The organism is Halovulum sp. GXIMD14794 (assembly GCF_054457455.1).
This window is the reverse complement of the sequence record NZ_JBTLNF010000002.1, coordinates 54702-108377: the sequence shown is the minus strand read 5'-3', so window position 1 is coordinate 108377 and position 53676 is coordinate 54702. Positions and strand designations below refer to the sequence as shown.

Annotated in this window: 61 protein-coding genes (2 of these 61 running past the window's edge); 29 read left to right on the top strand and 32 right to left on the bottom strand. The window is 66.7% G+C overall.

What is annotated here, in order from left to right; genetic code table 11:
* Positions 1–265, bottom strand: the start of a protein-coding gene (locus ACW9UR_RS01115) for a DUF1501 domain-containing protein (protein WP_458915052.1). 926 nt of this gene lie to the left of the window's left edge; the window shows 265 of its 1191 coding nt (coding positions 1–265); the start codon lies at positions 263–265; its stop codon lies off the left edge, out of view.
* A 10-nt stretch (positions 266–275) separates the two neighbouring features.
* Positions 276–1634 carry a DUF1800 domain-containing protein gene (locus tag ACW9UR_RS01110; RefSeq protein WP_458915051.1) on the bottom strand — a complete coding sequence of 453 codons (1359 nt, stop codon included), beginning with the start codon at positions 1632–1634 and terminating at the stop codon, positions 276–278.
* A 172-nt stretch (positions 1635–1806) separates the two neighbouring features.
* Here ACW9UR_RS01110 and ACW9UR_RS01105 point away from each other — a divergent pair, with 172 nt between their 5' ends.
* The gene (locus ACW9UR_RS01105; protein WP_458915050.1) at positions 1807–3294 is read left to right on the top strand and encodes a carboxypeptidase M32; all 1488 of its coding nucleotides are present in this window, start codon (positions 1807–1809) and stop codon (positions 3292–3294) included.
* Here ACW9UR_RS01105 and ACW9UR_RS01100 read toward each other — a convergent pair.
* Entirely contained in the window at positions 3291–3905 is a 615-nt protein-coding gene (locus tag ACW9UR_RS01100) for a methyltransferase domain-containing protein (RefSeq protein ID WP_458915049.1), read from the bottom strand. The genes ACW9UR_RS01105 and ACW9UR_RS01100 overlap by 4 nt on opposite strands.
* A gap of 228 nt (positions 3906–4133) precedes the next feature.
* On the opposite strand from ACW9UR_RS01100, the gene ACW9UR_RS01095 reads away from it, so the two are divergent.
* Positions 4134–4388: a hypothetical protein gene (locus ACW9UR_RS01095; protein ID WP_458915048.1), complete on the top strand. Its 255-nt coding sequence runs from the start codon at positions 4134–4136 to the stop codon at positions 4386–4388.
* Between the two features lie 13 nt (positions 4389–4401).
* Here ACW9UR_RS01095 and dapB read toward each other — a convergent pair whose 3' ends face one another.
* Positions 4402–5217, bottom strand: a complete 816-nt coding sequence (gene dapB, locus ACW9UR_RS01090) for a 4-hydroxy-tetrahydrodipicolinate reductase (protein WP_458915047.1) — start codon at positions 5215–5217, stop codon at positions 4402–4404.
* A gap of 107 nt (positions 5218–5324) precedes the next feature.
* Between dapB and rbfA the strand changes: the two genes are divergently transcribed.
* Together rbfA and truB are read left to right on the top strand one after the other, a co-directional pair.
* The gene (rbfA, locus tag ACW9UR_RS01085; RefSeq protein WP_458915046.1) at positions 5325–5744 is read left to right on the top strand and encodes a 30S ribosome-binding factor RbfA; all 420 of its coding nucleotides are present in this window, start codon (positions 5325–5327) and stop codon (positions 5742–5744) included.
* A 4-nt stretch (positions 5745–5748) separates the two neighbouring features.
* Complete coding sequence (gene truB, locus ACW9UR_RS01080; protein WP_458915045.1) at positions 5749–6654, top strand: tRNA pseudouridine(55) synthase TruB; 906 nt, start codon at positions 5749–5751, stop codon at positions 6652–6654.
* 320 nt (positions 6655–6974) lie between these two features.
* On the opposite strand, the gene aspS is transcribed toward truB, so the two are convergent.
* Complete coding sequence (gene aspS / locus ACW9UR_RS01075; protein ID WP_458915044.1) at positions 6975–8750, bottom strand: aspartate--tRNA ligase; 1776 nt, start codon at positions 8748–8750, stop codon at positions 6975–6977.
* A gap of 132 nt (positions 8751–8882) precedes the next feature.
* Here aspS and ACW9UR_RS01070 point away from each other — a divergent pair, with 132 nt between their 5' ends.
* Positions 8883–10226 carry a glycosyltransferase family 87 protein gene (locus ACW9UR_RS01070; RefSeq protein WP_458915043.1) on the top strand — a complete coding sequence of 448 codons (1344 nt, stop codon included), beginning with the start codon at positions 8883–8885 and terminating at the stop codon, positions 10224–10226.
* On the opposite strand, the gene ACW9UR_RS01065 is transcribed toward ACW9UR_RS01070, so the two are convergent.
* Positions 10202–10858 (bottom strand): CPBP family intramembrane glutamic endopeptidase, encoded by a 657-nt coding sequence (locus ACW9UR_RS01065; RefSeq protein ID WP_458915042.1) that lies wholly within the window; start codon positions 10856–10858, stop codon positions 10202–10204. The two genes, ACW9UR_RS01070 and ACW9UR_RS01065, sit on opposite strands and share 25 nt — an antisense overlap.
* Positions 10859–10990: 132 nt before the next feature.
* Between ACW9UR_RS01065 and ACW9UR_RS01060 the strand changes: the two genes are divergently transcribed.
* The 4 genes from ACW9UR_RS01060 (at position 10991) to ACW9UR_RS01045 (ending at position 15646) form a co-directional block, all read left to right on the top strand.
* Positions 10991–12247: a class I SAM-dependent methyltransferase gene (locus ACW9UR_RS01060; RefSeq protein WP_458915041.1), complete on the top strand. Its 1257-nt coding sequence runs from the start codon at positions 10991–10993 to the stop codon at positions 12245–12247.
* 460 nt (positions 12248–12707) lie between these two features.
* Positions 12708–14354, top strand: a complete 1647-nt coding sequence (locus ACW9UR_RS01055) for a Tad domain-containing protein (protein WP_458915040.1) — start codon at positions 12708–12710, stop codon at positions 14352–14354.
* 11 nt (positions 14355–14365) lie between these two features.
* A complete protein-coding gene (locus ACW9UR_RS01050; RefSeq protein WP_458915039.1) occupies positions 14366–14893 on the top strand; it encodes a TadE/TadG family type IV pilus assembly protein in 528 nt (175 codons plus the stop codon).
* Between the two features lie 12 nt (positions 14894–14905).
* On the top strand, positions 14906–15646 hold the full coding sequence (locus tag ACW9UR_RS01045; protein WP_458915038.1) for a TadE/TadG family type IV pilus assembly protein: 741 nt from the start codon (positions 14906–14908) through the stop codon (positions 15644–15646).
* 6 nt (positions 15647–15652) lie between these two features.
* Here ACW9UR_RS01045 and ACW9UR_RS01040 read toward each other — a convergent pair whose 3' ends face one another.
* Entirely contained in the window at positions 15653–15982 is a 330-nt protein-coding gene (locus ACW9UR_RS01040) for a GIY-YIG nuclease family protein (protein WP_458915037.1), read from the bottom strand.
* A 95-nt stretch (positions 15983–16077) separates the two neighbouring features.
* Between ACW9UR_RS01040 and ACW9UR_RS01035 the strand changes: the two genes are divergently transcribed.
* Together ACW9UR_RS01035 and ACW9UR_RS01030 are read left to right on the top strand one after the other, a co-directional pair.
* On the top strand, positions 16078–16632 hold the full coding sequence (locus ACW9UR_RS01035) for a DUF2239 family protein (protein WP_458915036.1): 555 nt from the start codon (positions 16078–16080) through the stop codon (positions 16630–16632).
* Entirely contained in the window at positions 16629–17057 is a 429-nt protein-coding gene (locus ACW9UR_RS01030) for a hypothetical protein (protein WP_458915035.1), read from the top strand. Before ACW9UR_RS01035 ends, ACW9UR_RS01030 begins: the two co-directional genes overlap by 4 nt.
* On the opposite strand, the gene ACW9UR_RS01025 is transcribed toward ACW9UR_RS01030, so the two are convergent.
* A complete protein-coding gene (locus ACW9UR_RS01025; RefSeq protein ID WP_458915034.1) occupies positions 17030–17347 on the bottom strand; it encodes a c-type cytochrome in 318 nt (105 codons plus the stop codon). The genes ACW9UR_RS01030 and ACW9UR_RS01025 overlap by 28 nt on opposite strands.
* A gap of 156 nt (positions 17348–17503) precedes the next feature.
* Between ACW9UR_RS01025 and carB the strand changes: the two genes are divergently transcribed.
* Positions 17504–20854, top strand: a complete 3351-nt coding sequence (carB, locus tag ACW9UR_RS01020) for a carbamoyl-phosphate synthase large subunit (RefSeq protein ID WP_458915033.1) — start codon at positions 17504–17506, stop codon at positions 20852–20854.
* 26 nt (positions 20855–20880) lie between these two features.
* Here carB and ACW9UR_RS01015 read toward each other — a convergent pair whose 3' ends face one another.
* Positions 20881–21762: a BRCT domain-containing protein gene (locus ACW9UR_RS01015; protein ID WP_458915032.1), complete on the bottom strand. Its 882-nt coding sequence runs from the start codon at positions 21760–21762 to the stop codon at positions 20881–20883.
* Between the two features lie 261 nt (positions 21763–22023).
* On the opposite strand from ACW9UR_RS01015, the gene ACW9UR_RS01010 reads away from it, so the two are divergent.
* The 3 genes from ACW9UR_RS01010 to ACW9UR_RS01000 all read left to right on the top strand — a co-directional run bounded on the left by ACW9UR_RS01010 (position 22024) and on the right by ACW9UR_RS01000 (position 23995).
* Positions 22024–22764, top strand: a complete 741-nt coding sequence (locus ACW9UR_RS01010; RefSeq protein WP_458915031.1) for a DUF2726 domain-containing protein — start codon at positions 22024–22026, stop codon at positions 22762–22764.
* A gap of 77 nt (positions 22765–22841) precedes the next feature.
* Positions 22842–23084 carry a hypothetical protein gene (locus ACW9UR_RS01005; RefSeq protein ID WP_458915030.1) on the top strand — a complete coding sequence of 81 codons (243 nt, stop codon included), beginning with the start codon at positions 22842–22844 and terminating at the stop codon, positions 23082–23084.
* A gap of 332 nt (positions 23085–23416) precedes the next feature.
* Complete coding sequence (locus ACW9UR_RS01000; RefSeq protein ID WP_458915029.1) at positions 23417–23995, top strand: thymidine kinase; 579 nt, start codon at positions 23417–23419, stop codon at positions 23993–23995.
* On the opposite strand, the gene ACW9UR_RS00995 is transcribed toward ACW9UR_RS01000, so the two are convergent.
* The 6 genes from ACW9UR_RS00995 to ACW9UR_RS00970 form a co-directional block, all read right to left on the bottom strand.
* Positions 23992–24954 (bottom strand): 2-hydroxyacid dehydrogenase, encoded by a 963-nt coding sequence (locus ACW9UR_RS00995; RefSeq protein ID WP_458915028.1) that lies wholly within the window; start codon positions 24952–24954, stop codon positions 23992–23994. The two genes, ACW9UR_RS01000 and ACW9UR_RS00995, sit on opposite strands and share 4 nt — an antisense overlap.
* Entirely contained in the window at positions 24954–25292 is a 339-nt protein-coding gene (locus ACW9UR_RS00990; protein ID WP_458915027.1) for a tRNA-binding protein, read from the bottom strand. The genes ACW9UR_RS00995 and ACW9UR_RS00990 overlap by 1 nt, the downstream gene beginning before the upstream one ends.
* A gap of 93 nt (positions 25293–25385) precedes the next feature.
* Positions 25386–25850 (bottom strand): phasin family protein, encoded by a 465-nt coding sequence (locus ACW9UR_RS00985; RefSeq protein ID WP_458915026.1) that lies wholly within the window; start codon positions 25848–25850, stop codon positions 25386–25388.
* A gap of 100 nt (positions 25851–25950) precedes the next feature.
* The gene (proC, locus tag ACW9UR_RS00980) at positions 25951–26775 is read right to left on the bottom strand and encodes a pyrroline-5-carboxylate reductase (protein ID WP_458915025.1); all 825 of its coding nucleotides are present in this window, start codon (positions 26773–26775) and stop codon (positions 25951–25953) included.
* Between the two features lie 187 nt (positions 26776–26962).
* The gene (locus tag ACW9UR_RS00975) at positions 26963–27466 is read right to left on the bottom strand and encodes a type III secretion system chaperone family protein (RefSeq protein WP_458915024.1); all 504 of its coding nucleotides are present in this window, start codon (positions 27464–27466) and stop codon (positions 26963–26965) included.
* 248 nt (positions 27467–27714) lie between these two features.
* The gene (locus ACW9UR_RS00970) at positions 27715–27963 is read right to left on the bottom strand and encodes an accessory factor UbiK family protein (protein WP_458915023.1); all 249 of its coding nucleotides are present in this window, start codon (positions 27961–27963) and stop codon (positions 27715–27717) included.
* Between the two features lie 121 nt (positions 27964–28084).
* Here ACW9UR_RS00970 and lgt point away from each other — a divergent pair, with 121 nt between their 5' ends.
* From lgt to pgeF, 3 genes are read left to right on the top strand one after another with little or no spacing between them, the layout of a single operon-like run.
* Complete coding sequence (gene lgt, locus ACW9UR_RS00965) at positions 28085–28966, top strand: prolipoprotein diacylglyceryl transferase (protein WP_458915289.1); 882 nt, start codon at positions 28085–28087, stop codon at positions 28964–28966.
* Complete coding sequence (locus ACW9UR_RS00960; RefSeq protein WP_458915022.1) at positions 28963–30018, top strand: class I SAM-dependent methyltransferase; 1056 nt, start codon at positions 28963–28965, stop codon at positions 30016–30018. Before lgt ends, ACW9UR_RS00960 begins: the two co-directional genes overlap by 4 nt.
* The gene (gene pgeF, locus ACW9UR_RS00955; RefSeq protein WP_458915021.1) at positions 30018–30773 is read left to right on the top strand and encodes a peptidoglycan editing factor PgeF; all 756 of its coding nucleotides are present in this window, start codon (positions 30018–30020) and stop codon (positions 30771–30773) included. The genes ACW9UR_RS00960 and pgeF overlap by 1 nt, the downstream gene beginning before the upstream one ends.
* Before the next feature lie 160 nt (positions 30774–30933).
* Here pgeF and ACW9UR_RS00950 read toward each other — a convergent pair whose 3' ends face one another.
* The 3 genes from ACW9UR_RS00950 to ACW9UR_RS00940 are packed head-to-tail and all read right to left on the bottom strand — an operon-like array spanning position 30934 to position 32713.
* On the bottom strand, positions 30934–31998 hold the full coding sequence (locus tag ACW9UR_RS00950) for a 5-(carboxyamino)imidazole ribonucleotide synthase (RefSeq protein ID WP_458915020.1): 1065 nt from the start codon (positions 31996–31998) through the stop codon (positions 30934–30936).
* Positions 31991–32479 (bottom strand): 5-(carboxyamino)imidazole ribonucleotide mutase, encoded by a 489-nt coding sequence (gene purE / locus ACW9UR_RS00945; protein ID WP_458915019.1) that lies wholly within the window; start codon positions 32477–32479, stop codon positions 31991–31993. The genes ACW9UR_RS00950 and purE overlap by 8 nt, the downstream gene beginning before the upstream one ends.
* 15 nt (positions 32480–32494) lie before the next feature.
* Positions 32495–32713, bottom strand: a complete 219-nt coding sequence (locus ACW9UR_RS00940) for a YdcH family protein (RefSeq protein WP_458915018.1) — start codon at positions 32711–32713, stop codon at positions 32495–32497.
* A gap of 131 nt (positions 32714–32844) precedes the next feature.
* On the opposite strand from ACW9UR_RS00940, the gene ACW9UR_RS00935 reads away from it, so the two are divergent.
* Together ACW9UR_RS00935 and ACW9UR_RS00930 are read left to right on the top strand one after the other, a co-directional pair.
* Positions 32845–33276 (top strand): Hsp20 family protein, encoded by a 432-nt coding sequence (locus tag ACW9UR_RS00935; RefSeq protein ID WP_458915017.1) that lies wholly within the window; start codon positions 32845–32847, stop codon positions 33274–33276.
* Positions 33277–33279: 3 nt separating this feature from the next.
* Positions 33280–33507 carry a DUF1150 family protein gene (locus ACW9UR_RS00930; protein ID WP_458915016.1) on the top strand — a complete coding sequence of 76 codons (228 nt, stop codon included), beginning with the start codon at positions 33280–33282 and terminating at the stop codon, positions 33505–33507.
* A 13-nt stretch (positions 33508–33520) separates the two neighbouring features.
* Here ACW9UR_RS00930 and ACW9UR_RS00925 read toward each other — a convergent pair whose 3' ends face one another.
* On the bottom strand, positions 33521–35011 hold the full coding sequence (locus tag ACW9UR_RS00925) for an SGNH/GDSL hydrolase family protein (RefSeq protein WP_458915015.1): 1491 nt from the start codon (positions 35009–35011) through the stop codon (positions 33521–33523).
* 146 nt (positions 35012–35157) lie between these two features.
* Between ACW9UR_RS00925 and ACW9UR_RS00920 the strand changes: the two genes are divergently transcribed.
* The gene (locus ACW9UR_RS00920; protein WP_458915014.1) at positions 35158–36432 is read left to right on the top strand and encodes a 3-phosphoshikimate 1-carboxyvinyltransferase; all 1275 of its coding nucleotides are present in this window, start codon (positions 35158–35160) and stop codon (positions 36430–36432) included.
* Here ACW9UR_RS00920 and ACW9UR_RS00915 read toward each other — a convergent pair.
* The 3 genes from ACW9UR_RS00915 to trxB are packed head-to-tail and all read right to left on the bottom strand — an operon-like array spanning position 36429 to position 39459.
* Positions 36429–37799, bottom strand: coding sequence for a TrkH family potassium uptake protein (locus tag ACW9UR_RS00915; RefSeq protein ID WP_458915013.1), 1371 nt, complete (start codon positions 37797–37799; stop codon positions 36429–36431). The genes ACW9UR_RS00920 and ACW9UR_RS00915 overlap by 4 nt on opposite strands.
* Positions 37800–37801: 2 nt before the next feature.
* Entirely contained in the window at positions 37802–38464 is a 663-nt protein-coding gene (locus ACW9UR_RS00910) for a potassium channel family protein (protein ID WP_458915012.1), read from the bottom strand.
* A gap of 26 nt (positions 38465–38490) precedes the next feature.
* Positions 38491–39459, bottom strand: coding sequence for a thioredoxin-disulfide reductase (trxB, locus tag ACW9UR_RS00905; RefSeq protein ID WP_458915011.1), 969 nt, complete (start codon positions 39457–39459; stop codon positions 38491–38493).
* A gap of 203 nt (positions 39460–39662) precedes the next feature.
* Here trxB and ACW9UR_RS00900 point away from each other — a divergent pair, with 203 nt between their 5' ends.
* Positions 39663–40163 (top strand): Lrp/AsnC family transcriptional regulator, encoded by a 501-nt coding sequence (locus ACW9UR_RS00900; protein ID WP_458915010.1) that lies wholly within the window; start codon positions 39663–39665, stop codon positions 40161–40163.
* Positions 40164–40265: 102 nt separating this feature from the next.
* Here ACW9UR_RS00900 and ACW9UR_RS00895 read toward each other — a convergent pair whose 3' ends face one another.
* The gene (locus ACW9UR_RS00895; protein ID WP_458915009.1) at positions 40266–40844 is read right to left on the bottom strand and encodes an ATP-dependent Clp protease proteolytic subunit; all 579 of its coding nucleotides are present in this window, start codon (positions 40842–40844) and stop codon (positions 40266–40268) included.
* A 136-nt stretch (positions 40845–40980) separates the two neighbouring features.
* On the opposite strand from ACW9UR_RS00895, the gene ACW9UR_RS00890 reads away from it, so the two are divergent.
* Positions 40981–42015 carry a zinc-dependent alcohol dehydrogenase gene (locus tag ACW9UR_RS00890; protein WP_458915008.1) on the top strand — a complete coding sequence of 345 codons (1035 nt, stop codon included), beginning with the start codon at positions 40981–40983 and terminating at the stop codon, positions 42013–42015.
* A 12-nt stretch (positions 42016–42027) separates the two neighbouring features.
* Here the strand turns inward: ACW9UR_RS00890 and cysK are convergent, their stop codons facing one another.
* The 3 genes from cysK to ACW9UR_RS00875 all read right to left on the bottom strand — a co-directional run bounded on the left by cysK (position 42028) and on the right by ACW9UR_RS00875 (position 44498).
* Positions 42028–43107, bottom strand: a complete 1080-nt coding sequence (gene cysK, locus ACW9UR_RS00885; RefSeq protein WP_458915007.1) for a cysteine synthase A — start codon at positions 43105–43107, stop codon at positions 42028–42030.
* Positions 43108–43215: 108 nt separating this feature from the next.
* Entirely contained in the window at positions 43216–43527 is a 312-nt protein-coding gene (locus tag ACW9UR_RS00880) for a YegP family protein (protein WP_458915006.1), read from the bottom strand.
* A 119-nt stretch (positions 43528–43646) separates the two neighbouring features.
* The gene (locus ACW9UR_RS00875) at positions 43647–44498 is read right to left on the bottom strand and encodes an EamA family transporter (protein ID WP_458915005.1); all 852 of its coding nucleotides are present in this window, start codon (positions 44496–44498) and stop codon (positions 43647–43649) included.
* 77 nt (positions 44499–44575) lie between these two features.
* Here ACW9UR_RS00875 and ACW9UR_RS00870 point away from each other — a divergent pair, with 77 nt between their 5' ends.
* Positions 44576–45028 (top strand): NUDIX domain-containing protein, encoded by a 453-nt coding sequence (locus tag ACW9UR_RS00870; RefSeq protein ID WP_458915004.1) that lies wholly within the window; start codon positions 44576–44578, stop codon positions 45026–45028.
* A gap of 3 nt (positions 45029–45031) precedes the next feature.
* On the opposite strand, the gene ACW9UR_RS00865 is transcribed toward ACW9UR_RS00870, so the two are convergent.
* Positions 45032–45352, bottom strand: coding sequence for a hypothetical protein (locus ACW9UR_RS00865; RefSeq protein WP_458915003.1), 321 nt, complete (start codon positions 45350–45352; stop codon positions 45032–45034).
* 125 nt (positions 45353–45477) lie between these two features.
* Here ACW9UR_RS00865 and ACW9UR_RS00860 point away from each other — a divergent pair, with 125 nt between their 5' ends.
* Positions 45478–46452: a LysR family transcriptional regulator gene (locus tag ACW9UR_RS00860; protein WP_458915002.1), complete on the top strand. Its 975-nt coding sequence runs from the start codon at positions 45478–45480 to the stop codon at positions 46450–46452.
* Here the strand turns inward: ACW9UR_RS00860 and ACW9UR_RS00855 are convergent, their stop codons facing one another.
* The gene (locus tag ACW9UR_RS00855; protein WP_458915001.1) at positions 46453–47601 is read right to left on the bottom strand and encodes a hypothetical protein; all 1149 of its coding nucleotides are present in this window, start codon (positions 47599–47601) and stop codon (positions 46453–46455) included. It abuts the gene before it with no gap.
* Between the two features lie 78 nt (positions 47602–47679).
* A complete protein-coding gene (locus ACW9UR_RS00850) occupies positions 47680–48315 on the bottom strand; it encodes a DUF2306 domain-containing protein (protein ID WP_458915000.1) in 636 nt (211 codons plus the stop codon).
* Between the two features lie 136 nt (positions 48316–48451).
* On the opposite strand from ACW9UR_RS00850, the gene ACW9UR_RS00845 reads away from it, so the two are divergent.
* Positions 48452–49096 carry a TetR/AcrR family transcriptional regulator gene (locus tag ACW9UR_RS00845; RefSeq protein WP_458914999.1) on the top strand — a complete coding sequence of 215 codons (645 nt, stop codon included), beginning with the start codon at positions 48452–48454 and terminating at the stop codon, positions 49094–49096.
* A gap of 128 nt (positions 49097–49224) precedes the next feature.
* Entirely contained in the window at positions 49225–49704 is a 480-nt protein-coding gene (locus ACW9UR_RS00840; RefSeq protein WP_458914998.1) for a transglycosylase SLT domain-containing protein, read from the top strand.
* A 4-nt stretch (positions 49705–49708) separates the two neighbouring features.
* Here the strand turns inward: ACW9UR_RS00840 and ACW9UR_RS00835 are convergent, their stop codons facing one another.
* A complete protein-coding gene (locus tag ACW9UR_RS00835) occupies positions 49709–50434 on the bottom strand; it encodes a winged helix-turn-helix transcriptional regulator (RefSeq protein WP_458914997.1) in 726 nt (241 codons plus the stop codon).
* Between the two features lie 160 nt (positions 50435–50594).
* On the opposite strand from ACW9UR_RS00835, the gene ACW9UR_RS00830 reads away from it, so the two are divergent.
* On the top strand, positions 50595–50777 hold the full coding sequence (locus ACW9UR_RS00830) for a hypothetical protein (protein WP_458914996.1): 183 nt from the start codon (positions 50595–50597) through the stop codon (positions 50775–50777).
* 298 nt (positions 50778–51075) lie between these two features.
* On the opposite strand, the gene groL is transcribed toward ACW9UR_RS00830, so the two are convergent.
* Entirely contained in the window at positions 51076–52722 is a 1647-nt protein-coding gene (gene groL, locus ACW9UR_RS00825; RefSeq protein WP_458914995.1) for a chaperonin GroEL, read from the bottom strand.
* A gap of 38 nt (positions 52723–52760) precedes the next feature.
* Positions 52761–53072 carry a co-chaperone GroES gene (gene groES, locus ACW9UR_RS00820; protein ID WP_458914994.1) on the bottom strand — a complete coding sequence of 104 codons (312 nt, stop codon included), beginning with the start codon at positions 53070–53072 and terminating at the stop codon, positions 52761–52763.
* A 214-nt stretch (positions 53073–53286) separates the two neighbouring features.
* On the opposite strand from groES, the gene ACW9UR_RS00815 reads away from it, so the two are divergent.
* Positions 53287–53676, top strand: the 5' end (the start) of a protein-coding gene (locus ACW9UR_RS00815; RefSeq protein ID WP_458914993.1) for a TraB/GumN family protein. Its footprint extends 600 nt past the window's final position; 390 of the gene's 990 nt are visible here — the first part of the coding sequence; its start codon is at positions 53287–53289; its stop codon lies beyond the right edge, outside the window.

The following is a 53676-nucleotide window of genomic DNA, read 5'->3' as shown; positions in this document are numbered from 1 at the left end:
GCATGAAGAACCCGTCGAGGTCCTGCGCGCCGCCCTTCTCGCCGGTGCTGAGCACCTTGCGGTGCTGCGCCAGAAAGCGGTCACCCACAGGCTGCACCACGTCCAGCCCGTCCATCGCGCCGCGCAGCACGATGACCACAAGCCGGTTGTCGCCCGGCGTCACCGCAAGCGTCACCGGCGTCACGAACGGGCTGGCCGCAGCCGAGCAGCCCAGCGCCAGGCTCGCGCCCAGGAAACGGCGGCGGCTGAGATCCGTATCGGTCATGCGCCCCTCCTCAGCGGCGGTTGAACTCGGGCGACGCCAGCACCAGCGCCACGCCCTCGTGTTTCGTCTCGGAACCCGCCACCGCACGGACCAGAAGATCCGAGGCCACCGGCCCCAGCGCGGTCTCGACGAAAGCTCGCGGGTCCATGTCCCGCGCCCGCTCCTGCGCCAGGGCGCCCGCCCAGCTGACGCGGGCCGCCAGCCCCGCTGGGGTAATCCAGGCCTCGGGCTCCTCGGGGAAGCCATCCGGCCCGGTCGGCTCCAGCAAAGGCTGGCCCATCTGCATCAGCGGGATCATCAGCGCGTCCGAGAACTGCTTGCGGCTCAGCCGAAGCACCTCGGGACCCGAGACGTCCAGCGCCCGCAGCGCCGAGACGGTGAACTCCAGCGGCGTCTTGGCCTTCTGCAGCGGCAGTTCCATCGCCTGCGGCAGGTTCACCAGCGTCCGGTAGAGCGGCATCAGCTTGCCGTCCTCCTCAAGGTAGGCCTTTGCCAACGCCTCGACGGCATCCTCGTCCACCGCGCCGCCGATGAAATGCACGTAAAGCTTCCGCGACAGGTGCCGCGCGGTCTCGGGGTGCATTGCAAGGTCCGTCAGCGCCCTGTCGATGTCCTCTTCGCTGGCGCGCTTGCCGCCATAGCTTTCGCCCAGCAAGGTCTCGGCCCCCGGCTCGGCGAGGCGCGGGTTGAAGGCATAGCCGTCGTCGTCCAGCGTCAGGCCGGTCAGCAGTTCGGCGAACTGCCGCACGTCGGTCTGCGCATAATCCGCGCCGACGCCGAGCGTGTGCAGCTCCAGGATCTCGCGCGCAAGGTTCTCGTTGAGCCCGCGCTTGCCCTTCTGCCCGACCTTGGAGTTCGGCCCCGTCGACCGGTTCTGGTTCAGGTAGGTCAGCATCGCCGGATGCTTCGTCACCGCGATCAGCAAGTCCGAGAACCGCCGGGTCATCTGCGGCCGGATCGCGCTCTCGATCATGTCGTGGGTCAGCAGCGCGCGCCGCCGGTTGGCCGCCTCGACCGAGAAATGATCGGTCCAGAACCAGGCAAGCCGCTCGAAGAATCCGTCTTCGGCGTCGATCGCGCGCGCCAGCATCCGGCGGCGGTCATTGGTCATCGTCCCGGCGATCAAACGGCCGGTGTTCTTCACCGCCAGCTCACCGCCTGCCATCTTCTCGCGCTGCATCTTCCGCGCGTCGGTGTTGGCGGCCAGCATCTCCATACGCTCGGCGAGGCCGGGCGCGTCGGCGCCGTCCTCTTTCCGTGCGTCGCGCAGCTGCTTCATCAGCGCCTGCGGGCCGTCGGGGGGCGCTTCGCCGGGACGCAGCCCGAAACCGAAGCGGATCGCCGCAAGGGCGGAGGGGAGCGTGGTCATGGAAAGCTCCTGCCGGTCCTGACCGGTCCTGTTCGATACCTCGTGCGCGGTGACGACTCGCACACCGCCGCTGTTTTCCACAAGGGTGCCGTGCGGGACCGGCCTGTGCAAGCTTGCAGACCGCGCCAAGGGCGATAGGTTCGGCGGCAATCCGCCAGAGGACCCGAGCAAGATGACCGCCTACGAGAAACTGATCGCGCACACCCGCGAAACCGTTGCGCTGATGCACGCGGACGAGATCCTGGGCTGGGACCAGGAAACAATGATGCCGCCCAAGGGCGAGGAGTTTCGCGGCGAGCAGGCCGCGGCGCTGTCGACGGCGATCCACGCGCGCGCCTCGGACCCGCGTCTGGGCGACTGGCTCGATCAGGTCCGGACCGAAGAACTCACGCCCGCCGCGCAGCGCAACGTAACCCTGATCCGCCGCTCCTACGACCGCGCCACACGCCTGCCCGAGGGCCTGTCGGCTGCGCTGGCCCGTGCCACCGCGGCCGGGGTTTCGGCCTGGATGGCAGCCCGCCGGAGCCAGGATGTCTCGCTGCTCACCCCCGCACTCGCGCACATCGTCAGCCTGAAACGCGAGCAGGCCCAGGCCCACGCTGCCCCCGGCCAGTCCGCCTATGACGCGCTGCTCGACGATTTCGAGCCCGGCATGTCCGCCGACGTGCTCATGCCGATGCTCGAGGCCCTGCGCGCCCCGCTCGCGGAACTGCGCGCCGCCATCGCCGAGGAAGCGCCGCTGATGCCCATCGCCGGCCAGTTCCCCGCCGCCTCGCAGCTGGCGCTGGCCCGGCAGGTGGCCGAGGTCTTCGGCTACGACATGGAGGCCGGACGCATCGACCTCGCGCAGCACCCGTTCTGTGCCGGGCACGGCGGCGACGTGCGGATCACCACCCGCGTGGACGAGGCCGACCCGCTCAACTGTCTGCTCTCCACGATCCACGAGACCGGGCACGCGGTCTACAACCAGACCATGCCCGCGGACACGCTCTACGAGCCGATCGGTACCCACGCCTCGATGGGCGTGCACGAAAGCCAGAGCCGGATGATGGAGAACCAGATCGCCCGCTCGCGGCCCTTCGCCGAGTTCCTGCATCCGCTGCTCGTCGCCCATTTCGGCGAAGCCGCGCCCGCCGATCCGCAGGCGCTCTACCAGGCGATGAACCGGGTCGAGACCGGATTCATCCGCACCGAGGCGGACGAGGTGCACTACAACCTCCACGTCATCCTGCGGACCCGGCTGGAACGCGCGATGATCGAGGGCGAACTGGCCGTCTCCGACCTCGAGGACGCTTGGAACGAGGGCTTCCAGACCGATTTCGGCGTCCCCGTCCCGTCGCCCCGGCTGGGCGTCCTGCAGGACATCCACTGGCCGAAAGCCCTGTTCGGCTATTTCCCGACCTACAGCCTGGGCAACATCTACGCCGGTGAGCTTTTCGCCGCACTGCGCGCCGACCTGCCCGATCTCGACGACCGGATCGCAGCCGGTGAGTTGGCCTCGGTGCTCGATTGGTTGGGCGAGCGCATTCACCGCCCGGCGAACACCTTGCCCCCGGCCGAACTGATCGCCCGCGCCGTCGGACACGACCCCACCGCCGCGCCGCTGCTGTCCTATCTGCGCACCAAGTTCTCGGACCTCTACGGGCTGAAGGGTATCTAGTAGATCCCCGGCTTGTCCGCCCAGGCCCAGCCCGCATAGACCACCGAGAGCGCCGCGACCGGGCCGAAGACCGGCGCGCCGCGCATGGTCAGGCGGTTCGGTCCCAGACCGGTCAACCCACGCGGCGCCAGCCCCACGGCGCGCAGCATCTCGGCGGTTTCCTCCGGAGTGAGGAACCGAGCCGGATCGTGCTGCGCCCGGCGCAGCACCCGCACCAGCAGCAGCCGTGCCAGCCAGGTGCGGTTCACCGCGTCATAGAGCAGCTTGCCGCGATGCTTGAGCACTCTCGATGCTTCGGCCAGCAGTCGCTCGGGCGGGATGGGCTGCGCAGTCAGCGCCGCGCACCAGACCAGGTCGAAACTCGCCTCGGGGAACGGCAGAAGATCGCGCCGCGCCGCGGCCGGATCGGGGGCTGCGGGAACATGCGGCACCGCCTCCGCGCCCGCCTCCGTCAGCACCTTGGCCAGAGGACCGGCGCCCGTCCCAAGCACCAGTACCCGCTTGCGCGCCCATCCTCCGACAATGGGGCCGAAATGCGCCATTCGTGCGGCGTCGAACGCAACCCGAAGCGGGTCCGGACGCCCGGTTTCCAGCCCTCTTTCCGCCTTCACTTCGCCTCGAATCACCATCCAGGCAGCGGGTTTTTGCACTTGCAAAAGGAGATCCGAGCCACATTTCCGGTGCGCTGGACCCCTCTACAGATTGCATTATTTGAACGTGTCAACCCAACATCTTCGAATGACCCTGACATGGCCTCCGAATATGACTCGCTTGCCACATTTTGACCACAATCCTTACCAACCTCTTCGCACAGGAGTGTGTGAGTTATGATGTTCTTCGTGAGTGTTCTCGCCGGCGCGATCGGCGCAGCCATGGCAGCGGGCCTGATGCCCGAACGCAGCGTCCACGGGACGCTGAACCTGGTGCTCGGCATTCTCGGAGGCACCATCGCCTTCGCCACCACGGTCGAACTGCTCCATATCGAACCGGCCGTATCGGTCTTCCTGCAGTTTCTGATCATCGGCGGCGGAACCGGCGCGGCATTCACCCTTGCGGTAGGCAGCCTGCGCAACATTCTGCGCGACACGCACTGAGCCCGCCCGGGGATCACCCCCGCAGGCCCAACACGTCGATCATGTCGTAGCCGCCGGGCGCGCGCCCGTGCCCCCAGATCGCGGCCTTCAGCGCGCCACGCGCAAAGATCATCCTGTCGGTCGCGATGTGCCGCAGCACGATCCGCTCGCCATCGGCGGCAAAGATGACGTCATGCTCTCCGGCCACGTCGCCGCCGCGCAGGGCCGCGAAACCGATGTCGCCGCGCTTGCGCGCCCCGGTCTGCCCGTCACGCCCGCGATCCGAGACATCGCTCAGCGCCACGCCCCGCCCTTCGGCGGCGGCCTCGCCCAGCATCAGCGCGGTGCCCGAGGGCGCATCGACCTTGTGCCGGTGGTGCATTTCGACCACCTCGATGTCGAAATCCGGGTCCAGCGCGGCGGCGACCTGCTTCGTCAGTAGCGTCAGCAGGTTCACCCCAAGGCTCATGTTCCCCGCGCGCACCTGCACCGCATGCCGTTGCGCGGGCTTCAGCGCCGCGATCTGCGCGTCGGTCATGCCGGTCGTGCCGATGACATGCACGCAGCGCGCCTGCGCCGCCAGCGCGGCGTTCTCCAGCGTCGCTTCGGGCGTGGTGAAATCCAGCACCGCATCGGCCCCGGCAAACACCTCCAGCGGATCCGCCGAGACGACAACGCCGCGCGCACCGCCGCCCATCGCCTCGCCCAGGTCGCGGCCGATCCAGTCATGGCCGGGCCGCTCGGTCACGCCGGACAGATGTGCCCGGTCGCTTTCGCCCACGGCGCGGATCAGCATCTGCCCCATGCGCCCTGCAGCCCCAAGTACCGCCACCCTGATCGCGTCGCCCATGCCCTCACCTTTCGGTCGAAATTCCAGCCGGCCAAGCCATAGCGCGGCCTTCGCCGCTTGGCAAAGCCGCCCGTCTGGCCTAGATCACCCGAAAGCGAGGTATTCCCATGGCACGACATACGAATAGCGGCGGCGCGCCCAGCCAGCGTCAGCTGCGCGTGGCCGAAATCATCCGCCGCGCGCTGTCGGACGCCTTCGCGCGCGGCGATCTGCACGACCCCGACCTGGCCGGCACGTCCATCACCGTGGGCGAAGTCCGCACCAGCCCCGACCTGAAGCACGCGACGGTCTTCGTCCTGCCGCTCGGCGGGCGCGACGTCGACTTCGTCCTCGAAGCGCTCAACCGCAACCGCGGAGAGCTGCGGCGTCACGTCAACAAGGCGGTAACGCTGAAATACTCGCCCGAGCTGAAGTTCGTCGAGGATCGCAGCTTCGACCAGATGGACGACACCCGCCGCCTGCTGTCGAACCCGACCGTGCAGCGCGACATCCACGCCGAAGACGCCGCCGACGACAGCGAGGACTGATCTCATGGCACGCCGCAAGAAGGGCCGGGACATCACCGGCTGGCTGCTCGTGGACAAACCCGCGGGCCCGACCTCGACCGATATCGTGAACCGCGCGCGCTGGCTGCTGAAGGCGAAGAAGGCCGGGCACGCCGGCACGCTCGACCCGGCGGCGACCGGGCTGCTGGTCATCGCCTTCGGCGAGGCGACCAAGGCCCTGCCCTACATCACCGACGCGCTGAAAGCCTACCGCTTCACCGTGAACTGGGGCGCGGCGACCAACACCGACGACGCCGAGGGAGAGGTAATCGAACGCGCCGAGACCCGCCCGACCCCCGAACAGATCCGCGAGGCGCTGCCCCGTTTCACCGGCGACATCGAACAGGTGCCGCCCGCCTTCTCGGCGGTGAAGGTGGACGGCGAGCGTGCCTATGCGCTGGCCCGCAAGGGCGATGCGCCGGAACTGGCCGCGCGCCCGCTCTATGTGGACAAGCTGGAACTCGTGGACACTCCCGACGCTGACTCTGCGGTGCTGGAAATGGTCTGCGGCAAGGGCGGCTACGTCCGCGCCATCGCCCGGGACCTCGGCCGCACGCTCGGCTGCCTCGGACACACCGCGACGCTGCGCCGGCTCTGGACTGGGCCGTTCGACCTCGAGGACGGTGCGATCGAATGGTCCGAAGAGGTCACCGCCGAGGACATCGAGGCCGCGATGCTGCCCCTCGAGGCGGGCCTGGACGAACTGGCGCAATGCCGCTGCGACCAAGTCGCGTTCGCGCGTCTACGGAACGGCAACGAGGCGCCGGTGCTGAACACCGACGCCGAGAATGGCGAAGAATGCTGGGCAAGTGTTGGCGGGCGCCCAGTGGCGCTCGGCACCTACAAGTTCGGACATTTCTACCCGAACCGCGTCTTCAACCTGCCTACCTAGGACGTCGGCCGATCAGAAGAACGGTGCCGGCGTCACCCCCCATGCGGCGCCCGCCAGAACCAGGACCAAGGCGCCGATGATTGAAACCCGCGCCATATCCATCAACTCAGACTGATTTACCACTTACATCCCCCTCGGGTACTGCTGAATAACCACTCACACTCACTACACCGCAGCCCCCTGACGGTAGACACATTTATACCAAATTTGAGACAAAGAAGAAGCCATATTTCGGGAGCGGGCGTGCAATCTCGCACATTCCAAAAAACGACGCGGCCCGAATAGAGCCGCGTTTTCTTTTCATAACAAGAACTTGCCCGTCACTCGCGGGGCATTAACCGCAAGCCCAATTCGCGCAGCTGCTCGTTCGTGGGATCGCTCGGCGCCTGCATCATCAGGTCCTCGGCGCGCTGGTTCATCGGGAACATGATGACCTCGCGGATGTTCGCGGTGTCCGCCAACAGCATGACGATACGGTCGATTCCCGCCGCGCAGCCACCGTGCGGAGGCGCACCGAATCGGAACGCGTTGACCATGCCGCCGAACCGCTTGCGTACTTCGTCCTCGCCGTAGCCGGCGACCTCGAATGCCTTGAACATGATGTCCGGCTTGTGGTTCCGGATCGCGCCAGAGACGATCTCGTAGCCGTTGCACGCCAGATCGTACTGAAAGCCCAGCACGTCGAGCGGATCGCCGTCCAGCGCCTCTAGCCCGCCCTGCGGCATCGAGAACGGGTTGTGCGAGAAGTCCACCGCGCCGGTCTCGGGGTCCTTCTCGTACATCGGGAAGTCCACGATCCAGGCGAAGGCGAACCGGTCCTGCTCGGTCAGACCCAGCTCGTCGCCGATCACCACGCGCGCCCGCCCCGCGACCGACTCGAACGCCGCAGCCTTGCCGCCCAGGAAGAAGGCCGCATCGCCGACGTTCAGACCCAGCTGCTGCCGGATCGCCTCGGTCCGCTCGGGGCCGATGTTCTTGGCCAGCGGGCCAGCCGCTTCCATCTCGCCGTTGTTGTCGCGCCAGAAGATATAGCCCATGCCGGGCAGCCCCTGCTCCTGCGCGAACTTGTTCATCCGGTCGCAGAACTTGCGGCTGCCGCCGGTGGGCGCGGGGATGGCACGGATCTCGTTGCCTTCCTGCTCCAGCAGGTTGGCGAAGATCGCGAAGCCCGAGCCGCGGAAATGCTCGGACACGTCCTGCATCTTGATCGGGTTGCGCAGGTCCGGCTTGTCGGTGCCGTACCAGAGCGCAGCATCCTTGTAGCTGATCAGCGGCCAGTCCTCGTCGACCTTCCGGCCGCCGCCGAACTCCTGGAAGATGCCGCTCAGAACCGGCTGGATCGTGTCGAACACGTCCTGCTGGGTGACGAAGCTCATCTCCATGTCCAGCTGGTAGAAGTCCGTCGGCGAGCGGTCGGCGCGCGGATCCTCGTCGCGGAAACAGGGCGCGATCTGGAAATACTTGTCGAAGCCCGAGACCATGATCAGCTGCTTGAACTGCTGCGGCGCCTGCGGCAGCGCATAGAACTTGCCCGGGTGCAGACGGCTGGGCACCAGGAAGTCACGCGCGCCCTCGGGGGACGAGGCGGTGATGATCGGCGTCTGGTACTCGCGGAAACCGGTGTCCCACATCCGCCGCCGGATCGAGGCGACCACGTCCGAGCGCAGCGTCATGTTATTCTGCATCTGCTCGCGGCGCAGATCGATGTAGCGATAGCGCAGGCGGGTTTCCTCGGGGTACTCCTGCTCGCCGAAGACCGGCAGCGGCAGTTCCTCGGCGGCGCCCAGCACCTCGAGATCGCGGATGAAGACCTCGACCTCGCCGGTCGGGATGTTCGGGTTCACGAGCCCCTCGTCACGGGCCTTCACCTCGCCGTCGATCCGGATCACCCATTCCGAGCGCACCTTCTCGACCGCCGAGAACGCGGCGCTGTCCGGGTCGGCCAGCACTTGGGTCACGCCGTAGTGGTCGCGCAAGTCGATGAACAGAATGCCGCCGTGATCGCGCACGCGGTGGACCCATCCGGAGAGGCGGACGGTCTTTCCGACATCTGCTTTTGTAAGCTCGGCGCAGGTGTGGCTGCGAAAGGGATGCATATGCTGGACTCCGGGGTGCAAGGACGCCGGTGGGTACACCGCCTTGCGCCCCGATTGTCAAGCGCCGTGGGGCCCCGGGTTGGGGACATCCGGTAGGGACGCTTGAGGAAGCGGGAGGCCAAGGACTAACGCTTGGCGACGCTTCCATTAATACCGGGTCCTCAATGCGATGAGGAATTGCACGCGAGCGAAGGGCAAGGCTACATGGTGCGTACAAAAATGACCCCTGCTCTGAACATTTCTCAACCCCGCATCGACCTGGCCCTCTGCCTAGGCCTGTCCGCAGCCTTTGGCTTATGGATACAGTTGACCTACGGCGGGCGCATCTCGCCCGATTTGGCTTCCCTGTACATAGCCGGACGGTCGGTCGATAGCGGGCAATGGGCGGACGTCTACTGGCAAGGTACTGGCGGAGCATCAGATGGGTGGCGCGCTGAAAAGCAAGCCTCGGGGATCGACGTACATGCCCACACGTTCCTCTATCCGCCAATATGGCCGTGGCTGATATCACCCCTCGCCAAAATGCTCTCCCCGGTCGGTTTCGCGCAGCTGTTTCTGGGACTGAACACTGTCGCGCACCTTGGCTGTGCTCTGGTTGCATGGAAGCTGTTCGACCGGCCGCCCCCACTCTGGCCGTGGATCGCCTGCGCGATCTTGGTTGTACCGCTGACCGTGATTGGTGGCTCGGCGTTCTTCTACAATCAGCCGCAACCGCTCTTGAGCTTTGCCATCCTGTTGGGATTGGAGCGGGCGACAGCGGGTCGACCACACGTCGCGGCGGTGTTGTTTGCGCTTGCTGCGTCTGTGAAGGTTTACCCTGCACTTTTCGCAGTGATCTTTGTTATGCGCGGACAATGGACCGCGCTAGGTACCGCGGTTCTGATCGGGGCGGCACTTCTTGGCGCTAGCCTCGCCGTCGGCGGAACGGAAGCGAACCTGGCATTCTTGGCACTTCTGGGCGATTTGCAGAGCAAGATTTCCATCGCGATGAACAACCTGGGGCTCCCCGGTGTGCTCGCCCATCTTCAAGCAATCATGACAGGCGAGGCGCTGCCGAGAGCAAACTTCATACCTGGACGCGGCTGGATCCGTACAATGGATCTGGCCATGCTCGCCGGCGGTTTGGCGCTGCTTGCGCGCCTGTCGCGCAGGCAGCCCCCGGAATGGTGGCGGCAAGGTGGCGTTCCTGCGCTCTTCATAATGGTATCCTTGGCGATGCCGCTGGCCTGGACCCACTACTTCACGCCAGCATTGTGCCTGCTACCCGGACTGTTCTTGCTGCTCCCCAGAAAGACTGCAACGCTCGTTGCAGTCCTCGTACTGGCCGCGCATTCAACCAACTTTTTCGCCGGCATCGCAAAGCCGGCCTCGAACCCGGGCATCTATCCTCTGGTGGGCTTTCTCACTCTGACGCTATTGGCGGTCGTCTTCGCCCTTTCCGCAAGACGAGATCAGCGGCCGACCGCGCCCGAATAGAACAGGATGCCGAGCCCGCTGGTGAACAGGATCTGCCCCGCGACCGCGTGCAGCAGCAGCGCCGCGCCGAAACTGCCGCGCACCGCGTAGAGCCAGCCGAAGATCCAGCCGCCCGCAAAAGTCATCCCCAGCACCACCGGGTGCGCGTACATCAGGTGCGCCACCGAGAACAGCAGCGCGTTCGCCCAGACGGCGATGTGCACCGACGGAAACAGACTGCCATAGCGGCGGAAGAAGAGCGGGCGGAACAGCAGCTCCTGCGGGAGCGCCGAGAGCAGCGGGTAGAGCGCGAGGATCATCAGCCAGAGCCCGGTGTTCTGCCGCGGCAGGAAGAACAGCATGTGCGGAAACAACACCAGCGTTCCGATCACGCCCGCCGCAGCGGTCAGTGCCAGAGCCAGCGCGACGGGCCGCCAGGGCACCGGGCCGCGCTTCAGCTCATGCCAGGAAAACCCGGGCGTGCGGTGGAGCAGCAATATGCCCACCGCGGTCATCACGCCCAGCACAGAGAACATCGCCGTCGGCGGCAGCAGGAAGGCAAGCGCCAGCGGGACGCCGACGAACAGCGCCGCGAACTCCACCGCCAGCCGCACCCGGCGCCATCGCGGCGCCGCCATTTCAACCGTCGTCATCGCCGCCCTCGCACCGCCTGCCACGCCTGTCGGCAGGATAACGCGGCCCGCGCGCCACACCAGCCCCCGAACGGGTTGCCATGCCGCAGGCAAGCCCCGATAACAGGCGCGCCCGAGCAAGGAGCCGCGCCGATGGAAACCACCCTTCACCGCCTATTCTCGTCGCTGCTGCGCGAGGGACGTCTCGAAGTCGCCTACCCGTCAGGGCGCCGCGAAACCTATGGCGAGGGGCCTCTGGTCAGCGCCGTGCGCTTCACCGACCGCCGCGCGATGGCGCAGGTCGCGCACGACCCCCAGCTCGGCGTCGGCGAGATGTACATGGACGGCCGGCTGATCGTCGAACACGGCACGATCTACGACTTCATTTCACTGACCAAACGCAACGCCTCGCCGCGGGCGCTGACCGCCGGGGCCGTCGGGCACCACCTGTGGCGAAGCGCCGGGGCCTCGGTCCGCCGCCGCGCGGGCCTTTCGGCGGCACGGCGCAACATCGCGCATCACTACGACCTCGACGAGCGGCTGTTCCGGCTCTTCCTCGACCCGGACATGAACTACTCCTGCGCCTATTTCGAGCATGACGGCCAGGACCTGGCCTCGGCGCAGTTGGCCAAGCAGCGGCATATCGCCGGCAAGCTGCTGACCTCACCGGGCGAGCGCAGCATCGACCTCGGCTCGGGCTGGGGCGGCATGGGGCTCTACCTGGCCGAGGTGTGCGAGCAGATCGTCACCGGCGTCACCCTCAGCCAGGAGCAGGCCCGCGTCGCCCGCGACCGGGCGCGCAGCCGCAATGCCAACGCCACCTACCTGATCCAGGACTACCGCCACGCGCGCGGGCACTACGACCACGTCGTCTCGATCGGCGCGCTCGAGCATATCGGCCTGCCGCAGATGCAGACCTTCTTCGACAAGGTGGCGGAGCTGCTGGACAAGAAGGGCACCGCGCTGATCCATTCCATGGGCCGCACCAAGCCCGCGCTCTACTCGCAGCCCTTCGGCGAGAAATACATCTTCCCCGGCGGCTACATCCCCGCGCTCTCCGAGGTGATCCCCGCCGCCGAGCGCGCCGGCCTGCTGGTCAAGGACGTCGAGATCCTGCCCCTGCACTACGCCGAGACCTGCCGCATCTGGCGCGAGAACTTCCTCGCCAACCGCGAGGCGGTGCTGGAACTTTACGACGAGCGCTTCCTGCGGATGTGGGAGATCTACCTCGCCGCCTCCGAGGCCAGCTTCCGGCACGACCGGATCTTCGTCTTCCACCTGCTGCTGGCCCGGCACCAGGATCGGATCCCGATCCGCCGCGGGTGGCTGGAGCCCGAGAAGGAGCGGCTGCTGGAGCGCGAGGCCACCCGTGCCCAGATCTCGCCACAACCGGTTGCAAGCGCCGCCTGACACCGGTTGCGCGGGTGCGCCCGAGCGAATCGATTCGCCCGGGCGAGGGGAAAATCACCCGGATCGGGCAATACACCTGTGGTTTAGACCATATTTTTCTGGGCCAAATCGCAAACTTACCCGACGTGATGCGGTCAACCTGACGTAGCACATATGCCGCTTGCTGCACCCATATGTGCCCATAAACTCAGGGGATAGAGCAATATTTCGATTGAATTCAAAAAGCGTAATATCTGAATAGAATGCCGTAGAGCTCCACGCTCGAAGTTCTCGCGCCACATTCCTGCCTCAATTCGCTCGGATCGTTTCCGTCGACAGCAAGTCCATATGCATGGACGTGCCGGTCGGGGGGCCGCACGAGTATTGGGTATAACGTCATCTGGTAGCCACCGGCCGCCGCTTCTTTTGGGGTGCCGCAGTACAGCGCTGTCGGATGATGTCGGGGGATAGGGGTTCCGCCATGAAGAGCTATTGCAGTGCCCAAATCCGGGCATTTCGCGACGATGAGGAAGGTTCGATCATCGCCTTCGTCGTCGTGCTGTTCCTGTTGATGGTCGTGGCCTCGGGCATGGCCGTCGATTTCATGCGCCACGAGGCCGCCCGCGCCGACCTGCAGAACGCCCTCGACCGCGGCGTCCTGGCGGCGGCCGCATTGTCGCAAGAATACGTCGAAGAGAAGATCGCCGCGGACCCTAACCTGACGAATGACGAGGACACGATCGACGAGCAATACGGATTGCTGGTCAAGTCTTACATGGCGTCGCGTAGCTTCCCCATCGTCCCCGAGATCGAAGTCGATGTGACCCAGACGTTCAACGGCAAGGAAATCGAGGCATCCGCCGAATACGAGATGAAGACTTTCTTCCTGCGGATCATGGGTCTGAGCAGGATGAAGGTGCCTGCGGTCGCCTCCGCCACTCAGGTTGCCCATGACATCGAGATTTCGCTCGTTCTCGATATCTCCGGCTCGATGTACGACAACACACTGCCCTACGTAGACGACAAAAATGACGACGACCCTTCAAATGACGAGGACGTCAACTGGCAGCGCATCACGATCCTGAAGCGGGAAGCCAAGCGGTTCGTTAATCAGATGATCGATGCGGACCCGTCACCCGACAAATCGAAAACCAGCGTTTCGCTTGTTCCTTACTCCCATCAGGTATCTCTCAGCCCGGCAATGGCCGCACACTATCGGACGTTCAATTCTGAGCTGAACCCGGATGCGCATGATCGCAGCTATTGCATCGATTTCGAGCCCGAGGATTTCAACGACACCTTGATCTCACCGACAACCGTCTATGACCAGACGCGGCACTTCAAGGTCTACACCAAGCTAGGCAAGACGATCTACGGCTGCTCGACAAGCGAGAACGCTATTCTGCCCGCCTCCAATGACAAGACGGCCATTGGCGAGGCCATCGACGGGCTTACCAACGAGAACTGGACGGCGGTCTACCAAGGCATGAAGTGGGGCGTGAGTATGCTCGATCCGGGCACACGTCCGGTGTTTGCGGCGATGGCGAGCAGCAATCAGGTACCTGCCGAGTTTGCGAACTTGCCTCGCGACTGGAGTTCATCGGGCTCGTCAAATCTCATCAAGGTCGTGGTGCTGATTTCTGACGGCGCGAATACGCTCCAGTATCGCGTGGGGGACCCTTGGTACGACGACAAGCCCCCTGAGGGCGTTAACAAGCTCGACTGGTGGGCAACCAACCAGGGATCAAAGAACGATGCTGCATGCGATGCCTCTGGTTCGAGCAACACGAAGCCCGTCTGGTCTGCCCACAACGGTCAGTACAGCGGTGGCGCTCCCAGATGTCCCAACGGGATCGGCGATTTCACCAGCTACCGTAATCCCTTGACCAAGAACAACAGTGGCCAACAGATCAGCCTCGCCGATGCGAGGCTCTACGAGATCTGCCGCGAGGCGAAGGAGAAGAATGTCCGCATCTACACGATCGGCTTTGCGGCGGAATCACGGGCTCGACGCGCCCTGACCGAGTGCGCAAGCCCCGGCTACGACTTCACCGCCGGCGGCACGGATCTGCGTTCCGTGTTCAAGCTTATCGAAGCCGATATCAAGAATCTCAAGCTGATCAACTGAGGCGCACCGGGATGCTGAAACACCTCCGCCGCTTCTTCCGGGACCGCAAGGGCGCCGCCACGGTCGAATTCGTGATCATCTTCCCGGCGGTCATCGCGATCGTCTTCTCGGTGATCGAGTCCGGCTTCCTGATGACCCGTTACATGCTCCTCGACCGCGGCGTGGACCTCGCCGTGCGCGATCTGCGCCTCGGCCGGATCCCGCCCCCGGTCGACCATGACGCGATCCGGGCGCGGATCTGCGAATATGCTCGCCTGATCTCGGACTGCAACAACACACTGGTCGTAGAAACCGTGGCTGAGTTGAACGCACCGCCAGATTATCCTCACAACGACGCGAAATGCCACGACCGCAACGCCCCGGTCGCACCGGTCTACGAGGCCACTAACGGCGGTCGCGGCGACATCATGTACCTGCGCGCCTGCGCGCTGGTGGACCCGATCATGCCCGGCCTCGGCCTCGGCCTGATGCTGCCCAAGGACGACACCGGGGCGCACCGGATGATCACCTACACCGCCTTCATGAACGAACCGGTCTGAGGAGGCAGAACCATGAAACGCCTTCGCAAGATGCTCAGCTGGCACGACGAGGACGGCGCCGCATCGATCGAGTTCATCGTCACCTTCCCGCTGCTCTCGCTGTGGTTCGTCGGCAGTTTCGTCTGGTTCGACGCCTTCCGCTCCAACAGCCTGACGGCCAAGACCGCCTACACGCTGTCGGACATCTCGTCCCGCTGGGCCGCGGACGACGCCGATCCTTACGTCTACCTGCAGGACTTCGAGGACCTGTTCTCTGCCCACAAACGCCTGCTGCCGCCGCGGATCGAGGACGGCTGGATGCGCGTCTCGAGCATCTGCTACAACGGCACCGAGAACCGTGTGCTCTGGTCCTGGCTGGGCGACGACACCTACGCCGCCGCGATGGCTGACCCGGACGACGACGACGAGCCTAGGCTGAACTACCTCACCGACGAGACGATCCCGAGCCACATCATCCCACCGATGTCCAAGAACGACAGCGTGATCCTGACCGAGGTCTACGCCACCTGGACGCCGCTGGCCGACTGGACCGGATTTGCGCAGACCGACTGGGCCAACCGGCTGGTCACGCGGCCCCGCTTCCGCACCGTGGTGCCGCTCGCACCCGGCGAGAACATCACCGGCTATCCCGACGCCCACGCGCTGATCTGCCCCGATGACAACGAGACAGGCGGTGCCGGCGGCGGAGGCGGTGGATCCGGGGATGGCGACGGCGACCCGGACCGCGTGCTCGACACCACGCCCGGCGGCTGATCCTCTCTAGAGCGGTGCGGCGCTCAACGCGTCGCACCAGTGCAACCGCCGCTCCTTCAACACCCGATCCCGCGCGACCGCGGGCACCTCTTCGTCCAGCACCTCCAGCCGCTCGACCGCGAACGCTCCGGCGCCCTCGCCCAAAAGCGCGGCGCGCACATCCGCGTTCGGGTGGCTTCCCATCTCCAGCGTGAACCGCAAGCGGTTCTCGACGGCGTCCAGATCCGGCGTCGCACCGACCCAGACCTCAGACCCGCAGCGCAGGGCATAGATCCCCGCCGGTCGTTTCCGTTCCTTCCAGGCGTCGACCGCCCGCTTCCGCTCGTCCTTGCGCATTCGTGTTCTCCTTCGGGGCTTGGATTAATATTACCCGGGCATAATTGACAAGCATTATTTCACCCGGGTAAAAGTCGCGAAGAACGGAGAATCCGATGACGCACGATCCCACCCTGCCTGCCACCGCCTTCGCCGGCATGACCCGTATTGCCTCCGGCCCGTTGGCCGAGGTGGCGGAAACCGTGGCGCTCAGCCGCCCCGAGGCGTTGCTGGTCTTCGACGACCGCACCGGCCGCGTGCTGGATCTCGACCTTCGCGGCACGCCCGAAGAGGTCCGCGCCCGGCTCGCCCCTCCCGAGGTCCCGCAGCCCAGGCGCACCCGCGGGCGCCCGAAACTGGGGGTCGTCGCGCGCGAGGTGACGCTGCTGCCCCGACACTGGGACTGGCTGGCCGCACAGCCCGGAGGCGCCTCGGCCAGCCTGCGCCGCCTCGTCGAACAGGCCCGCCGCAGCGATGACGGCCGTACCGACGCGCGGCGCGCGCAGGCCGCGGCCTACGGCTTCATGCAGGCGATCGCAGGCGACCTGCCCGAGTTCGAGGAAGCCTCCCGCGCGCTCTTCGCAGGCGATCTCGGCGGCCTTGCGGAGCGGATGCACAGCTGGCCCGAGGACATCCGCGCCCATGCCCTGAAACTCGCGCAATCCGGATGAGCCATCTCGCCCCGACCCAGGCCGCCGCCGTCGCGACGCTGGCCCGCGCCATTCCGGGCCCGGTCGTCATGCTCAATCTGCTGAGGTTCCGCGAAACAGCCGACTATGCGGAAACGCCCGAATTGGCCCCGGAACACCCGATTTCTGGCGCGCAGGCCTTCGACCGCTACATCGAGCACACCCTGCCGCACCTGCGCGCCAGCGGCGGTGAGCTGCTGTTCCTCGGCTCGGGCGGTCCCTGGCTGATCGGCCCGGAAGGTGAGCACTGGGACGCGGCGATGCTGGTCCGCCAGGCCTCCGTCGCCGCCTTCCTCGCCCATGCACGCAACGAGGCGCTCATGGCGGGCGCCGGCCACCGCACGGCGGCACTGCTCGACGCCCGGCTGCTGCCACTTGATCAGCTGCCCGACAGGCTTTCGATATAGGCGACCAGATCTTCCAGCTGCGCCTCGCTGGGGTCGATCTGCGGCATCGGCGGGTGCGGCGCGGCGATCCGGGCCCGCAATTCGCCGGGGGTAAGCTCCGCCGTCGCCATGCCGACGAAACTGGGCGCCGCGTCGCTGGCAACCTCCGCATCCGGACCGACCGCATGACAGGCCGAACACCAGGCTTCGGCCAGTGCCCGCCCGGCCTCCAAATCGGCGGCTGCCGCGCCGCCTGCCCCCGGAATCAGGGCCCCAAAGGTCAGAATCGCTACCGTCGCTGCCTGTCGCATGATGCCTCCGCTGTGCTGCCGTCAGATCCTCGCTGCCAGAATGCCCACGGACCTTGCGCCAGATCAACTCGGATGCGCCCCTGCCCCCTTGCTTCCAACGCGCCCTGCCCGTAAGTCACGGCGCAGTTTTGCGCGACGCTTGGAACGGGACCGGACATGCCGAAAAGAACCGATATCAGCTCCATCATGATCATCGGCGCAGGGCCCATCATCATCGGACAGGCCTGCGAGTTCGACTATTCCGGCGCTCAGGCGTGCAAGGCCCTCAAGGAAGAGGGCTACCGGGTGATCCTGGTCAACTCGAACCCGGCGACGATCATGACCGATCCGGCACTGGCCGATGCCACCTATATCGAGCCGATCACCCCGGAATTCGTCGCCAAGATCATCGAGAAAGAGCGCCCCGACGCGCTGCTGCCCACGATGGGCGGCCAGACCGGCCTCAACACCGCGCTGAAACTGGACGACCTTGGCATCCTTGAGAAATTCAATGTCGAGCTGATCGGCGCCAAGCGCGAGGCCATCGAGATGGCCGAGGACCGCAAGCTGTTCCGCGAGGCGATGGACCGCCTCGGCATCGAGAACCCGCGCGCCACGATCATCTCGGCCCCCAAGACCGAGGATGGCCGCTTCGACATCAACGAGGGCGTGCGCCGCGCCGTCGCCGCGCTCGACGAGGTCGGCCTGCCCGCGATCATCCGCCCCGCCTTCACGCTGGGCGGCACCGGTGGCGGTGTCGCCTACAACCGCGAGGATTACGAGCGGATCTGCCGCTCTGGCCTCGACGCCTCGCCTGTCGCGCAGATCCTCGTCGACGAATCGCTGCTCGGCTGGAAGGAATTCGAGATGGAGGTCGTCCGCGACAAGGCGGACAACGCGATCATCGTCTGCGCCATCGAGAACGTCGACCCGATGGGCGTGCACACCGGCGATTCGATCACCGTCGCCCCGGCGCTGACGCTGACCGACAAGGAATACCAGCTGATGCGCACGCACTCGATCAACGTGCTGCGCGAGATCGGCGTCGAAACCGGCGGCTCGAACGTGCAGTGGGCGGTGAACCCCGCCGACGGCCGCATGGTCGTGATCGAGATGAACCCGCGCGTCTCGCGATCTTCCGCGCTGGCGTCGAAGGCCACCGGCTTCCCGATCGCCAAGGTCGCAGCGAAACTGGCCGTCGGCTACACGCTCGACGAGCTCGACAACGACATCACCGGCGTCACGCCCGCGTCGTTCGAGCCGTCGATCGACTATGTCGTAACCAAGATCCCGCGCTTCGCGTTCGAGAAGTTCCCCGGCGCCGAGCCGAAGCTGACCACCGCGATGAAATCCGTGGGCGAGGCGATGGCCATCGGCCGCTCGATCCACGAATCCTTCCAGAAGGCGCTCGCCTCCATGGAGACGGGCCTCACCGGCTTCGACGAGATCGAGATCGAGGGCATGCCCCCCGCCGAGGCGCTGAAGCCCGATACCGACGCCGACGGCATGGCGATCACCACCGGACAGGACGCGACCGCGCAACAGGCGCTCGACAAGGCCGTGACCCGCGCGCTCGCGCTGCTGACCCCCGACCGGATCCGGATCATCGCCCAGGCCATGCGCCACGGTTTCTCGGACGTCGAGATCAACGAGATCACCCATTACGACCCCTGGTTCCTGGCCCGCATCCGCGAGATCGTCGCCGCCGAGGCCCGCATCCGCCGCGACGGCCTGCCGCTGAACGAGAAGGGCCTGCGCCAGCTCAAGATGATGGGCTTCACCGACGCGCGGCTCGCCAAGCTGACCGGCCGCGACGAGGACCAGGTCCGCCGCGCCCGCACCAACCTGGGCGTCCGGGCGGTGTTCAAGCGCATCGACACATGCGCCGCCGAGTTCGAGGCGCAAACGCCCTACATGTACTCCACCTACGAGGCCGACGCGCAGGGCTTCGTGGAATGCGAATCCCGCCCGACCGACGCGAAAAAGGTCGTCATCCTCGGCGGCGGCCCGAACCGCATCGGCCAGGGGATCGAATTCGACTACTGCTGCTGCCACGCCTGCTACGCGCTGACCGCGGCGGGCTACGAGACCATCATGGTCAACTGCAACCCCGAGACCGTGTCGACCGACTACGACACCTCGGACCGGCTCTACTTCGAGCCGCTGACGCTGGAGCACACGCTCGAGATCCTCGCCAAGGAAATGTCCGCCGGCACGCTCGCCGGGGTCATCGTCCAGTACGGCGGCCAGACGCCGCTGAAACTCGCGCGCGGGCTCGAGGCCGAGGGCATCCCGATCCTCGGCACCACGCCGGACGCCATCGACCTCGCCGAAGACCGCGAGCGCTTCCAGCAACTGCTGAACAAACTCGAACTGGCCCAGCCCCGCAACGCGTTGGCCCGCACCGACGCCGAGGCCCGCGCCCGCGCCGCCGAGATCGGCTACCCGCTGGTGATCCGCCCGTCCTACGTGCTGGGCGGCCGCGCGATGGAGATCGTCCGCGACCAGGACCACCTGGAACGCTACATCCGCGACGCGGTGGTGGTCTCGGGCGACAGCCCGGTGCTGCTCGACAGCTACCTCTCGGGCGCGGTCGAGGTCGACGTCGACGCGATCAGCGACGGCACCACCGTCCACGTCGCGGGCGTGATGGAACATATCGAGGAAGCCGGCGTGCACTCGGGCGACAGCGCCTGCTCTCTGCCGCCCTACTCGCTGGACGCGGCCACGGTCGAGGAACTCAAGCGCCAGGCCGAGGAACTGGCCCGCGGCCTCAACGTCGTCGGCCTGATGAACGTGCAGTTCGCGGTCAAGGACGGCCAGATCTACGTGATCGAGGTCAACCCGCGCGCCTCGCGCACCGTGCCCTTCGTCGCCAAGGCCACCGGCTCGCCCATCGCCGCCATCGCCGCCCGCGTGATGGCCGGAGAGCAGCTGTCGACCTTCCCGCTGGTCGATCCGGACCTGACCGGCAAGATCGCGGTGAAAGAGGCGGTGCTGCCCTTCGCCCGCTTCCCCGGCGTCGACACGCTGCTGGGCCCGGAAATGCGCTCCACCGGCGAGGTCATGGGCCTCGACACCACCTTCTCGGCGGCGTTCCTGAAATCCCAGCTCGGCGCCGGCAGCGACCTGCCGTCGAAAGGCACGGTGTTCGTCTCGATCAAGGACGCCGACAAGGGCCCGCTGATGGAAGAGGCCGCCAAGACCGTCGCCGAGCTCGGCTTCCACATCCTGGCGACCCGCGGCACCGCGAAATGGCTGACCTCGCTGGGGCTCGAGGCCGAGGTGATCAACAAGGTCTACGAGGGCCGCCCGGACATCGTGGACCGGCTGAAGGACGGCGGCGTGCAGCTGATCTTCAACACCACCGAGGGCGCCCAGGCCATCGAGGACAGCCGCGAAATCCGCGCCGTCGCGCTCTACGACAAGATCCCGTACTACACGACGGCCGCCGGCTCCCGCGCGGCAGCCCGGGCGATGAAGGACCGGGTCGAGGGTGGACTAGGGGTGATGGCGTTGCAGGGGTGAGGCTTAGGCCTCACCTCCACCCACATCTACCTTAAGAATTTTGCGATCTGCGCTTCTCGGTAGATCCGTGGCCTTTTACCTTCCCCACGCAGCTGTATCGCCTTCTCGATTTTGATCCCCATGGAAGCGTGCCGCCAATCACGGGCCGCCGTTTCACCGATAAGCAACATTTCCGTCTTGCGTGTCACAGATTTCCCGATGACAGCGCCGAGTTCCGCGAGTAGCGCTTCCACCCGGCGGCGTGGTCCGGCATCGAACTCGCCGGTAAGAACGGTGACCGGACCCATCTCGAATGTGTCGAGTGAGACATGTTCCAAATCTTCGATCACCGGCACGGCTCCGAAACTTGATAAACCCGTATCCGCATGAGAATCCCCGACCAACTTCGAAATCCAATGGCAAATCTCTCGTGACTCCTCGGGGTCGATGATTCCATCCTCGGCGGCTTCCCGGCAGACGTCACGAAGGACCCGAACCCGTGGGTCGTCGCTCAACTCGGATGCTTTATCCAATCGGGCCAACAGACCTTTTGCTTCCGCGAAATTGATCGCGCCGTCGCAAGCGACGCCAGCAAGATAGCCCAACGTTCGGTTCGAACTACTTCGCGCGCAGTTTGGATCAACCAACCTGCCTCGCACATCGACGATGCATTGTAGTAGCTCGATAGCCTCTGCTGGTCGATCCGAATAGGAAAGCCCGAGTTCGACCAAAATCTCCTGCGCATCTTCGTCATGAACGTTCTCTGCAAACCCAAGGCACTCAGCCACCAGTGGCTCAACTTCCGCTTCGTCCAACCGATTATTCGCAGCGATTCCTTCAAGAAACCCTAAAAAGTAGCACTGCTGTTTGCTTGCGTTCGATGCCGAGTGGATTCGGGCCAGCACCCGGTCGCCGGGTTGGATATCCATTTCTTCAATCTCCAAATTTCTAAATGCACTCATGTATTCAACGGGACAGCATAGCTTGGATATTGGCTGATGTATGGCAGACCTAGCCGCCAAACTGAATCACAAGCAACCGTAGTGCAGGCTTCCAGCCCACCATCCCACCGCCGCCCGGTGGACCAACGAACGCCCTCATTTCACCACAGCTTGCAGTCAGACTCGGCCCCAGGCGCGCGCAACCGCGAGGTGCGCCGCGAACCGTATTAACCCCAGGGTCCACATATTTTGAACTCCCCCCTCGACGCATTGATCACCGAGGTTCTGGGCATCCTCCAGAAGAACCCGATGCCCTTCTACATCCTTGCCGTGATGCTGGTGGCCTATCCCTTCCTGCGGTCGCTGGAACGGCGCCTCTCGGGGCCGCGCGGCACCAATCTCCGCGACCCGCGCACCCAGCTCAAGGCCGTGGGGCAGGTCGGTTTCCGCACGGTGCCCCTGCTCAACAAGACCGAAAGCGGCGTCTGGGCGATCCTCGAGGACGCGCTCGCGGATCACCCCGGCCTCAGCCTGATGGCCCAGATCTCGATGGGCGAGATCCTCGAGCCCGACCCTGCCACCGGCTCGGACGCGCAGCGCGATGCGGCCTTTCGCTCGATCAATTCCAAGCGCATCGACATGGGCGTGTTCGACCAGGACCACCGCCTGCGCGTCGCCATCGAGGTGCAGGGCTCGGGCCATTTCCTCGGCAACGCCGAGGCCCGCGACAAGGTCAAGCGCGAGGTCTTCTCCCGCGCCGGCGTGCCGCTGGTCGAGGTGTTCGAGCGCGACAAGCCCGCCGCGATCGTCGCCCGGCTGGAAGAGGCGCTGCGCCCGCCCAAACCGCCACGGTTCAGCCGGCCGGCTCGGCCCGTCCCCGGCCCCCGCGCCGAGCCGCCCCTGACCGCGAAGCCGCAGCCCCTGCGCGTCGTCGACGAGCCGCCGCTGACCGTTCGTCAGGCCCCTACACGGCAGCGTGAACGGCGCTGACGCCCCGGATCGGTTATCCTGACCCCGGCGCCGGGGGGCTTGCGCGCCCCTCGCGCCCTTCAGAGGGGAGGACAACCATGAGACTTCCGATCACCGCCGCCGTACTGGCCCTTCTGGCAGGCCCCGCCCTGGCGTTCCAGTGCCCGGGCGACATGGCCGCCATCGACGCGGCGCTCGACGCCGGCACCGACCTGTCCGCCGAGGACCTGGCCCGCGTGCAGGACCTGCGGATGCAGGGCGAAGAGCAGCACACCGCAGGCGATCACGACGCCTCGGTCGCGACGCTCGCCGAGGCCAAGATGCTGCTGGGCATCGAGTAGGCGCGGCGCCTGCGGGGGCGTTTGGGGGCGTCCCCGCAGGCATTTACGAAGTTTTTACACTCTTTTCAGCATATATTTCATGGAGTTAAGGGGGTTTTCACGATGAAATCCCCGATTTTCACGCTGAAACCGGCGGGTCTGGCCCGCAGGCCACAGCCCCGGCGGAACCCCGCCCGGGGGCTTTCCCGCCCCGCCCCGCCGGGCTAGACCCGAAGGACAACAAACAGGAGCAGTCCCCCATGATCCGTATCGCCCTCGCCCTCGCGGCCCTTCTGACCCTCTCCGCCTGCGGCGTTCCCCTGGTCCCGCTGATCTGATCCAGACCCGCTTTCATGGCGAAGCTCTACTTCAACTATTCCACCATGAACGCGGGCAAGAGCACGGTCCTGCTCCAAGCCTCGTACAACTACAATGAACGGGGGATGCAGACCTATCTGCTGACGGCCGCCTTCGACCACCGCTCCGGAGAGGGACGCATCGCCAGCCGCATCGGCATCTCGGCCGAAGCGGACGGTTTCACCGCGCAAACGGATCTCTACCGGAAGATCGAGGATCGGCTGGCGCAGGGCCCGATCGCCTGCGTCCTGCTGGACGAGGCCCAGTGGCTCACCGAAGAGCAGGTCTGGCAACTCGCCCGCGCCGTCGACGATCTCGACGTCCCGGTGATGTGCTACGGCCTGCGGGTGGATTTCAGGGGGAAACTCTTCCCCGGCTCCGCCGCCCTGCTGGCCCTGGCCGACGAGATGCGCGAGGTTCGCACCATCTGCCACTGCGGGCGCAAGGCCACGATGGTCGTCCGCATGGGCCCCGACGGGAAGGCGCTGCGCGAGGGTCCGCAGATCCAGGTGGGCGGGAACGAGACCTATGTCTCGCTCTGCCGCCGCCACTGGCGCGAGGCGGTCGGGTCCTAGACCACCCGCGCCGGGTAGTCCTGCCCGCCGAAATGCGCCGCGATATTGTCCACCGCCAGCATGCCCATCGCCGTCCGCGTCTCGACCGTCGCCGAGCCGATATGCGGCAGCAAAGCGACGTTCGGCAATTCCAGTAGCGCCTGAGGCACCGTCGGCTCGGCTTCGAAAACGTCGAGCCCGGCGCCAGCGATCCTCCCGTCGCGCAGCGCCTCGATCAGCGCGGGCTCGTCCACCACGTCGCCGCGCGCGGTGTTGATCAGATGGGCGCCCGGCTTCATCAGCGCGATCCGCTCGGCCGAGATCACCCGCGCGTTCCCCGCGCCGCCCGGCAGGTGCAGCGAGATCACGTCCGCCTCGGCCATCACCGCGTCGATACTATCGCGGGCCTCGGCCTCCACCCCCGGATCGGCGACGGGGGAGCGGTTGAAGTAGATCACCTTCATCCCGAACCCGAGCGCCGCGCGCCGGGCGACCGCCTTGCCGATCCGGCCCATGCCAATGATGCCCAACACCTTGCCCTGAAGCGAGGCGCCCAGAAGCAGCGTCGGGCTGAAGCCCTGCCAGCGTCCCTCGCGCAGCAGAGCCTCGGATTCTGGCACCCGCCGGGTGACGTTCAGCATAAGCGTCAGCGCCACGTCCGCGGTCGCATCGGTCAGCACGCCGGGCGTATTGGTCACGACGACGCCCTCCGCCTTGGCGGCGTCCAGGTCGATGTTGTTCACCCCGACCGCGAAGTTCGCGACGATCCCCGCGCGGCGCTTGCCGCCCGCCGCGAGCACCGACGCGTCGAACAGGTCCGTCACCGTGCCCAGCACGGCGTCGGATTCCTGCATAGCCGAAATCAGTTGAGCAGGCGTAAACGGCACATCGTCCGGGTTCAGCCGCGCGTCGAATTCGGCGGCCAGGCGATCCTCGACAGCCTGAGGCAGGCGGCGGGTGACGGTGACAACGGGCGCCATCAGCACATCCGCTCGCCGGGCGCGACATCGTGGTCGGGGGCGATCAGGACGATATCCCCATTCTCGTCGGCGACGCCCAGCACCAGCACCTCGGAGCGGACGGGGCCGATCTGCCGGGGCGGAAAGTTGACGACGCCCATGACCATCCGGCCGGGCAGCGTTTCGGGGGAGTAGTGCGCCGTGATCTGGGCAGAGCTTTTCTTCTCGCCGATCTCGGGGCCGAAATCGATCCAGAGCTTGATCGCAGGTTTGCGGGCCTCGGGGAACGGCTCGGCGCGGGTCACGCGGCCGGCGCGGATATCCACGGCCAGGAAATCATCAAACGAAATCTCGGGCATCGCACCCCTCCCTTGCAGTCACCGGAAGGGCGTAACGCAAACGGCGCGCCGTGGCAAAGCCGGGCGCGCCGTGAAAGCCGTCTGAGGACAGGCTTACTTCTTGGTCTTCAGCGTGTCGGCCAGCGAGCGCAGCTCTTCGACCGATTCCTTCACGCGAGCCGAGACGATCTCGTAGGCCTCGGTATTGGCCTTCTGAGCAGTTTCGGCCAGCTCTTTCATGTTGGCGATGGCCTTCTCGAAAGCAGCCTTGGCGACCTCGCCCTGAGCGGCGGCGGTCTTGCTGTCCATCTTCAGTTCCATGTCCTGGATCTGCTTCTGGGCTTCCGAGATGGTTTCCTCGAAAATCGCCATCTGCTTCTTGAACAGGTCCTGGTAGCCGGCGGCAGCCGCCTTGTTGGCCTCGACCAGCGCGTCCATGTTCTTCTTCTGCGCGGCGAACAGCGCCTCGGTGTCGAAGTTCGGCAGTTTCACGTCGCTGAACGCGCGGGTGAAGTCGTTCTGCTTGAAGAATTCCATCATCTTGTCCGGGTCGAACCCGAAAGTCGTCTTGTCAGCCATGTGATCCTCCGGGGTTTGGCATGAGTTTCCGTGTTACTCCCTGCCATATTGTGCGCCGCACAATACTTTGCAAGAGGTGTTTTGTGCAGCGCACAAAAAATTATTCGGCGAGTTCCCGGCTGCGTCCGGCAGCCGCCGCCACCGTAGCACGGATCAGCGGCGGCAGGCCGTTTTCCTTGCCCATCAGTACCGACAGCCCGGCGGCGGTGGTCCCGTTCGGACTTGTCACGTTCTGGCGCAGCACATCCGGCGTCGGCGCGTCCGGCGCGGTGGCGAGCGCGCCTGCCCCCGCGACCGTGGCGCGGGCCAGCTGCAGGGCCAGGTCCGGTGCCAGCCCCTCGGCCTCGGCGGCGGCGGCCAGTGTCTCGATCATGTGGAAGACATAGGCGGGTCCGGAGCCCGAGACGCCTGTGACCGCGTGCATCTGATCCTCGTCATCGAGCCGGACCACTTCGCCCACGGTCGATAGGACCTGTTCGGTGAGCGCCAGGTGCGCGTCGGTCGCGGTGGCATTCCCGACAATGGCGGTGATACCACGGCCCACCGCGGCAGGCGTGTTCGGCATCGAGCGCACGATCGGCGTACCGGGACCGAAGGCCGCTTCGAAACGTGCGATGGGCGTGCCGGCGGCGATCGAAACGATCAGGGTTCGGCCCCCGCCCAGCGCCGCGACATCAGGCAGCGCCGCGTCCATCAACTGCGGTTTGACCGCGATCAGGCAAAGCGCCGGGGCCTCGGGAAGATCGCCGTTCAGGGTCAGCCCTTGCGCCGCAAGCTCTTCGAGCCGCGCGCCGGGCTTGGGATCCCGCACATGCACCGCCGAGGTCGGCAGACCCGCCGCGAGCCAGCCCTCGAGCAGGGCCGACCCCATGCGCCCGCATCCCAGCAGCAGGATGCCATTGCGGGAAAGTACGTCGAAATCCATCAGATCCCCCTTGAAACCTGCTTTCGCGGTTAGCGGCTGGCAGGGCGGCTCGTCAAGCTGAAGCGGAGAAGTAATAGGCCGGGCATGGGTGGGGACCATGCCCGGCCAGACAGGGTCGAACGGCTCGGGGGGGGGAGTGTTGGCGTTCGACCCGAAAAATTCGGGCCCGGCGAACCGGGCCGTTCCGTCACGCGCGGCCGTAAGCCTCGGTCATGGCGATGTTCAGCGCCTTCTCGGGCGTTTCATTGCTCCAGCAGACCATCTGGAAGGCCGGGAAGAACCGTTCCGAGGTGGTGACGGCGACGCGTACCATCTCGATGATCTGCTCGGCCGAGGCGGTGGCTCCGCCCGCCAGGATCAGACCGTAGCGCCAGACCATCAGCTTCTGCTCCGGCCAGAGAGTGAAGGCGCCTGCCCAGCACCGGTCGTTGGCCCGCTCCATCGTGGCGACCAGCGCGTCCATCTTCTCGACCGGCGGCTCCATGTCGAAAGCACAGATCAGGCGAAGCGTCTCGTCGTGGTTCGACCAGGCGAGCGTCAGCGAATAAGTTCGCCAGCTGCCCTCGATCGCCATGGCGATCTGGTCCTCCGCGACCCTGTCGAAGTCCCATTCGTGGTGCTCGGCGAGCGTTTCCACGATGTCGATCGGGTGAACGTCTTCGGAGAGGAAGTCATGTTCGACAATGCTCATGCCTCGGTCCCTCTGGCTGTGGCCTCCGGCGGAGCGAACCCCGCAAGGGGCTGTGGGGATGTCAACAGGTCGTTTGGGAGAGCCACCCGACCTACAACATATCGTGGCACAAAAATCGTGCCTGTAAAGATAAAAATAGTTACGCCGTCGTGACGTTTTTAAGGCAGGCCGGATTTCGGCGGGATCGTGCGCGAAAACGCGAACGCCCGGCCAGGGCCGGGCGCGACGTTCTTCCAGGGTAGTGCGACTCAGTTGCCGAGCTTGGTCTCAAGCGCTTCGATGCGGGCCTGAAGCGCGGCGTTCTCCTCGCGCGCCTTCTGGGCCATGGCGAGCACGGCGTCGAACTCCTCGCGGGTGACGAGGTCGCGGTCGGCAAGCCAGCGGTCCATCAAGCTGCGCACGGCGGTCTCGGCCTCTTCGCGCGCGCCCTGGGCGACGCCCATCGCATTGGTCATCAGCTGGCTGATGTCGTCGAATATCTTGTTGCGGGTCTGCATGGCTCCGCCCTTTTCGGTGAGGTTTCCTCAATAATGGGGTGCTCACGCGGGATTGCCAAGGCGGCGCTTGACTTCCAGCCTGCGGCACGGGATCACGCGGGCGACCGAGACGCGAGGTATCATGCTCTCCGCCCTGCCCTTTCCCGACATCGACCCGGCGATCTTCACCATCTCCCTTTTCGGGATGGAACTGTCGCTGCGCTGGTACGCTCTGGCCTATATCGTGGGGCTCGGCCTCGGATGGTGGCTGGTGGTGCGGCTCATGAAACGCCCGGCGCTCTGGGGCGGGACGCCGCCGATGACGCCGAAGCAGCCCGAGGATCTGCTGACCTGGATGGTGCTGGGCGTCATTCTGGGGGGCCGGCTGGGCTTCGTCTTCTTCTACCAGTGGGACTACTACAGCACCCGGATGGGCGAGATCTTCAAGGTCTGGGAAGGCGGCATGTCCTTCCACGGCGGGATGCTGGGCGTGTTCCTCGGAATCCTCGGCTACAGCCTGGTCAACAAGCTGCCGGCGGTGCGCGTGGGCGATGCGGTGGCCGCGGTCACGCCGGTCGGCCTGTTCTTCGGCCGCCTCGCGAACTTCATCAACGGCGAGCTCTGGGGCCGCCCGACTGACCTGCCCTGGGGCGTGATCTTCACCGACCCGGCTGCGCAGATCTGCCCGGACATCGCCGAAGTCTGCGCCCGTCACCCCAGCCAGCTCTACGAGGCGGCGCTCGAGGGTCTGCTGCTGGGCCTGGTGATCCTCTGGGGGGTGACCCGGCGCGGCTGGTTGCAGGTGCCGGGCAAGGTGATCGGCGTGTTCCTGCTGGGCTACGGCCTCGCCCGCACCTTCGTCGAGGGCTTCCGGCAGGCGGACGCCCAGTTCATCACGCAAGACAACCCGATGGGCCATGTCGTGCAGCTCGGCGAGTTTGGCCTTACCATGGGCCAGGTGCTGTCGCTGCCGATGGTCGCCGTAGGCCTGCTGGTCCTTCTGATCGCGCGTCGCCGGGCATGACACCGCTGGCTGAACGCCTCGCCCGGCGGATCCGCGCGCAGGGTCCGATGCGGATCGACGAGTTCATGGCCGCCTGCCTGACCGATCCCGAGCACGGCTATTACACCACCCGAGATCCGCTGGGCGCTGCCGGGGATTTCACCACCGCCCCCGAGATCAGCCAGATGTTCGGCGAGATGCTGGGCCTTTGGCTGGCGCAGGTCTGGCAGGACATGGGCGCGCCTTCGGCATTCACGCTGGCCGAGCTTGGCCCCGGTCGCGGCACGCTGATGGCCGACATGCTGCGCGCCGCGCGGCTGGCGCCCGGCTTCGCCGAGGCCGCGCAAATCCATCTGGTGGAGGCAAGCCCCGCGCTCCGCGACGCGCAGGCCACTGCCCTGCAAGGCCTCTCCGCAAACTGGCACGACAGCGCCGCGAGCCTGCCCGACGACCGCCCGCTGCTGCTGGTGGCGAACGAGTTTTTCGACGCCCTGCCGATCCGGCAGTTCCTGAAGACAGCCGACGGCTGGGCCGAGCGGATGATCGGCGCCGGCCCCGGCGGCCTGGCTTACGGCCTTGCGCCGCCGGTCGCGGACACGGAACTGGACCGCCGCTTCCCCGACCTCGCCGCTGACATGCTGGTCGAGACCTGCGCGCCCGGCGAGGCGCTGCTGCAATCCCTCGCCCCGGTGATCGCCCGGCACGGCGGCGTAGCGCTGGTGATCGACTACGGCGACTGGGACGGCACCGGCGACACGCTTCAGGCGATGAAGGCGCACCGGTACGCGCCCGTACTGGAAACTCCGGGCGAGGCCGACCTGACCGCCCATGTCGGTTTCCGCTGGATGGCCGAGGCCGCCGCGCCGCTGCAGGCCGCGCCGCTCGCCACGCAAGGCGCGTTCCTCGAACGCCTCGGGATCACCGCTCGCGCGCAGGCGCTGGCGCGGGGCGACAAGGCTTCCGAGATTGCCGCACAGCATCGCCGCTTGACCCACCCCGAACAGATGGGGACGCTCTTCAAGGTGCTGGCCCTGACCGCCCCGGGCCAGCCGCAACCTCCGGGATTTGCATGATGACACCGCAACCGCGCCCGCTTACCTCCGACCTGCTGGACGGCATCACCCACGGCTTCTTCACCCGCGAGGGCGGCGTCTCGGCGGGCATCCACCAGGGCCTGAACTGCGGCCCCGGCAGTCAAGACGACCCGAACGCGGTCGAGATCAACCGCCAGCGCGCCGTGGCGGCGCTTGGGGCCGAGACCCTGCTGACCCTGCACCAGGTCCATTCCGACATCGCGCTCGAAGCCGATCCCGGCTGGCAGGACCGCCCGCAGGCCGACGCGCTGGTGACGGACAGACCCGGCACGGTGATCGGCGTGCTCTCGGCGGACTGCGCGCCGGTGCTCTTTGCCGACCGGCAGGCAGGGGTGATAGGCGCCGCCCATGCGGGCTGGAAAGGCGCGTTCGGCGGGATCGTCGAAGCCACACTCGACCGTATGGAGAGCCTCGGCGCCGACCGCACGCGGATCACGGCGGCGGTCGGACCCTGCATCAGCCAGCGCGCCTACGAGGTCGGCCCCGAGTTCTTCGAGACCTTCACCGACGAGGACCCCGACCATCACCGGTTCTTCGTGCCCGGTGAGGGCGACCGGCTGCTGTTCGACCTGCCCGGTTTCGTGCTGCACCGGCTGCGCACGGCAGGCGTGGCCGAGGCGGAATGGATCGGTCGCTGCACCTATTCCGAACCCGAGCGCTTCTTCAGTTTCCGCCGCGCGACCCACGCGAAAGAGCCCGACTATGGCCGCCTGCTGTCCGCGATCAGGCTATGAAATCGGGGGATTTCATCGTGAAAACCCCCATAAGCCATTGATCTAAATCAGAAACAGAGTCTGAAGACTTCGTAAACGCCCCGAATTCGGGGCGCGGCCCCGCCTTCCACTTTCCCCGAAATATCCCCGCCGGAGGCCCCCGCCCGCCCCGCACGACCCGTCAGCCGCGCGGAGAGATCCGGTTGAGGTGCCCCATCTTGCGCCCCGGCCGGGCCTCGGCCTTGCCGTAGAGGTGCAACCCGGCATCGGCCACGCCGACCTGCCCGAAGACCTCGTCCCCGATCAGGTTGGTCATCACCACGTCGGAATGCCGCGAGCCGTCGCCCAGCGGCCAGCCGGCCACGGCGCGGATGTGCTGCTCGAACTGGTCGATCAGGCAACCGTTCTGCGTCCAGTGGCCCGAGTTGTGAACGCGCGGAGCGATCTCGTTCACCACGAGACCCGCAGGCGTCACGAACAGCTCGACGCCGATCACGCCGACATAGTCGAGCGCATTCAGGATCCGCCCTGCCAGCAGCACCGCGTCGGTCGCCAGCGCGTGGCTGATCTGCGCGGGCACGGTGGTGGTGTGCAGGATGCCGTCGCGGTGCACGTTCTCGCCCGGATCGAAACAGGCGATCTGCCCGTCGAGGGCACGGGTGCCGATGACGCTGATCTCGCGCTCGAACGCGACGAAGCCCTCCAGCACCGAGGGCGCGCCGTTCATCCCGGCCCAGGCCGTCGCGGCATCGTCGGCCGTCTTCAGCCGTGCCTGCCCCTTGCCGTCATAGCCGAAGCGGCGGGTCTTCAGGATCGAGGGCGCGCCGATCTGCGCGACGGCCGCCTCCATCCCGGCAGCGTCCTCGACATTCGCAAAGGGCGCGACAGACAGGCCCAGTTCGGACAGCCACGTCTTTTCCGTCAACCGGTCCTGGCTGACGGCGAGTGCCTGCCGGCCCGGCCGGATCGGCACTTGCGCCTCGATCGCGTCGAGCGCGGCGGTGGGGATGTTCTCGAACTCGTAGGTCACGACATCGACGGCGCCAGCAAAGGCACGCAGCGCATCGAGGTCGTCATAGCCCGCGACGGTATGCGCAGCGGCGACCTGCGCGGCGGGCGCGCCCGCATCCGGCTCGTAGATGTGGCACTTCAGGCCAAGGCGCGCTGCCGCAAGCGAGAGCATCCGGCCCAGCTGGCCGCCGCCGAGAATGCCGACGGTCGAACCGGGGGCAAGGGGCTCAGTCACGCGTCGGTTCCTCGGCGATGCTGTCGGTCTGGGCCGCGCGCCAGGCGTCCAGCCGCTCGGCCAGCGCGGGATCGGTGGTCGCCAGCATCGCGGCGGCCAGCAGGCCCGCATTCGCGGCGCCGGCCTCGCCGATGGCGAGCGTGCCGACCGGGATCCCCTTGGGCATCTGCACGATCGACAACAGCGAATCGAGCCCGGACAGCGCGCGGGACTGCACCGGCACGCCAAGGATCGGCACGCGGGTCTTCGAGGCCAGCATCCCCGGCAGGTGCGCTGCCCCGCCCGCGCCGGCGATGATCGCACGCAGGCCCCGGCCCGCCGCCGTCTCGGCATAGGCGAACATCCGGTCGGGCGTGCGGTGCGCCGAGACGATCTTCGCCTCCCACGGCACTTCGAGCGCATCGAGGATGTCGGCGGCGGTCTTCATGGTGGGCCAGTCGGACTGGCTGCCCATGACGATACCGATGAGGGGGCTGCTCATGGGTGCTGAGTTCCTTCAGGCGATGATGTCGGGGGTGATCTCGTCCTCGAGCCGGGCGATCTGGTCCTTCAGCGACAACTTGCGCTTCTTCATCCGGCGCAGGGTCAGCATGTCGGCGCTGGCGCGTTCTTCCATCGCGCGGATCGCCTCGTCGAGGTCGCGGTGTTCCTCGCGCAGGACGCCGAGCTTCGAGCGCAGGATGTCGAGGCGCTCCATCTTGTCGGCATGGGTCATGGCGGGGTCACAGTCTTTCCCGGAGGGTTGAAACCCTTGTCTTATGCCCCTGCACTCCCCATGTTTTCAAGTGGCCGGGCCGCCGAAATCGGGACCCGTCCACGGGTGTCGCTTGGAAAAGGGCCGAATTGATGACCAAGGCAAGTTTTGCCTCTCATCCCTACCTGCTGGGGTTCGAGCAGCTCGAGCGGATGCTGGAACGCAGTGCCAAGACTGGCAACGACGGCTATCCGCCCTACAATATCGAAAGCAGAGGCGAAGGCGTCTACCGGATCACCCTGGCGGTGGCCGGGTTCGCCGAGGACGATCTGCAGATCACGCTGGAGAATGCCCAGCTGCTGATCCGCGGCAAGCAGGAGGATGACGCGGACAGCCGCGTGTTCCTGCATCGCGGGATCGCGGCGCGCCAGTTCCAGCGCCAGTTCGTGCTGGCCGACGGGGTCGAGGTCGCCGGCGCGCACCTTGAGAACGGACTGCTGCACATCGACCTGCAGAAACACGTGCCCGAGAGCATCGTCCAGCGTATCGAGATCGGCACATCAAAAGGACGGAAAGAGAGGTAGGAGATGGCGAATTACCCCTACATGACGCCAGGCGACGAGTCCCAGATCGCCTATGTCCGCCGCGTCGACCCTCGCACGCTGCCCGAGGAATTCCGGGAGCACACCAAGGGCATGACCGAGGTCTATTCGATCAACGGCGCCGACGGCCAGATGCTGGCCCTTGTCGACGATCGCAAGAAGGCGTTCGTCGTGGCCCGCATGAACGAGATGCAGCCGGTCAGCGTTCACTGACCGGCGGTTTCGCTCAGACGAAGCCCCAGTAATCTGCATCCTCGAACCCGGCGGAGCGCGCGATGTCCGAAAGCGCGCTTCGCGTCTCGAAAAGTTCGATGTTCTCGATATTCCGCAAGGTGAGACCCAGCTTCTGCTGCAGGGCTGCCTCGGTATCCACCGCGTTCGCCACCCCGTCGTAGGTGTCCTCTGAGAGGACCACGTAGACTGTATCCGTCCCGGCCTTGCCGTCGTAGAGATCCTCTCCGCCCTTGCCGCCAAGCAGCGCCGGGTCGGTGTAAAACATCAGGTCGTTTCCGCCGCCCCCGAAAACCATGTCGTCCCCGCGCCCGCCTATCAGCAGATCGTTCCCCGCACCGCCGCGCAGAACATCGGCTGACCGGCCGCCGGCGATGATGTCCGCACCGCCCTCGCCAAGGATCGTGTCGGCACCGGAGCCGCCGCTCAGGATGTCGCCCTTCGTGCCGCCCCTCAGGTTGTCGCCACCGAGGCCTCCGAAAACGAGATCCCGCCCGCCGTTCGTGTCGATCGTGTCGGCCCCGTGCCCAGCCAGCACGAAATCGCGGCTTGCGCCGTAGGCCTTCGTGTCATTGCCACCGCCGAGGAACCGCTGGGTGTCGAGCTCCAGCGTGGCCTCGGTGAAGATCGCGATAAGGCCGTGGAAGGCGGCCGAAGGGTGCAGGTCGTCGAAGAACAGAAACTGGTCCGCGTCGAGCCCCTGCAGGTCGAGGCCGATATCGAGCGGATTGTCGGGGTCGATCACCACCATGAATCCCGCGGGATCGGCGAGAAAGCCGAAGGCGGTCGGATCGTCCAGCACCTCCGAGGCGAGCCGATTCAGGTCGATGATTTCGACCGGCGTGTCGCGCAGCGCCCCTCGCGATGCAAATTCGTCCAATACCGCGTCATTTATCCGGTCGACGACGTCGTTGCCCAGATCCCGGATATCGGCGCTGACCTGCTGGCTGACCGGGAACAACGAGACCTCCGGCAGGGTGTAGTGGAGGATCGTGTCGATCCCCGCGCGCGCCAGATCGGACGCGGCGTCGCCCACCGCGTCGGCCATGTCGTCGACGAAGCTCCGGATCTCGAAGAACGCGAGGATCGGGTTGCTCGACGGTCGGAAGTCCGCGAGGTCGTTCGCGCCGATGAGGATCGCGGCGGCGGTATCGGACAGGTCCCCGGCGCCGTCGAGGAACCGGTCCACCTGCGCACCGAGGTTGATGTTGTAGTCCGCAAGGAAGTCGGGCAGCTCGACCCCGAAAGTATCCAGAAGCTCCGCCACCGTTCCGTCTCCGATCGCCCTCGCCCCGGCGATGGCGAGATTGAGCCCGCCGAGCCCGGTAAGCCGCAGCAGCAGTTCGGCATGGACCGGGCCGTCGCTCAGCATGCCCGCGTGGTAGGGCGGCGGCGGAAGCGTGACCGGAGGCACGCTGACAAGTGACGAGAGATTGCCGTTGTCGGTAAGGCTGTCGCCGAAATAGGCAATGGTGGAATAGGTCATCGCACCCCCCGAGATACCTGTTACACACCCGTCCGATCATACCACAGCCGACGATTCGCCCCCTGACGCGGACGTTCGCACGGGTTGAGCCTTGCACCGGGCGGCGGAATTCTGTTGGTAGCTGGAAACGGCACGGGGACAGGAACGTGACAGATCTCAGCGACATCCACGCGCTCGACGCGTTGACCGTGATCCCGGTGGACGGACCGATCCGGGGACAGGCGAGCCCTCCGGGGTCGAAGTCGATCACCAACCGGGCGCTGCTGCTGGCGGCGCTGGCGCCGGGGACGAGCCACGTGACCGGGGCGCTGAAGAGCCTCGACACGACGCTGATGGCGCGCGCCCTGCGGCAGTTGGGCGTCGAGGTGACGGAGCCCGATGACACCACTTTCGTCGTCGTTTCGGAGGGGCGGCTGACACCGCCTGCGGAGCCGCTGTTCCTGGGCAATGCCGGGACCGCGATGCGGTTTCTGACCGCCGCCGTGACGCTGGCGGACGGGACCGTCGTGGTGGACGGCGACGAGCACATGCGCAAGCGGCCCATAGGGCCTCTGGTCAGTGCTTTGGGATCGCTGGGCGTGGAGGTCGAGGACACCGGCGGCTGCCCCCCGGTGACGGTTCACGCTGGCGGCGGCGTTCCGGGCGGGCGGATAGAGATCGATGGCGGGCTGTCGAGCCAGTATGTCTCGGCGCTGCTGATGCTGGCGCCGAGGGCTCAGGGGCCGGTGGAGGTTGCCCTGACCGGGCCGAAGATTGGTGCGCGCGGCTATGTCGAGCTGACGCTCGCCGCAATGCGGCAGTTCGGGGCCGAGGTCGAAGCCACCGGCGAAGGTGCCTGGCGCGTGGCGCCGACCGGCTACCATGCCGCCGAGTTCCGGGTGGAACCCGATGCCTCGGCCGCGACGTACCTCTGGGGCGCGCAGGCGCTGACCGGGGGCGCGATCGACCTGGGCGTTTCGGACGACGCGTTCACCCAGCCCGACGCCCGGGCGCGCGAGGTGATCGCGCAGTTCCCGAACCTGCCCGAGGAGATCGAGGGCAGTCAGATGCAGGACGCGATCCCGACGATCGCCGTGCTGGCGGCGTTCAACAACCGCCCCGTCCGCTTCACCGGCATCGCCAACCTGCGGGTCAAGGAGTGCGACCGGGTCTCGGCCCTGTCGACCGAGCTGAACCGGATTCGTCCGGGCCTTGCGCGGGAAGAGGGCGACGATCTGATCGTGAACGCCGACCCTTCGCTGGCGGGGCAGACCTTGCCGACACGGATCGAGACCTATGCCGACCACCGCATCGCCATGAGCTTCGCGTTGGCGGGGCTGAAGATCGGCGGGATCACGATCCTCGATCCGGCGTGCACCGGCAAGACCTGGCCCGAGTACTGGCAGGTGATGTCGGAGCTGGGCGTGCGCTTCGAGGCCTAGCCGAGGAACACCTGCTCGCGCGGGTAGCGGACGCGGGGCGGCATGCGCATCGACAGCATGAAACCCAGTGTCAGCGGTCCGACGCGGCCCATGAACATCAGCGCCATGATGACGGTGCGGCCCAGCGCGTCCAGGTCGCCCGTCGCCCCGCGCGAGAGACCGGTGGTGCCGAAGGCCGAGGCCGCCTCGAAGGCCATGTCGAGAAACTCTCCGTCATGGGACAGTGACATGACGAAGATCGCCGTGGTCACCGAAAGGCCCGAGATCGTCACCAGCGCCATCACCTTGAGCACCTGGTCGAGCGGGATCGAGCGACCGAACGCGTCCAGTTCCTCACGGCGGCGGAAGAAGGCGAGCGTCGCCAGAAGCAGCACGATGAAGGTCGTGATCTTGATGCCGCCCGCCGTCGAGGTCGAACCGCCGCCGATCATCATCAGCACCATGACCAGCAGCGCCGTGCTGTCGTGGGTCGCGCCGATATCGACCGTGTTGAACCCCGCCGTGCGTGTCGTCGCCGCCTGGAACCAGGCCGCCTGAAGCCGCGCCCACGTGCTGTCGAGCGCGCCCAGCGTACCCGGATTGCGCCATTCGAGCAGAGCGAAGAGCAGGGTCGAAACGGCCAGCAGCCCTCCGGTGCCGGCCAACGTCAGCTTGGAGTGCAGCGACAGGCGTTGCCAGCGGCGGATGCTCCAGAGTTCCGAGATCACCGCGAAGCCGATGCCTCCGACGATGAACAGCGCCGGGACCACCAGGTTCACCAGCGGATCGTCCACCCAGCCGGAAAGCCCGTCGGCCCAGAGCGCGAACCCCGCATTGTTAAAGGCCGAGATCGAATGAAAGAGCGCCGCCCAGAGGCCCGCGTTCCAGCCAAGTTCGGGCACGAAGACGAAGGCCAGCAGCGCCGCACCCGCCACCTCGGCAAGGATCACGACGCGCAGGATCATCTTTACGAACAGCGCGAGGTCGGAGAGCGAGGTTCGGTTGAGGTCCTCGCGCAGGACCATGCTCTGCGACAGGCCGATAGGCAGGCCCAGCGCCGACAGCACCATGACCGCGAAGACCATCAGCCCGAGGCCTCCGAGCTGGATGAGCGCCATGATCACGCCCTGACCCAGCGCGGTGAAGGCGGTGCCGGTGTCGACCACCACCAGCCCCGTCACCGTCACGGCGGAGCAGGCGGTGAAGAGCGCGTCGCCCCATGACAGCGGCTGCGTGTGCGCGGCCGGAAGCTTCAGCGCCAGCGCCCCCAGCACGATCAGCCCGGCGTAGAGCAGCGCCAGCACCGCCGGCGGTGGCAGGCCGAAGACGCCCTTGCCCCCCACGCGCGCGACCCGGCGCCGCGGCCGTTTCAGCAGCGGCCGCGCCATGATCAGATGCTGTCCGCGAAGCGCCGCAGGTCGGCGCGTTTGCCGAGCAGCAGCAGCCGGTCGTCGCATTTCAGGGTGCGGTTGACGAACTGGCCGTCGAAATGCTCGGTCCCGCGCATCAATCCTATGGCGCGGACGTCAAAACGCTCGGGCAGCTTCAGTTCCGATAGGGTGCGCCCGGCCAGACGCTCGGGGACCAGCACATTGACCAGGTTGTAGCCATTCCCGAGGCTGACGTAGTCGCGGATCATCGGGTTGTTCAGAACCTGCGCGATCCGCTGGCCGATCTCCTGCTCGGGGTGAATCACCCGGTCGACGCCCAGCTTCGACAGGATCCGGTGATGGGTGCGGCTCATCGCCTTGGCCCAGATCGTCTCGACCCCCAGCATGCGCGCATTCATCGCGCACAGGATGTTCGCCTCGAGGTCCTCGCCGATGGCGACGATGGCGACGTCGTAATGCTCCAGCCCGGCCTCGCGCAGGGCGTTCTCGTCCTTGCCGTCGGCGATCAGCACCTGCGCAAGCGAATCCGCGAAGCGGCCGGCAACGGGTTCCGCGATATCGATGCCGAGCACCCGGTTGCCGAACCGCGCAAGCTCCGTTGCCACGGTGCCGCCGAAGGTGCCGAGCCCGATCACCGCGAAACTGCGGGTCTTGTCCGCCATGATGTCAGTCCTCGTTGCGGACGGCCCTACTCGGCCGCCTGCACCTCTTCGGCCTGTTCCTCGGCAGCCAGGAACCGCTCGGCGTCGAGCGCGGCCATGCAGCCCATGCCGGCCGAGGTCACCGCCTGCCGGTAGACGTGGTCGGTCAGGTCGCCCGCGGCGAAGACGCCGGGGATCGAGGTACGGGTGCTGCCCGGCTCGACCTTGACGTAACCGCCCATGTGCGTCTCGAGCTGGTCCTTCACCAGTTCCGAGGCGGGCGCGTGGCCGATGGCGACGAAGACGCCCTTGGCCGGGATCTCGGTGATTTCGCCGGTCTCGACATGGCGAACGCGAACCGCCTCCACGCCCAGCGGCATGTCGGTGCCGACAACTTCGTCCAGTTCGTGGAACCAGAGGGTCTCGATCTTCTCGTTCTTGAACAGCCTGTCCTGCAGGATCTTCTCGGCGCGCAGCTCGTCGCGGCGGTGAATCAGCGTGACCTTGCTGGCGAAGTTGGTCAGGAACAGGGCTTCCTCGACGGCGGTGTTGCCGCCGCCGATCACGACGATCTCCTGCCCGCGGTAGAAGAACCCGTCGCAGGTGGCGCAGGCCGAGACGCCGAAGCCCTTGAACTTCTCTTCCGAGGGCAGGCCCAGCCATTTCGCCTTGGCGCCGGTCGCCAGGATCACCGCATCCGCCGTGTAGACCGTGCCGCTGTCGCTCTGCGCGGTAAACGGGCGCTGGGACAGGTCCAGCGAGCTGATGAAGTCGTGAATGATCTCGGTGCCCATGGCGCGGGCGTGAGCCTCCATCCGCTGCATCAGCTCGGGGCCCTGCACCTCGGTGTCGCCGGGCCAGTTCTCGACCTCGGTGGTGGTGGTCAGCTGGCCGCCGGGCTCGATGCCCTGGATCAGCAGCGGCTCCAGCATGGCGCGGGCGCCGTACACGGCGGCGGTATAGCCGGCGGGGCCGGAACCGATGATCAGCAGGCGGGTGTGGCGGGTCTCGGACATCTGGGGCTCCTCATCGGGACAGGGTCCCTATATAGGCCCGTCACCCGCGCGTCGCAATTCGCGGCTCGCATGCCCGTCATGCAGCGCCCGGCTTTCGTGATCGCCGCATGGGCCTTCAACGATATTGCGCTAATATGAAATATTCTTGCGCAGCCCTGTCACCTTGCGTAATAGATCGGAAAAACCGCCGGAGGAAATGCCGCGTGCCGAACTTCAAGCTGGACCCGATCGACCGCAAGATCCTGGCAGAGCTCCAGGCCGACGGGCGGATGACCAATGTCGAGCTGTCGCGCCGCGTCGGCATCTCGGCTCCGCCCTGCCTGCGCCGTGTCCGCACACTCGAGGAGAACGGCTTCATCCGCGGCTACCACGCCGATGTCAACGCCCGCGAACTGGGGTTCGAGGTTCAGGTCTTCGCCATGGTCAGCCTGACCAGCCAGGCCGAGTCGGCGCTGTCGGCCTTCGAATCTCGCGCCCGGTCCTGGCCGCTGGTCCGCGAGTGCCACATGCTGAACGGCGAGATCGACTTCATCCTGAAATGCGTCGCGCCGGATCTGTCGACCTTCCAGAGCTTCCTGACCGAGGAACTGACCGCCGCCGAGAACGTCGCAAGCGTCAAGACCTCGCTGGTGATCCGGAACGCCAAGGACGAACCCGGCGTCCCGTTCGAGGTGATCGAAGCCCGCGCCGCGATGGAAGACTGAGCGTCCGGCGAACGCCCGCGCCCGCCTTCCACTTTCTTCAAATATCCCCGCCGGAGGCTCCGGCGCCGGCCATCAGGCGCGGCGCCAGCCCCCGAAGGCGCGTCAGTCCAGTTCGGCGGCCGAGGTGATGACCTTCGACAGGATGCCGTATTTCACGGCCTCGTCGGTGGTCATCCACTTGTCGCGCTCGATGTCCTTGCGGACCTGCTCGATGTCGGTGCCGGTGGTCGCCGAGATGATCTTGGCCAGACGCTCGCGCATCTGCTCGATCTGCTCGGCCTGGATCTCGATGTCCGAGGCGGTGCCGCCGACGCCGCCCGAGGGCTGGTGGATCAGGAAGCGGGTATTGGGCAGGCAGAAGCGGTTTTCCTTCTTCGCCGCCAGGAAGATGTGCGTTCCGGCCGAGGCCACCCAGCCGGTGCCGACCATGCGCACGGTCGGCTTGATGAACTGGATGATGTCGTGGATCGTGTCGCCCGCCTCGACATGCCCGCCCTGGCTGTTGATGAACATGGTGATCGGCTTGTCCGAGTCCCCCGCCAGCGCCAACAACTGCGCGGTGACGCGCTTCGCCATCTTCTGGTCGATGCCTTCGCAGATGATGACCTGGCGCGATTCAAGCAGCAGGTTGGTGATCGGGTCCGGGCGGTTGTGGTCGTCCTGTTTCGTCTCTTCGCTCATCGCTCGGTCATCCTTTGCGGAAATTGTCCCAACCGAGGTAAGCCGGTTGAGCAGGAAGAACAAGGGGAGGCAGGCTTGCGCACCTGCGGGAAACCGGCAAGGGTCGCGCCGATTGCCCTGACCCATCGGACGTCCCATGACCCTGACTGCCCGCGCCGCCCATTTCCTCCACGACCGCCGTTTCCAGATCGCCAGCCGCGAGGTGCCCCCGCCCGGCCCCGGCGAGGTCGCGCTGCGCGTTGCCTATTGCGGCATCTGCGGGACCGACCTGCACATCTATCACGGCGCAATGGCCCACAGGCTCGGTGACCGGCGGGTGCTGGGTCACGAGGTCTCGGGCCGGATCGAGGCCGTCGGCGAGGGCGTCACCGGGCTGTCTCCGGGACAGAAGGCTGTCGTGCGCCCGCTGGCATCCTGCGGCGACTGCCCGGCCTGCGCGGCGGGGCATGCCCATGTCTGCCACCGGCTGAAGTTCCTCGGGATCGACACCGACGGCGGCTTCTCGGATATCTGGACCGTGCCCGCCCACGCGATCCACCTTCTGCCCGAGGACGTGCCGCTGAAGACCGCCGCGCTGGTCGAGCCTCTGGCGGTCGCCTGCCATGCCGTCGCGCGGGGCCGCGTCGCGGCGGGCGAGGACGTTCTGGTCGTCGGCGGGGGTCCGATCGGGATGCTGGTGGCGCTGGCCGCGCGGGACAGCGGCGCGCGGGTGATCCTGTCCGAGGTCAACCCGGCTCGGTTGGCGCTGGCCGCTCGCATGGGGTTCGAGACCGTCAACCCAGCCGAGGAGAATTTGCCCGCCCGCATCGCAGCCGCCACCGATGGCGAAGGCGCGGACGCGATCTTCGAGGTTTCGGGCGCGCAGGCGGGGCTGGAGGCCACCACGCAGGCCGCCGCCGTGCGCGGACGCATCGTCATGGTCGCGATCTATCCCGAGCAGCCGAAGATCGACATGTTCCGCTATTTCTGGCGCGAGCTGGAGCTGATCGGCGCGCGGGTCTACGAGCCGCAGGACTACGAGCGCGCCATCGCGATGATCGGCGCGGGGGCGGTGGATGCCGCCGCGTTGATCACCGATGTGGTGCCGCTGGAGCAGATCCAGCCCGCGTTCGAGGCGCTCTCGGACGCGCCCAGCGCCATGAAGACGCTGGTGGAGATCACGGGCGGCTGACCGCCCGCGTTCTCAGCCCATCTGGAAGCCCGGCGTCGATTCCGAGATCTTGCGCTCTTCCTCGTCCATGTCCTCGGGAATGTTCTCGAACAGAGGCGTCGAGAGATAGCGCTCGCCGGTGTCGGGCAGCATGCAGAGGATCACCGAGCCGGGCGCGGCCTTCTCGGCGATCTGCATCGCGATGGCGAAGGTCGATCCGCCCGAGACGCCGGTGAAAATCCCTTCCTGCTGCGCCAGCTTCCGCGCCCAGGCCATACCGTCGGGACCGGCGACGGGGATCAACTCGTCGTAAAGCCCGTCGTCGATGGCCTCCTGCAGGACCAGCGGGATGAAATCCGGGGTCCAGCCCTGGATCGGGTGCGGCTCGAACGCCGGGTGGCTCTCGGCGGGGGCACCGTCGGCGGAACGGGCCTGCTTGTGCCCCGAGCCGACGATGGCGGCGTTCGCCGGTTCACTGAGGATGATCTTCGTCTCGGGCCGCTCGCGCCGCAGCACCCGGCCGACGCCGGTCACCGTGCCGCCGGTGCCGTAGCCAGTGACGAAATAGTCCAGCCGCTGGCCGTCGAAATCCGACAGAATCTCGCGCGCGGTCGTCGCCTCGTGGATCGCTGCGTTGGCGGGGGTCTCGAACTGGTGGGCCAGAAACCACCCATGCGCCTCGGCCAGCTCAACCGCCTTGCGGTACATGCCGAAGCCCTTCTCGGCGCGCGGCGTCAGCACGACCTTGGCGCCCAGAAAGCGCATCAGCCGGCGGCGCTCGATCGAGAAGCTATCGGCCATGGTCACCACAAGCGGATAGCCCTTGGCGGCGCAGACCATCGCCAGCCCGATGCCGGTATTGCCGCTGGTCGCCTCGACCACGGTCTGGCCGGGCTTGAGCGTGCCTTCGCGCTCGGCGGCCTCGATGATGCCGATCGCCAGCCGGTCCTTGACCGAAGCGGCCGGGTTGAATGCCTCGGCCTTGACGTAGATCGTCACGCCCTCGGGCGCGAGGCGGTTGATGCGGATCGCGGGCGTGTCGCCGATCGTCTCGAGCACGCTGTCGTAAAGGCGGCCGCGTCCCGAGGTCTGCCGAGTGGCGGAAATGTCCATGATTATTGTCCCCCTGACTTCCGGCGCTGGGCCGGGCGGGGACAGTCTAGCAGAAACTTCGGGGAATGGGGCCGCGGCTGGAAGGCCGCGCGCCCCTGCGTGAGGATATCAGCCGGTGTAGCCCTGACGCGCGGCGTTGGCCTCGGCGTCGGACTTCTTGGTGTAGCCTTCCGAGGACGCGCCGACGATCTGGCCGTTCGACGCCTTGCGCCGCCAACGGTACTCGCCCTTCTTGTCGGTGTAGAATTCCCACTTGTCCGTGGCGACCGGACCGCGGTTCATGTTCTTCTCGCAGTCGGCCTTGGAGTTGTACCCCTCGGAGGCCGCGCCCACGATCTGGCCATTCGACGCGGTGCGCCGCCAGCGATACTTGCCCTGCTTGTCCTGGTAGACCTCGAACTTGTCGTTCTCTCCGGCCATCAGCCGTCCCTCCGCTGCATTTTCGGTGGGCCGATCTTGCGCATGCGCTACCAGCCACGCAATCCCCTTGTTTCGCAGGTGAAGCACCGGGTGGCCGCACGGACGCAGCTTCCGTGCCGTCAGGATTTCTCGGGCACCAGCCTCGGGCCGTAGACCGCCAGCGCGACGCCGCCGAGGATCAGCGCGGCGGCGATGGCGAATGTCAGCGTCGCGGTCTCGTTCAGGAACAGGATGCCGCCCGCCAAAGCGATCAGGGGAACGGTCAGCTGCGCGACGGCGGCTAGGCTGGGCTCGAGCGAGGGCAGCGCGGCGTACCAGATCGCATAGCCGACCCCCGAGGCCAGCGCGCCCGAGGCCACCGCCAGCGCGACACCCGCGCCGGTCAGCGGCGCCCCCGCCTCCGCCAGCAGCAGCAGGGCCAGCGCGACAGGGGCCGCCCAGAGGAAATTGCCCGCCGTGGTCAGCAGCGGATCGCGCGCCTTGGCCCCACGCAGGGAATAGACGCCCCAGGCGGCGGCGGCGACCAGCATCATCGCGGCGCCTCCGGCATGCGGCGCGTTCGCGCCCGGCAGGAACAGCAGTGCGAGCCCGGCCAGCCCGAGCCCCGAACCCGCCCAGCGCCAGGCGCCGGGGCTCTGCCCGGCCAGCACGGCGCCGGCGAACATGGTGATCTGCACGCCCGCGAAGAGCAGCAGCGCACCGACGCCCGCGTCCAGCGTCACATAGGCGAACGAGAAGAACACCGCATAAGTCAGCAGCGCCCCCGCCGAGATCGCGCTTCCCGCGCGCGGCAAGGCCGCGAGGCCTCCGCGCAACGCAACCAGCAGCGCCAGCGCCGCCGCGCCCGAGGCGATCCGAATCGCAGTGAAGACGGCCGGATCCATCCCCTGCCCGGCAAGCGCCGCACGGTTGAGGATCGAGTTGGCGGCGAAGGCCACGAGGGCGGCAAGGGTCAGGGCGAAGATCCGCATGCGCGCGACTATGTGCCTGCGCCCGGCGCCCCGCAAGCGCGGTTGCCGCACCCGTGATCGCGTGCGAGACAGGGCGCATGACCAAACGCCCCATCAGACTGGCCGTCCGCGCGTTGATCCTGCACCAGGACCGGCTGCTGCTGGTCAACGCCTATCCAAACGGGGAAAGCGACCTGTGGTGCGCCCCCGGCGGTGGGGCCGAGCCGGGTACGAGCCTGACGGACAACCTCGCCCGCGAGGTCTGGGAGGAAACCGGCCTGCGCGTCAGTCCCGGCCTGCCGGTGGGAATGAACGAGTTCCACAATCCGGACGACGGCTTCCACCAGGTCGACGTCTTCTTCCGCGCCGAGATCACCGGCGGGCGGCTGGACCCGGCCTGGACCGATCCCGAGGCCGTGGTGACCGAGCGTCGCTTTTTCGCGCGAAGCGAAATGGCGGGCATCCGGTTCAAGCCGGATACCCTCACAAGCATGGCCTTCGACGATGTCACCGCCCCGGTCTACGACGGGCTGGAGCGGCTGATCCGCTAGCACTTAAGCGGTTTCAGTGATCTGCCCGGCGATCGCGCCCTCCCGCAGCGGGAAGAGCAACTGGTGAATGTCGACATCGGGTGCGCCGACCACCCGGTAGGCCGAGGGGATGGTCTTGGCCAGCTCCGACTCGCGAAAGGCCATCAGCGCTTCGCGCGACTCCCAGATGTAGAAGCCGCCGTAGTGGTTCGGCTTGTCGAGCTTGAGGTAGTACTTCTGCACCAGCCCGGGGATGGCGCGGAACTGCGGCAGGCGCGCGTTGGCGACGGCGACGACCTCTTCTTCGGTAAGTGCGGTCTCGAATTGCACGAACTGGACGATCATCTGACTTCCTCCTGTCTGGTCGAGGCCGGAGCATCCGACCCTGAGAACAGCATCGCCTGTTTATGTTTGTCGAGGAATTCGCCATTATCGGGGTCCAGCTTTGCAAAAATGCACAGGTCCCGCTCATGCCCCGGCTCACGCCACAGACCACGGACATGCAGGAAACCCGGCGCGAGCTGGAGTGGGGCGACCTTGCGATCATCCTCGCCATCGGTCGCGCGGGCAGCCTCTCCGGGGCGGCCCGAACGCTGGGCAAGACACACAGCACGATCTACCGCAACATCAAGGCGATCGAGGCGCGCACCGGCGTCCGTTTCTTCGACGCATTCGACAACGGCTACGTGCCGACGGATGCCGGGCGCACCGCGCTGGAGCACGCCGAGCGCGTCGAAAGCGAGGTCCACGCGCTCGGTCGCGAGATCCTCGGGCATGACACGAGGCTGAGCGGGCGGGTCCGTGTCACCTGCCCCGAAGCCTTTGCCAGCGAACACGCACCCGGGCTGCTCGCGGAGTTCATCCGCGCGCACCCCGAGATCCGAATTGACGTCAGCCCCGGTCACGGCGCGCTGGACCTGAACCGGCGCGAGGCCGAAATCGCCATTCGCGCCACCAAGGCTGCGCCCGAGACCGCCTATGGACGTCGGATCTGCGCCTTCCGCTTCGCGCTTTACGCCAGCCCCCGCTACATATCCGGGATGCCGGATCGCCCCCTTTCCGAGCAGGCCTTCTGCCTGATCGAGGGCACCGCCGGCTGGCTGGTGCCCTTGGTGTGGAAGTCCCGCGACGAGGGGGACGCGCAAGCGGTATTCCAGTGCCGCACCACGCGGGCGGTGCAGAACGCGGGGGCCGAGGGCCTGGGGCTGACCTTCCTGCCCTGCTATGTCGGCGATCCCGACACGCGCCTTTTGCGGGTCAGCGACCCGGTCGAAAGCCTCGACATGCAGCTTTGGGTGCTGACACACCCGGACCTGCGCAATACCGCGCGGGTCCGGGCGCTGATGGCGCATCTCTACGACGCGCTTGGCGCGCGGGCAGACCTGTGGGGCGGGCGAAGCCGAAGCACGGACCGCGTCAACCTGCTGCCGCGCCCCGGCTGGTAGTCAGACCAGATCGCCGCGATTCAGCACCGGCTCGCGCGGCATCATTGCGGCGACCAGCGCTCCGACACCCCAGAGCGTCAAGGCAAGGACAAAGAACCAGCCCAGCACCGGGACGAGTGCGGCGATCCCGGTCAGGACCGCGCCAAGAGCCGCGATGCCCATGCGGCCGGGGAAATGCACGGGGACCGTGCGCCCCAGACCCTGCCACACGCCCGCGCCCAGCACGTAGACGCCCAGAACGTAGCCCGCGAACAGAACGAACCCGGTGATGAGCAGGATCGGCGGGATCAGCAGGATGCCGACCAGCGTCAGCGCCAGCACGAAGCCGCTGCCGACGAGCGCAGAGGTCACGAGGAACCCCGACAGCAGCGCCCGCCACGGCCGCGCCAGCGCCAGTCTGCGCCATGCGCGAACCCGGTCGGGCATCAGTGCGAGGGCCAGCGCAGCCACAGCGGCGACAACCAGCACGCCTCCGAAGAAGCTGCCGATGACGGCCCAGACCGAGGGACGCGGATCAATCATGTCACCCATGCCGCCGTGCTCGTAGTCGCGGATGTCGCGGATCGTGACCCGGTCGGCCGGGGCAACGCGCTCGGGTACTTCGAAATCGTCTGGATCGTCGGTCCAGACCGTCAGCGCCCCGTCGATGCGGGCGGCGTCGCCGAAATCGACACGGCGCGCGGCGATCACCGCATCCCCGGCAATGGCGGCATCGAGGTCAAGATGCTCGGCGGTCAGCAGCGCATACCCCGCAACGGGAGCGGAGACCGAAACCTCCGATCCGCCGACACGCAGGTCGCCGCCCACCTCAGCCTCGACCTCGATCTCGTAGCCGAATAGCATCGCATCGCCCTGCACCGGGGCCTCGAGCGTCATCTCGACCCCAGCGGCATAGAGCGACTCGGCGATCGGCGCCTCGATGCGCAGCCAGCGTCCGAGCAGGTGCGCAGTCCCCTCGGGCGGGGCGCTTACGCGGACGGTCTCGCCGGCGAGGAACAGGTCATCGATACCTTCGATCCCGGCGAAAACCACGGATCGTCCGGCGGCGAAGCGGTCGCCACCGATGTCGAGCACCGCCTCCTCAGGCTGCGCAAAGGCAGGTGCAGCCAGAAAACACGCCGTAAGTGCAGCGGAGAAAGCACGTCGCATTGAATACCCCCAAGATCGCGAACGTTTCCCCATTGATAGCACATGCGCGGCACGGCGAATTGATACGGCTCAAACCGATCAGGCAGGTGCAAACCCTTCCGGAGCGGCCCGTCGGGCGTCGATCAGGCGCCGCGTCGCCTCGGCGATGGCAAGGCTCGACAGCCAGCAGGCCCAGGCGGTGAAGGCGTAGAGCGGCTCGAACGGTACGCCCAGGACCATGCCGGCGGGCAGGATCAGCCGCAAGGTGATCGCGGCGCAGGTCAACCCGAAGCTGCGGTAGATCCAGACCCGGTGCTGCGCGATCCGCCCCGCACGCACCATTTGCCACGCGCGTAGCGTGGTGCCGATCCAGAGCAGGCCGAGCAGGAAGAACCCGGTTTGCGCGACAAGCCCGCCCTGTGCGTAGGGGGCGATCACCAGTCCTCCGATCCCGCCGACGAGGCAGCCGGTGGCATAGGCCCGCCCCGCGTAGCGATGCCAGCGCGAGCGGCGGGTGCGCGGCAGGAACTGCCAGACGCCAATCGCCAGTGCCAGCGCGCCGCCGCCGATATGGGCGTAGAAGGCCAGAGGCCGGGCTCGGACGCTGTCGTCGATCCCGGGCGGCGCGGTGGTGGCCCCGGTGACGAAGTAGTGTGCGGCGTAAAGCGCGATGCCCGTGGCCAGCAGCGCCAACAGGCCGTAGCCAAGTCCGATCCTGGGTATGCGGGTGGTCATCTGAAGCCCCCGTGGCTGGAAGAGGTGACTGTGAAAGGCTGTCTCATCGCAATCTAGACATCGTCAAGATCAGGCAAAATGTTTACAGTGTCAAGATTCGCTTGCAGCCGCCCTTCCCGGCGCGCAAGGATGCCACATGACCAACTACCACCACGGAGACCTGCGCCGCGCGATGCTTCAGGCGGCGGGCGGGATCATCGACAGCGACGGGCTCTCGGCACTCAGCCTGAGAGCTTGCGCGCGGACGGCGGGCGTCTCGCACGCCGCACCCGCGCATCACTTCGGCGACCTGCGCGGGCTGCTGACCGCGCTTGCCGCCGAAAGCTTCGCGGCACTGACAGCTAAGACCGAGGCGGTGCGCGCCGACCATGCCGACCGCCCCGCCGAGGTTTTCGGCGCGCTCGGGCAGGTATATGCGCGGTTCGCGCAGGACAAGCCGGGCCGGTTCCGGCTGATGATGCGGCGCGACCTTGTGGATTTCGACAATCCGGACCTGCGCAAGCAGGCGTTCGGCTGCTTCACCTCGATGACGAACATCATCTCGCTGGCCCGTGGGCAGCAGCCCGTCACCCTGGACGAGATGGCGGACCCCGATGCCGGACGCGACCTCGCGATGGACGTTGTCCTGACCTGGAGCCTGATCCACGGCTTTGCGCACCTTCGCATCGAAGGCAATTTCGATCCCTTCGCCCGCAAGCTCGGACCGGCGTTCGATGCCGAGGCCTGGGCCGACATCGGTGCAAGGATCGGCAATCTGATCGGCCAAGCGCCGCCGGACTGAGTCTTGAAGGCAACGCCCGGGCACGGATCGGCGGCGTTCCGCCCAGTGTGCGGATCGAAACACTGGGCGAGGCGCGCGGCTCGGGGTATTCTTTCTGCCAACAACCCGGTTCAAGAGAGCAAGAGGCAATGGCAGTGCCCCCCATCCTCCCCCGTGCCGTGCTGGTCGCAGCCGCCCTGGCGCTTGCGGCCTGTGGCGGCGGAAGCGATGCCCCCAGCCGCAGTTCGGCGGTCGCATCGCCCCTCTATCCCAACGAAACACCCGAACTGCGCTCGATGATCGTCGACGCGGCGCAGGAAAACCAGGTGCCGGTTTCGCTGGTGCAGCGGGTGGTCGTGCGCGAAAGCAGCCACCGACCCGAGGCACGCAACGGTCCCTACTACGGGTTGATGCAGATCCACCCGCAGACCGCGCGGACGATGGGCTACAAGGGCCCGCCATCGGGCCTGCTCGATGCCGAGACCAACCTGCGCTACGCGGTCAGGTACCTGCGGGGCGCCTGGATGGTGTCGGACGGCAGCCCGGACCAGGCGGTGAAGTGGTACTCGCAAGGGTATTACTACGAAGCCAAGCGCCGCGGCCTTCTGGAAGAAACCGGGCTTCGCTGAACGCTCACGCCGAGGGTCGCGGCGGCCATGCCGTGGCCTTCGCGATTCCCGGGGTCCGCGCATAGTTGCTCTGCCGCAGCCAGCGGTCGAAGGACCGGCTGAGCCTGCCGCTGCCCGAGAAGAACAGCCGCCCCTCCTCGACCTCGCGCGCCGAGGTCGACCGCCCCAGGAAGACCGCCACCAGCGAGCGCACCTCGGTCTCGACATAAAGGTCCACCTCGTAGCCCGGATCGAACCGGCAGAGATCGACCGGCACACCGGGGCGCACCACCAGCCAGAACTTGTCCTCGCCGCCGGGCACATCGGTGAAATGGAAGCGCACCACCGTGCGGCGGTCCGGCAGATGCTCTGGGTCGACCTTGCGCCGCAATTGCCACATCAGCTGCGGCGCATCACTCTCGGCCAGCGCGACATCCGGCGCGACGTGGCGCTGCGCCCAGGCGCCGAGCCCGTCCAGCACCGGCTCCAGCTCGATCGCGGCGTCGGTGCGCAGGTAATCGATGGCCCCGGTCGCCGGGTCCTCGACCTTCTCGATCAACCCGGCCTGCTCCATATCCTTCAGGCGTTTCGACAGCAGGCTGGGCGAGATCCCGGGCACGCCCCTTCGGATCTCGTTGAACCGGGTGGACCCGGACCAGAGCTCCGTCAGGATCTGGATCGTCCAGCGCGGCTCCAGCACTTCGCAGGCCTTCGAGATCGGGCAGTAGACGCCATAAGGCTTCAGGGTCATTACGCACCTCCCTTGAAACAAGGGTATCCCAGCGGCGGCCGCGCGCTCCAGTACAGAAAAAGAATCTGGAGCGCTCCATTCGCGTGACTGCCCGCATGCGGCAGGACCGGGGCACGATCGGAAAGCGGCAACGTCTGCCGGACATGATCGGAGGTCTGAGATGACATATCGCCCTGAGGAACTGGTTCACGCCACCGCCACGCGCGCCCGCTGGCTGAGCGGCGCGCCATCGACGCCCGAGCGGATTCATCAACCGCTGGTCGTCGCACCGCGTCTGCCCCGGGCGCTCGTCGCTGTCGCCGTGGCTGTCATCGCGCTCGGCGGGCTTGGCCTGCCGGGCTGAAATACGTTTCGGCGCGCGGCACGCTACGTCGCCCGTGAGGCGAGTCGAGCGCGCCACATTCCCTCACGCGAGGGCACAGTTTGCGCCGTAAAAACCATGATCGCTTCCTAGTGCAGACATTATGCACGCGTAGAACAATCATGTCCGGGGGATGTGTATGGGTGGGGTACAAGGTGTGAGCGTAGTGTAATCGGTCGCCCCCGGACACCGATCGGCGATTTTGCCCTACCCCGCTGATACCGCAAAAGAAAAGGGCCGCACGAGCGCGGCCCTTTCCGGTATTCCAAGCCGGGTCGGCTTACATCATGCCGCCCATGCCGCCCATGTCGGGCATGCCGCCAGCGGCACCGCCGGCGCCCGGCTTCTCGGGCTTGTCGGCAACCATGGCTTCCGTGGTGATCAGCAGACCAGCGATCGAAGCGGCGTCTTCCAGCGCGGTGCGGACGACCTTCGCGGGGTCGATCACGCCGAACTTGAACATGTCGCCGTATTCTTCGGTCTGGGCGTTGAAGCCGAAGGCCAAGTCGTCCGACTCGCGGATCTTGCCGGCAACCACGGCGCCGTCGACGCCGGCGTTCTCGGCGATCTGGCGCAGCGGAGCTTCCAGCGCGCGGCGCACGATGGCGATACCGGCGTTCTGGTCGCTGTTGATCCCTTCGAGACCGGCCAGCGACTTCGCAGCCTGAACCAGGGCGACGCCGCCGCCAACCACGATGCCTTCCTGAACGGCGGCACGGGTAGCGTTCAGCGCGTCATCGACGCGGTCCTTGCGCTCTTTCACTTCGACTTCGGTCGCACCGCCGACGCGGATCACGGCAACACCGCCAGCCAGCTTGGCCAGACGCTCCTGCAGCTTCTCGCGGTCGTAGTCCGAGGTGGTTTCCTCGATCTGCGAGCGGATCTGAGCGACGCGGGCGTCGATCTCGGCCTTCTCGCCAGCACCGTCGACGATGGTGGTCTCGTCCTTGGTGATCGACACTTTCTTGGCCGAGCCGAGCATGTCCATGGTGACATTCTCGAGCTTCATGCCGAGGTCTTCCGAGATCACCTGGCCGCCGGTCAGGATCGCGATGTCCTGCAGCATGGCCTTGCGACGGTCACCGAAGCCCGGAGCCTTGACGGCAGCGATCTTCAGGCCACCGCGCAGCTTGTTGACGACCAGGGTCGCCAGCGCTTCGCCGTCCACGTCCTCGGCGATGATCAGCAGCGGCTTGCCCGACTGGATCACCGACTCGAGCAGCGGGACCATCGGCTGCAGCGACGAGAGTTTCTTCTCGTGCAGCAGGATGATGGCATCGTCCAACTCGGTGGTCATCTTGTCGGCGTTGGTGATGAAGTAGGGCGAGAGGTACCCACGGTCGAACTGCATGCCCTCGACCACGTCGGTCTCGGTCTCGAGGCCTTTGTTCTCCTCGACCGTGATGACGCCTTCGTTGCCGACTTTCTGCATCGCGTCGGCGATCTGACGGCCGATTTCGGCTTCGCCGTTGGCAGAGATGGTGCCGACCTGGGCGACTTCATCGGTGCCGGACACGTCGCGAGCGGCCGACTTGATGTGCTCGACGGCCTTCGAGACGGCGATGTCGATGCCGCGCTTGACGTCCATCGGGTTCATGCCGGCGGCGACCGACTTCATGCCTTCCTTGACGATGGCCTGGGCCAGAACCGTCGCGGTGGTGGTGCCGTCACCAGCGGTGTCGTTGGTGCGCGAGGCAACCTCTTTCACCATCTGGGCGCCCATGTTCTCGAACTTGTCTTCCAGTTCGATTTCCTTGGCGACCGAGACGCCGTCCTTGGTGATGCGCGGGGCACCGAACGACTTGTCGATAACGACGTTGCGGCCCTTGGGGCCCAGGGTCACGCGGACGGCGTTGGCGAGGGTGTCGACACCCTTGACCATCTTGTCACGCGCGATCGTGTCGAATTTCACGTCCTTAGCGGCCATGTTCGTAATCTCCGTTTGTCAGAAAGCGAAAGCGTGGATCAGGCGGCAGCCGACGCGGCCGAATCGCTCAGCACGCCCAGGATGTCGCTTTCTTTCATGATCAGCAGGTCTTCGCCGTCGATCTTGATCTCGGTGCCCGACCATTTGCCGAACAGGATGCGGTCGCCGGCCTTGACGTCCATCGGGATGCGCTCGCCGTCTTCGTCACGGGCGCCAGCGCCGACAGCGATGATCTCGCCTTCAGCGGGCTTTTCCTTGGCGGTGTCGGGGATGATCAGACCGCCGGCCGTCTTTTCGTCGCCTTCGATGCGGCGGACGAGAACGCGGTCGTGCAGAGGGGTGAAGTTCATGGAGTTTGCTCCTCTCAAGCAGTCCAAAACCCGGGTGGCCTCCCAGTCGTTAGCACTCGCCACCCTTGAGTGCTAACGCAGCCGAAATAAGGATCGCGGAAATGTGTGTCAAGAGGATCACGGGCCGTTAATCCCCATCGATCGACATGGCGCGTGAGGATTGGCACGGCTAGGTTGCATGGGACCTATCGATCCGACCACGGGGGTACAACCCATGCGCGGCAGACTTTTTCCGGCCCTGATCGCAGGCCTGCTGGCGCCCGGCCTCGCCGCGGCGGCCTGCGACGGGCGCGACCTCGCGGCCACCTGGTCCGAGGCGTTCGCCGCCGGGATCGCGGCGGAGGCCGACGCGACGCCCTATGGCGAGGGCCGGTTCTGGGAAGTCGAGCGCGATGGCGCGACCTCGGTCCTCTTCGGCACGATTCACCTGGCCGACGAAGAGGTCGCCACCCCACCCCCGGCCCTGCTGGACCGGGTCGAGAGCGCCCGCGAACTTCTCGTCGAGGTCACGCTCGACGAAGAAAAGCGCATGATGCGCTCGATTCTGCTGAACCCCTCGCGGGTCCTCGCTCCCGAGGGCCGGCTGCTGAGCGACGCGCTCACC

Coding starts and splice junctions, on each gene's coding strand:
- ACW9UR_RS01110 (WP_458915051.1), bottom strand. CDS start 1,634: ATGACCACGCTCCCCTCCGCCCTTGCGGCGATCCGCTTCGGTTTCGGG.
- ACW9UR_RS01105 (WP_458915050.1), top strand. CDS start 1,807: ATGACCGCCTACGAGAAACTGATCGCGCACACCCGCGAAACCGTTGCG.
- dapB (WP_458915047.1), bottom strand. CDS start 5,217: ATGGGCGACGCGATCAGGGTGGCGGTACTTGGGGCTGCAGGGCGCATG.
- rbfA (WP_458915046.1), top strand. CDS start 5,325: ATGGCACGACATACGAATAGCGGCGGCGCGCCCAGCCAGCGTCAGCTG.
- truB (WP_458915045.1), top strand. CDS start 5,749: ATGGCACGCCGCAAGAAGGGCCGGGACATCACCGGCTGGCTGCTCGTG.
- aspS (WP_458915044.1), bottom strand. CDS start 8,750: ATGCATCCCTTTCGCAGCCACACCTGCGCCGAGCTTACAAAAGCAGAT.
- ACW9UR_RS01065 (WP_458915042.1), bottom strand. CDS start 10,858: ATGACGACGGTTGAAATGGCGGCGCCGCGATGGCGCCGGGTGCGGCTG.
- ACW9UR_RS01060 (WP_458915041.1), top strand. CDS start 10,991: ATGGAAACCACCCTTCACCGCCTATTCTCGTCGCTGCTGCGCGAGGGA.
- ACW9UR_RS01055 (WP_458915040.1), top strand. CDS start 12,708: ATGAAGAGCTATTGCAGTGCCCAAATCCGGGCATTTCGCGACGATGAG.
- ACW9UR_RS01050 (WP_458915039.1), top strand. CDS start 14,366: ATGCTGAAACACCTCCGCCGCTTCTTCCGGGACCGCAAGGGCGCCGCC.
- ACW9UR_RS01045 (WP_458915038.1), top strand. CDS start 14,906: ATGAAACGCCTTCGCAAGATGCTCAGCTGGCACGACGAGGACGGCGCC.
- ACW9UR_RS01040 (WP_458915037.1), bottom strand. CDS start 15,982: ATGCGCAAGGACGAGCGGAAGCGGGCGGTCGACGCCTGGAAGGAACGG.
- ACW9UR_RS01035 (WP_458915036.1), top strand. CDS start 16,078: ATGACGCACGATCCCACCCTGCCTGCCACCGCCTTCGCCGGCATGACC.
- ACW9UR_RS01030 (WP_458915035.1), top strand. CDS start 16,629: ATGAGCCATCTCGCCCCGACCCAGGCCGCCGCCGTCGCGACGCTGGCC.
- ACW9UR_RS01025 (WP_458915034.1), bottom strand. CDS start 17,347: ATGCGACAGGCAGCGACGGTAGCGATTCTGACCTTTGGGGCCCTGATT.
- carB (WP_458915033.1), top strand. CDS start 17,504: ATGCCGAAAAGAACCGATATCAGCTCCATCATGATCATCGGCGCAGGG.
- ACW9UR_RS01015 (WP_458915032.1), bottom strand. CDS start 21,762: ATGGATATCCAACCCGGCGACCGGGTGCTGGCCCGAATCCACTCGGCA.
- ACW9UR_RS01005 (WP_458915030.1), top strand. CDS start 22,842: ATGAGACTTCCGATCACCGCCGCCGTACTGGCCCTTCTGGCAGGCCCC.
- ACW9UR_RS01000 (WP_458915029.1), top strand. CDS start 23,417: ATGGCGAAGCTCTACTTCAACTATTCCACCATGAACGCGGGCAAGAGC.
- ACW9UR_RS00995 (WP_458915028.1), bottom strand. CDS start 24,954: ATGGCGCCCGTTGTCACCGTCACCCGCCGCCTGCCTCAGGCTGTCGAG.
- ACW9UR_RS00990 (WP_458915027.1), bottom strand. CDS start 25,292: ATGCCCGAGATTTCGTTTGATGATTTCCTGGCCGTGGATATCCGCGCC.
- ACW9UR_RS00985 (WP_458915026.1), bottom strand. CDS start 25,850: ATGGCTGACAAGACGACTTTCGGGTTCGACCCGGACAAGATGATGGAA.
- proC (WP_458915025.1), bottom strand. CDS start 26,775: ATGGATTTCGACGTACTTTCCCGCAATGGCATCCTGCTGCTGGGATGC.
- ACW9UR_RS00975 (WP_458915024.1), bottom strand. CDS start 27,466: ATGAGCATTGTCGAACATGACTTCCTCTCCGAAGACGTTCACCCGATC.
- ACW9UR_RS00970 (WP_458915023.1), bottom strand. CDS start 27,963: ATGCAGACCCGCAACAAGATATTCGACGACATCAGCCAGCTGATGACC.
- lgt (WP_458915289.1), top strand. CDS start 28,085: ATGCTCTCCGCCCTGCCCTTTCCCGACATCGACCCGGCGATCTTCACC.
- ACW9UR_RS00960 (WP_458915022.1), top strand. CDS start 28,963: ATGACACCGCTGGCTGAACGCCTCGCCCGGCGGATCCGCGCGCAGGGT.
- pgeF (WP_458915021.1), top strand. CDS start 30,018: ATGACACCGCAACCGCGCCCGCTTACCTCCGACCTGCTGGACGGCATC.
- purE (WP_458915019.1), bottom strand. CDS start 32,479: ATGAGCAGCCCCCTCATCGGTATCGTCATGGGCAGCCAGTCCGACTGG.
- ACW9UR_RS00940 (WP_458915018.1), bottom strand. CDS start 32,713: ATGACCCATGCCGACAAGATGGAGCGCCTCGACATCCTGCGCTCGAAG.
- ACW9UR_RS00935 (WP_458915017.1), top strand. CDS start 32,845: ATGACCAAGGCAAGTTTTGCCTCTCATCCCTACCTGCTGGGGTTCGAG.
- ACW9UR_RS00930 (WP_458915016.1), top strand. CDS start 33,280: ATGGCGAATTACCCCTACATGACGCCAGGCGACGAGTCCCAGATCGCC.
- ACW9UR_RS00925 (WP_458915015.1), bottom strand. CDS start 35,011: ATGACCTATTCCACCATTGCCTATTTCGGCGACAGCCTTACCGACAAC.
- ACW9UR_RS00915 (WP_458915013.1), bottom strand. CDS start 37,799: ATGGCGCGGCCGCTGCTGAAACGGCCGCGGCGCCGGGTCGCGCGCGTG.
- ACW9UR_RS00910 (WP_458915012.1), bottom strand. CDS start 38,464: ATGGCGGACAAGACCCGCAGTTTCGCGGTGATCGGGCTCGGCACCTTC.
- trxB (WP_458915011.1), bottom strand. CDS start 39,459: ATGTCCGAGACCCGCCACACCCGCCTGCTGATCATCGGTTCCGGCCCC.
- ACW9UR_RS00895 (WP_458915009.1), bottom strand. CDS start 40,844: ATGAGCGAAGAGACGAAACAGGACGACCACAACCGCCCGGACCCGATC.
- ACW9UR_RS00890 (WP_458915008.1), top strand. CDS start 40,981: ATGACCCTGACTGCCCGCGCCGCCCATTTCCTCCACGACCGCCGTTTC.
- cysK (WP_458915007.1), bottom strand. CDS start 43,107: ATGGACATTTCCGCCACTCGGCAGACCTCGGGACGCGGCCGCCTTTAC.
- ACW9UR_RS00880 (WP_458915006.1), bottom strand. CDS start 43,527: ATGGCCGGAGAGAACGACAAGTTCGAGGTCTACCAGGACAAGCAGGGC.
- ACW9UR_RS00875 (WP_458915005.1), bottom strand. CDS start 44,498: ATGCGGATCTTCGCCCTGACCCTTGCCGCCCTCGTGGCCTTCGCCGCC.
- ACW9UR_RS00870 (WP_458915004.1), top strand. CDS start 44,576: ATGACCAAACGCCCCATCAGACTGGCCGTCCGCGCGTTGATCCTGCAC.
- ACW9UR_RS00865 (WP_458915003.1), bottom strand. CDS start 45,352: ATGATCGTCCAGTTCGTGCAATTCGAGACCGCACTTACCGAAGAAGAG.
- ACW9UR_RS00860 (WP_458915002.1), top strand. CDS start 45,478: ATGCCCCGGCTCACGCCACAGACCACGGACATGCAGGAAACCCGGCGC.
- ACW9UR_RS00855 (WP_458915001.1), bottom strand. CDS start 47,601: ATGCGACGTGCTTTCTCCGCTGCACTTACGGCGTGTTTTCTGGCTGCA.
- ACW9UR_RS00850 (WP_458915000.1), bottom strand. CDS start 48,315: ATGACCACCCGCATACCCAGGATCGGACTTGGCTACGGCCTGTTGGCG.
- ACW9UR_RS00845 (WP_458914999.1), top strand. CDS start 48,452: ATGACCAACTACCACCACGGAGACCTGCGCCGCGCGATGCTTCAGGCG.
- ACW9UR_RS00840 (WP_458914998.1), top strand. CDS start 49,225: ATGGCAGTGCCCCCCATCCTCCCCCGTGCCGTGCTGGTCGCAGCCGCC.
- ACW9UR_RS00835 (WP_458914997.1), bottom strand. CDS start 50,434: ATGACCCTGAAGCCTTATGGCGTCTACTGCCCGATCTCGAAGGCCTGC.
- ACW9UR_RS00830 (WP_458914996.1), top strand. CDS start 50,595: ATGACATATCGCCCTGAGGAACTGGTTCACGCCACCGCCACGCGCGCC.
- groL (WP_458914995.1), bottom strand. CDS start 52,722: ATGGCCGCTAAGGACGTGAAATTCGACACGATCGCGCGTGACAAGATG.
- groES (WP_458914994.1), bottom strand. CDS start 53,072: ATGAACTTCACCCCTCTGCACGACCGCGTTCTCGTCCGCCGCATCGAA.